The organism is Larkinella bovis (assembly GCF_042655385.1).
GTDB classification, from domain to species: Bacteria; Bacteroidota; Bacteroidia; order Cytophagales; family Spirosomataceae; genus Larkinella; species Larkinella bovis.
This window is the reverse complement of the sequence record NZ_JBHSMA010000009.1, coordinates 57,672-115,342: the sequence shown is the minus strand read 5'-3', so window position 1 is coordinate 115,342 and position 57,671 is coordinate 57,672. Positions and strand designations below refer to the sequence as shown.

At 53.2% G+C, this 57,671-nt stretch carries 40 protein-coding genes and 1 tRNA gene (2 of these 41 cut by a window edge); 11 read left to right on the top strand and 30 right to left on the bottom strand.

Annotated features, from left to right (window positions below; translation table 11 throughout):
- A protein-coding gene (locus tag ACFPMF_RS21825; RefSeq protein WP_379849037.1) for a TonB-dependent receptor crosses the window boundary here: on the bottom strand, window positions 1-1,968 show its 5' portion. 717 nt of this gene lie to the left of the window's left edge; 1,968 of the gene's 2,685 nt are visible here — the first part of the coding sequence; the start codon lies at window positions 1,966-1,968; the stop codon falls past the left edge of the window.
- 170 nt (window positions 1,969-2,138) lie between these two features.
- Window positions 2,139-2,516, bottom strand: coding sequence for a T9SS type A sorting domain-containing protein (locus ACFPMF_RS21820; protein ID WP_379849035.1), 378 nt, complete (start codon window positions 2,514-2,516; stop codon window positions 2,139-2,141).
- A 444-nt stretch (window positions 2,517-2,960) separates the two neighbouring features.
- Here ACFPMF_RS21820 and ACFPMF_RS21815 point away from each other — a divergent pair, with 444 nt between their 5' ends.
- Window positions 2,961-4,031 carry a sensor histidine kinase gene (locus ACFPMF_RS21815; protein WP_379849033.1) on the top strand — a complete coding sequence of 357 codons (1,071 nt, stop codon included), beginning with the start codon at window positions 2,961-2,963 and terminating at the stop codon, window positions 4,029-4,031.
- Entirely contained in the window at window positions 4,028-4,777 is a 750-nt protein-coding gene (locus tag ACFPMF_RS21810; RefSeq protein WP_379849031.1) for a LytR/AlgR family response regulator transcription factor, read from the top strand. The genes ACFPMF_RS21815 and ACFPMF_RS21810 overlap by 4 nt, the downstream gene beginning before the upstream one ends.
- Here ACFPMF_RS21810 and ACFPMF_RS21805 read toward each other — a convergent pair.
- The 4 genes from ACFPMF_RS21805 to ACFPMF_RS21790 form a co-directional block, all read right to left on the bottom strand.
- Window positions 4,749-6,293: a tagaturonate reductase gene (locus ACFPMF_RS21805; RefSeq protein ID WP_379849029.1), complete on the bottom strand. Its 1,545-nt coding sequence runs from the start codon at window positions 6,291-6,293 to the stop codon at window positions 4,749-4,751. The two genes, ACFPMF_RS21810 and ACFPMF_RS21805, sit on opposite strands and share 29 nt — an antisense overlap.
- A gap of 170 nt (window positions 6,294-6,463) precedes the next feature.
- Complete coding sequence (locus ACFPMF_RS21800; RefSeq protein WP_379849027.1) at window positions 6,464-7,138, bottom strand: bifunctional 4-hydroxy-2-oxoglutarate aldolase/2-dehydro-3-deoxy-phosphogluconate aldolase; 675 nt, start codon at window positions 7,136-7,138, stop codon at window positions 6,464-6,466.
- Window positions 7,139-7,232: 94 nt separating this feature from the next.
- Window positions 7,233-8,228, bottom strand: a complete 996-nt coding sequence (locus ACFPMF_RS21795; protein ID WP_379849025.1) for a PfkB family carbohydrate kinase — start codon at window positions 8,226-8,228, stop codon at window positions 7,233-7,235.
- 68 nt (window positions 8,229-8,296) lie between these two features.
- Window positions 8,297-9,634 (bottom strand): MFS transporter, encoded by a 1,338-nt coding sequence (locus ACFPMF_RS21790; protein ID WP_379849166.1) that lies wholly within the window; start codon window positions 9,632-9,634, stop codon window positions 8,297-8,299.
- 173 nt (window positions 9,635-9,807) lie between these two features.
- On the opposite strand from ACFPMF_RS21790, the gene ACFPMF_RS21785 reads away from it, so the two are divergent.
- The 3 genes from ACFPMF_RS21785 to uxaC all read left to right on the top strand — a co-directional run bounded on the left by ACFPMF_RS21785 (window position 9,808) and on the right by uxaC (window position 14,533).
- On the top strand, window positions 9,808-11,529 hold the full coding sequence (locus ACFPMF_RS21785) for an AMP-binding protein (RefSeq protein WP_379849023.1): 1,722 nt from the start codon (window positions 9,808-9,810) through the stop codon (window positions 11,527-11,529).
- A 213-nt stretch (window positions 11,530-11,742) separates the two neighbouring features.
- The gene (gene uxuA / locus ACFPMF_RS21780) at window positions 11,743-12,948 is read left to right on the top strand and encodes a mannonate dehydratase (RefSeq protein ID WP_379849021.1); all 1,206 of its coding nucleotides are present in this window, start codon (window positions 11,743-11,745) and stop codon (window positions 12,946-12,948) included.
- Window positions 12,949-13,120: 172 nt separating this feature from the next.
- On the top strand, window positions 13,121-14,533 hold the full coding sequence (uxaC, locus tag ACFPMF_RS21775; protein WP_379849018.1) for a glucuronate isomerase: 1,413 nt from the start codon (window positions 13,121-13,123) through the stop codon (window positions 14,531-14,533).
- A 54-nt stretch (window positions 14,534-14,587) separates the two neighbouring features.
- Here the strand turns inward: uxaC and ACFPMF_RS21770 are convergent, their stop codons facing one another.
- Both ACFPMF_RS21770 and ACFPMF_RS21765 read right to left on the bottom strand, forming a co-directional pair.
- Window positions 14,588-15,871: a metal-dependent hydrolase family protein gene (locus ACFPMF_RS21770; RefSeq protein ID WP_379849016.1), complete on the bottom strand. Its 1,284-nt coding sequence runs from the start codon at window positions 15,869-15,871 to the stop codon at window positions 14,588-14,590.
- 131 nt (window positions 15,872-16,002) lie between these two features.
- Window positions 16,003-16,458, bottom strand: coding sequence for a DUF4920 domain-containing protein (locus ACFPMF_RS21765; protein WP_379849014.1), 456 nt, complete (start codon window positions 16,456-16,458; stop codon window positions 16,003-16,005).
- Window positions 16,459-16,741: 283 nt separating this feature from the next.
- On the opposite strand from ACFPMF_RS21765, the gene ACFPMF_RS21760 reads away from it, so the two are divergent.
- Complete coding sequence (locus ACFPMF_RS21760; RefSeq protein ID WP_379849012.1) at window positions 16,742-17,032, top strand: hypothetical protein; 291 nt, start codon at window positions 16,742-16,744, stop codon at window positions 17,030-17,032.
- A gap of 39 nt (window positions 17,033-17,071) precedes the next feature.
- Here ACFPMF_RS21760 and ACFPMF_RS21755 read toward each other — a convergent pair whose 3' ends face one another.
- The 6 genes from ACFPMF_RS21755 to ACFPMF_RS21730 form a co-directional block, all read right to left on the bottom strand.
- Entirely contained in the window at window positions 17,072-20,335 is a 3,264-nt protein-coding gene (locus ACFPMF_RS21755; RefSeq protein WP_379849010.1) for a DUF7948 domain-containing protein, read from the bottom strand.
- Window positions 20,336-20,544: 209 nt separating this feature from the next.
- Window positions 20,545-21,159 (bottom strand): ABC transporter ATP-binding protein, encoded by a 615-nt coding sequence (locus ACFPMF_RS21750; protein WP_379849008.1) that lies wholly within the window; start codon window positions 21,157-21,159, stop codon window positions 20,545-20,547.
- Between the two features lie 83 nt (window positions 21,160-21,242).
- Window positions 21,243-22,037 carry an acyl-ACP--UDP-N-acetylglucosamine O-acyltransferase gene (lpxA, locus tag ACFPMF_RS21745; RefSeq protein ID WP_379849005.1) on the bottom strand — a complete coding sequence of 265 codons (795 nt, stop codon included), beginning with the start codon at window positions 22,035-22,037 and terminating at the stop codon, window positions 21,243-21,245.
- Between the two features lie 95 nt (window positions 22,038-22,132).
- Window positions 22,133-23,527 carry a bifunctional UDP-3-O-[3-hydroxymyristoyl] N-acetylglucosamine deacetylase/3-hydroxyacyl-ACP dehydratase gene (locus tag ACFPMF_RS21740; RefSeq protein ID WP_379849003.1) on the bottom strand — a complete coding sequence of 465 codons (1,395 nt, stop codon included), beginning with the start codon at window positions 23,525-23,527 and terminating at the stop codon, window positions 22,133-22,135.
- A 75-nt stretch (window positions 23,528-23,602) separates the two neighbouring features.
- Window positions 23,603-24,634, bottom strand: a complete 1,032-nt coding sequence (gene lpxD / locus ACFPMF_RS21735) for a UDP-3-O-(3-hydroxymyristoyl)glucosamine N-acyltransferase (protein WP_379849001.1) — start codon at window positions 24,632-24,634, stop codon at window positions 23,603-23,605.
- 74 nt (window positions 24,635-24,708) lie between these two features.
- Entirely contained in the window at window positions 24,709-25,983 is a 1,275-nt protein-coding gene (locus ACFPMF_RS21730) for an HD domain-containing protein (RefSeq protein ID WP_379848999.1), read from the bottom strand.
- A 152-nt stretch (window positions 25,984-26,135) separates the two neighbouring features.
- Between ACFPMF_RS21730 and ACFPMF_RS21725 the strand changes: the two genes are divergently transcribed.
- A tRNA-Ile gene (locus tag ACFPMF_RS21725) sits at window positions 26,136-26,209 on the top strand.
- A gap of 170 nt (window positions 26,210-26,379) precedes the next feature.
- Here the strand turns inward: ACFPMF_RS21725 and ACFPMF_RS21720 are convergent.
- A complete protein-coding gene (locus ACFPMF_RS21720; RefSeq protein WP_379848997.1) occupies window positions 26,380-27,471 on the bottom strand; it encodes a type I restriction endonuclease in 1,092 nt (363 codons plus the stop codon).
- A gap of 583 nt (window positions 27,472-28,054) precedes the next feature.
- Between ACFPMF_RS21720 and ACFPMF_RS21715 the strand changes: the two genes are divergently transcribed.
- From ACFPMF_RS21715 to ACFPMF_RS21705, 3 genes are all read left to right on the top strand, one after another.
- Entirely contained in the window at window positions 28,055-28,228 is a 174-nt protein-coding gene (locus ACFPMF_RS21715) for a hypothetical protein (protein WP_379848995.1), read from the top strand.
- A gap of 846 nt (window positions 28,229-29,074) precedes the next feature.
- A complete protein-coding gene (locus ACFPMF_RS21710; protein ID WP_379848993.1) occupies window positions 29,075-30,154 on the top strand; it encodes a hypothetical protein in 1,080 nt (359 codons plus the stop codon).
- Window positions 30,043-31,563 (top strand): putative Ig domain-containing protein, encoded by a 1,521-nt coding sequence (locus ACFPMF_RS21705; RefSeq protein WP_379848991.1) that lies wholly within the window; start codon window positions 30,043-30,045, stop codon window positions 31,561-31,563. Before ACFPMF_RS21710 ends, ACFPMF_RS21705 begins: the two co-directional genes overlap by 112 nt.
- 174 nt (window positions 31,564-31,737) lie before the next feature.
- Here ACFPMF_RS21705 and ACFPMF_RS21700 read toward each other — a convergent pair whose 3' ends face one another.
- The gene (locus ACFPMF_RS21700) at window positions 31,738-33,132 is read right to left on the bottom strand and encodes a DUF389 domain-containing protein (RefSeq protein WP_379848989.1); all 1,395 of its coding nucleotides are present in this window, start codon (window positions 33,130-33,132) and stop codon (window positions 31,738-31,740) included.
- A gap of 529 nt (window positions 33,133-33,661) precedes the next feature.
- Between ACFPMF_RS21700 and ACFPMF_RS21695 the strand changes: the two genes are divergently transcribed.
- Window positions 33,662-35,389: a tetratricopeptide repeat protein gene (locus tag ACFPMF_RS21695; RefSeq protein WP_379848987.1), complete on the top strand. Its 1,728-nt coding sequence runs from the start codon at window positions 33,662-33,664 to the stop codon at window positions 35,387-35,389.
- 76 nt (window positions 35,390-35,465) lie between these two features.
- Here the strand turns inward: ACFPMF_RS21695 and ACFPMF_RS21690 are convergent, their stop codons facing one another.
- From ACFPMF_RS21690 to ACFPMF_RS21625, 14 genes are all read right to left on the bottom strand, one after another.
- Window positions 35,466-36,215: a 3-keto-disaccharide hydrolase gene (locus ACFPMF_RS21690; protein ID WP_379848985.1), complete on the bottom strand. Its 750-nt coding sequence runs from the start codon at window positions 36,213-36,215 to the stop codon at window positions 35,466-35,468.
- Window positions 36,216-36,236: 21 nt separating this feature from the next.
- A complete protein-coding gene (locus ACFPMF_RS21685; protein ID WP_379848983.1) occupies window positions 36,237-37,673 on the bottom strand; it encodes a sulfatase-like hydrolase/transferase in 1,437 nt (478 codons plus the stop codon).
- Between the two features lie 87 nt (window positions 37,674-37,760).
- The gene (locus ACFPMF_RS21680; RefSeq protein ID WP_379848981.1) at window positions 37,761-39,875 is read right to left on the bottom strand and encodes a prolyl oligopeptidase family serine peptidase; all 2,115 of its coding nucleotides are present in this window, start codon (window positions 39,873-39,875) and stop codon (window positions 37,761-37,763) included.
- Between the two features lie 27 nt (window positions 39,876-39,902).
- The gene (locus ACFPMF_RS21675) at window positions 39,903-41,069 is read right to left on the bottom strand and encodes an alpha-L-fucosidase (protein WP_379848979.1); all 1,167 of its coding nucleotides are present in this window, start codon (window positions 41,067-41,069) and stop codon (window positions 39,903-39,905) included.
- Between the two features lie 42 nt (window positions 41,070-41,111).
- A complete protein-coding gene (locus ACFPMF_RS21670; protein WP_379848977.1) occupies window positions 41,112-41,792 on the bottom strand; it encodes an SGNH/GDSL hydrolase family protein in 681 nt (226 codons plus the stop codon).
- Window positions 41,793-41,809: 17 nt separating this feature from the next.
- Window positions 41,810-43,801: a plastocyanin/azurin family copper-binding protein gene (locus ACFPMF_RS21665; RefSeq protein ID WP_379848975.1), complete on the bottom strand. Its 1,992-nt coding sequence runs from the start codon at window positions 43,799-43,801 to the stop codon at window positions 41,810-41,812.
- Between the two features lie 13 nt (window positions 43,802-43,814).
- Entirely contained in the window at window positions 43,815-45,653 is a 1,839-nt protein-coding gene (locus ACFPMF_RS21660; RefSeq protein ID WP_379848973.1) for a 3-keto-alpha-glucoside-1,2-lyase-like domain-containing protein, read from the bottom strand.
- 15 nt (window positions 45,654-45,668) lie between these two features.
- Window positions 45,669-47,549 (bottom strand): sialate O-acetylesterase, encoded by a 1,881-nt coding sequence (locus ACFPMF_RS21655; protein ID WP_379848971.1) that lies wholly within the window; start codon window positions 47,547-47,549, stop codon window positions 45,669-45,671.
- 123 nt (window positions 47,550-47,672) lie between these two features.
- Window positions 47,673-49,061 carry a sulfatase family protein gene (locus ACFPMF_RS21650; RefSeq protein WP_379848969.1) on the bottom strand — a complete coding sequence of 463 codons (1,389 nt, stop codon included), beginning with the start codon at window positions 49,059-49,061 and terminating at the stop codon, window positions 47,673-47,675.
- A 33-nt stretch (window positions 49,062-49,094) separates the two neighbouring features.
- On the bottom strand, window positions 49,095-50,588 hold the full coding sequence (locus ACFPMF_RS21645; RefSeq protein WP_379848967.1) for a RagB/SusD family nutrient uptake outer membrane protein: 1,494 nt from the start codon (window positions 50,586-50,588) through the stop codon (window positions 49,095-49,097).
- Window positions 50,589-50,606: 18 nt separating this feature from the next.
- Window positions 50,607-53,972 (bottom strand): SusC/RagA family TonB-linked outer membrane protein, encoded by a 3,366-nt coding sequence (locus ACFPMF_RS21640; RefSeq protein ID WP_379848965.1) that lies wholly within the window; start codon window positions 53,970-53,972, stop codon window positions 50,607-50,609.
- A 130-nt stretch (window positions 53,973-54,102) separates the two neighbouring features.
- On the bottom strand, window positions 54,103-55,161 hold the full coding sequence (locus ACFPMF_RS21635) for a FecR family protein (RefSeq protein ID WP_379848963.1): 1,059 nt from the start codon (window positions 55,159-55,161) through the stop codon (window positions 54,103-54,105).
- A gap of 209 nt (window positions 55,162-55,370) precedes the next feature.
- Window positions 55,371-56,015 carry an RNA polymerase sigma factor gene (locus ACFPMF_RS21630; RefSeq protein WP_379848961.1) on the bottom strand — a complete coding sequence of 215 codons (645 nt, stop codon included), beginning with the start codon at window positions 56,013-56,015 and terminating at the stop codon, window positions 55,371-55,373.
- 303 nt (window positions 56,016-56,318) lie between these two features.
- Window positions 56,319-57,671: the 3' portion of an alpha-L-fucosidase gene (locus ACFPMF_RS21625; protein WP_379848959.1), read on the bottom strand. Its footprint extends 420 nt past the window's final position; 1,353 of the gene's 1,773 nt are visible here — the last part of the coding sequence; the start codon falls outside the window, past its right edge; it ends in the stop codon at window positions 56,319-56,321.

Sequence of the window (57,671 nt, the reverse complement as noted above, 5' to 3'; positions counted from 1 at the left end):
CATATAGAACTTCTTCACCTGACCACTCAAACCGAGTTCGAAATTGTCGGTATATTCGGGAGACAGATTCGGATTTCCCTGGCTGATGTTAAGCGGGTTAGCCGCGTTCAGGTTGGGGTTCAGCGACTGAATGCCCGGCCGCTGGATCCGGCGGTTATAGGCCAGTTTGATAATTTTTCCGCCCTTGATTCCTTTCGAGATGTTGACGCTCGGCACAAAAACCCCGTAGTTCGGAATGGCGCTCAAATCACTGCCCTGCTCGGCGTTCTGCTGCTGAAACCGGGCGTTGATGAAGGTGTATTCGTACCGGCCACCGGCTTTCAGCGTCCATTTGGTTTTGGTCGCCATCGTATAGGCGGCATACAGCGCAGTGATGTTCTGATCGTAATCCAGGCCGTTGGATGGTTGGATCGGGCTCAGTTGGTAGTCCTCATTGTCGCCGGTAGCGGTGAAGAACTGGTAGTCGCTGTTCATTTTCCGGAAAATCCCCTTTCCGCCAAATTCCAGCAACTGATTCCGGTTGATCGGCGTCTGATAATCGATCTGCAGGGTGGATTCCTGGTTATAGCTCAGGTTATTGTTCCGCTGGCGACCGGTGATGGTGTGCATATCGGTGCCGTTGAGCAGTTCCGTTACGAAGTTGTTGGTGTTGTTGTTGCGGCTGTATAACCCCAAAATGCTCAGTTCCTGATTCGTTTTGTAGGTTTTCGTGTAACTCACGTTGGCATCGACGGTTCCGGACAGGTTTTTCGTTTCAACGTTCCGGCCCGACCGGCTGGCCAGCAGGTTCAGGTACGACAGCGTTTGCAGGTTGTCCTGAAAGTTGATCATGTTCCGCATTCCGTAGCGCACACTGGCCGAAAGCGACGTGTTTTTGTCGATATCGTAGTCCCAGCCCAGTTGGTAGTTGCCAAACAAACCGTGTTGCCGGGTATCGGCCGATTGAATGGTGGTGGTGGTTCCCATCTGCCCCACGGACGTCTGGGTGCTGTTAAAAGCGCCTTTGATGTTGTACATCGCCCGGCCAAAACCGCCCAGGTTGAAGCCCATTTTACCCTGCCGGTAGCTGGCGTTCAGGTTCAGGTTGGAGCTCCGGTTTCCCGTACCGACGTCCATGTTCAGGGTTGCGCCCTGCAGGGTGTTCTTTTTGGTCACAATGTTGATGATCCCGGCGGAACCTTCGGCGTCGTACTTGGCCGACGGGCTGGTGATTACTTCCACCGTCTTGATCATGTCGGCCGGAATCTGCTTCAACGCGTCGGCCACACTGCTGGCAATGATGGTCGATGGTTTGTTGTTGATCAAAACCCGGACGTTGCTGCTTCCCCGCAAACTGACGTTGCCGTCGAGGTCGACGCTCAGCATCGGTACTTTCCGCATGATATCGGCCGCATCGCCCCCTTTCGAGGTAATATCTTTTTCGGCGTTATAAACGAGCCGGTCTACTTTTTCTTCGATCAAAGCGGCCTGGCCCGTTACGGTTACTTCGTTCAGCAGGCGAACATCCTGCGACATTTTAACGATGCCGACGTTAATGTCGGAGCCTTTTTCAATTTTGATCAGGTTGGAAGTTTTGTTCTGATACCCCAGGAACGAATACTGGAGTTTGTAGTCACCCGGTGCCAGCTTGGTCAGGCTGAATTTTCCTTTGCCGTCGGCGGTCGTTCCATCGATGGGTTTACCGGTTTTGGTGTCGATCAGGGCAATGGTTGCGTATTCAACGGGGGCGTTGGAGGTTGAGTCCATCAAAAAACCGCTGATCTTACCGTTACCGCGCGGTTTATCGTCATCGGCTGTGCCGGGAATAAAGGTCTTATCCTGTTGCTGGTTGCCCCGTTGTCCCTGGCCACCGGGTCCGAATCGGCCGGGACCACCGAAGCCGCCACCTCCGCCGGGGAATTGGGCATAGGTCTGGGCCGCTACCAGGCTGAGGGTTAGGGCAAATAGTGAGAGAGAAAATTTGTTCATGAGTTTTGAGTCCATTATGCAAGAAGTTACAAAACAACAACTGATTGGGTACTTCGAAAAACGGAATAGACTAAAGGGCGGGAAACATCGCCGAATCGTGTTTTTTTACCGATGAATTCAACCCTGAAAAAACGGGCACCGACCCACGAAGTCGGTGCCCGCGAATGGCTTTAGCTGACAGAAATCGTCCGATACGGAGCCGGAATCGGCGTAGGAGCAGTGGTCTGGATATGGATTTCCTGCGTTTGGGTCGTTGTTCCGTCGGTGACCACCACCTGATAAATACCGTCGGCCAGATCACTGATGTCGAAACGGGTTCGGAGCGCATTTTCGTGCCGGGTCAATTTTTGGGTAGCCTGAATACTGCCCAGGTGATCGATCAGCCGGATTGTTACGTTTGATCCCACCGGTTTCTGGACTACTACATCCAGTTTCATGGTTGAAGGGAAGGCCACAACGGACGATTGAAACGGTGCCATACCGTGATCAGCAAAGCTGGAAAGGCTGACAAAAAGAGCAAGGAGTGCGGAAGCGAGTGCGGTTTTCATACGATTTATAGTACGTGTTTTAGGTTGGTGCCGCTGGGCGGCCGACTAACGATACAAAACAACAGGCAGAAAAGGAATCCGCAAAACGCAATATACCAGCGAGTTATAAACATCGATCAATTGTTGGATTGGCCCGATAAAGGCGAAAATGGACTGTGTTTCGGTGCGAAACGATCGTGAGCAGGGGATAATAGTCAAAAACGGGCCGTTGGTCGGGATAAGCGGGCCATTTGTCGATTGTAGGGACCGGTTTTAAAGATTGTACCGTAAACTTGTAAAACAATTGACGACGTTACGAGCTTTCGATCGCTGCTATCGAGCCTTAACATAGATTTATTAATAGAGATGGTAGTTGGACAACCTGGTTTCACTGAAATCAGGTTGTTTTGTCTTTTTCGCGGAAATTCTTCAACTTGGGAGTAGAACCCACAATCACAGCATCCCATGAATTTACTCACCTTACGTCGGAGCGTTCCGGTCCTGATCCATGTGCTGGCCTGGGGCCTTCTGGGTTTCGCCCTGCTGGTCTATCAGCCGCTGAACTGGGACATTACCGCACCTCCGCAATTCTGGGTTAAACAGGGCATTTATTTCACCTTGCTGGTGGGCGGTTTTTACCTCAATACGCAGATCCTGGTCCCGCGTTTGCTATTTCGGGATGCCACGAGCCTGTATGTGATGTCTCTGGTGGTCACGGGCATTGGCGTTGTGGTATTGCTTTACAATATTGATAATTGGCTGAACCTGCCGGAACTGATGCACCGCGCCTGGCACCCGGAAGGGGGCCCCCGAAAACCGCGCAATGTCTGGGCCTGGAGTCAGTCGATTTTTGTCACCACTTTTTTAATGCTGGGTATTGGCACCAGCATCGCGTCGGTGCAGAAATGGCAGGAAGATGCCCGGTTGCGGCTCAGTCTGGAGCAGGCCCGGGTTAGTTCCGAGCTTTCGTTTTTGAAAGCGCAAATCAATCCGCATTTCTTTTTTAACACGTTAAATAATATTTACGCCCTGACCCTGCTCGATGTGGAAGCTTCCCGGGAAGCCCTGCACCGGTTGTCGCGTATGATGCGGTACGTGCTCTACGAAACGGGCAATGACACCACGATGCTGAGCAAGGAAATCGACTTTGTGCAGGATTATATCCAGTTGATGCAGTTGCGGTTAACCGATAAAGTTACCGTCACGCTTGAGCAGCCCAAACCGCTGAACGACGTGCCGGTGGCGCCGATGCTGCTGCTGCCCTTCGTTGAAAATGCCTTCAAGCACGGCGTCAGTGCCATGATGCCCAGCCGGATCGTCATCAGCATCCACCAGGAGGGAACGCAGTTGGAAATGGAAGTCAGAAATACGATCTTCCCCGAAAAAAACCAGTCACTTGAAGTAGGCAGCGGTATTGGCTTGGCCAATACGCGTCGGCGGCTCGATCTCCTCTATCCCGAACGGTACCAGCTTTCGGTCAAGGAAGATACGCCGACCAATGAGTACCTGGTCCACCTGAATCTGAATCTGGCATGACGTTAAATTGCATTGCGGTCGATGACGAACCGCTGGCCCTCGGGCTGGTGTGTGCGTTCATCGAAAAAACACCTTTCCTGAAACTGGCCGGTCGCTACAGCAGCGCGGTCGAAGCCTTGCAGGGGCTGCACGAACACCCGGTCGATCTGTTGTTTCTGGATATCCAGATGCCGGATCTGACGGGGATGGAACTCGCCCGGGTCATGGAACGGAACCAGACCGGTCACTCTCCCCGCATCATTTTTACGACGGCCTTCAATCACTTTGCGCTCGAAGGCTACAAAGTCGATGCCCTGGATTATCTGCTCAAACCGTTCAATTACGAGGAGTTCCTGCGGGCGGCCAACAAGGCCCGAGCTTATTTTGAACTGATCAAACGCCCGGCGGTGGTCCAGGCTCCCGAACCGGAAGACGAGTATTTATTCCTGAAGGTCGAATACCAACTGGTCCGGATTGCGTTCAACGACATCCTGTACATCGAAGGGCTGAAGGACTACGTCAAAGTGCATTTGAAGAAGGAGCGTCCGGAGGCTGTTCCCAAGCCCATCCTGTCGCTGACCAGCCTGAAAGCCCTGGAAGACAAGTTGCCTGCCCGGCGGTTTATGCGGGTGCACCGCTCATTCATCGTGGCCTTGGACAAAATCGAAGCCGTGACCCGGAATTCGATCCAGATCGGTTCTGCCACCATTCCCGTCAGTGATCAGCACAAGGATGCGTTCAACCAATTTCTGAGCCGCTGGTCGTAGATTCGGCGGTCGCTACCTGCCGCTCGATGGTCGCTTCAATCCCCAGCGTGAGCAGGTTCGTTAACTGATCGGCCACCGCATCGGCAAAACCGGTAAGCGCACTCAGGTCCATTTCCCACAACGTTGTGTCGGCGCAGAGCGTCTGGACAAAGTTGCGTACGGAAGCCGCATCGTGGACATCCACCTGTTGCCAGAGTTTGTAGAAGTACTCGGCATAATCGTCGCGGATGGGGTAGGTGATAATACCGCCCGTTGGCGTGGCCACTTCTCCCAGGTAAACGCCGTCTTCCAGCCGGACCGCTTTCATAAACCGGAGGTAGGCCGCAAACCCGAGGGCCATGCGCTGCGGAATTTGCTGGTGCTGCTCCACAAACCGCTGAATGGTTGGCAGGTTCCGGGCCTTCATTTTCATCGTTTCCTGCAACGTAATGCTCAGCAGCAGGTGTTCAATGTAGGGATTGCGAAACCGGTCGAGCACATCGGCGGCAAATTCACGGACAGCGTTCGGGTTTTCTTCCGGAATCATCCATACGGGCAGGGTCGGCACGATCTCCTGCGCAATCACGTCTTCCACAAACCGGCTCAGCAGCGGGTGCTGCATCATCTCATTGACGGTTTCCAGCCCGAGCAGGTACGCCAGCGGAACGCTGATCGTGTGCCCGCCGTTCAGCACCCGGAGTTTGCGTTCGCGGTAAAAGTTAATGTCTTCGTCGATGATGACATTGGGGTCGGCTTTGGCAAATGTCAGCACACTTTTCACCCGGTCGTCGCCCTCAATCGCCCACAGCCGATAGGGTTCTGCCATGATCATCAGCTTGTCGGTATACCCCAGTTCCTGCTGCAACGGTTCGCGGGTGGCGGCATCCGGTTTTCCCGGGACGATGCGATCCACCAGGGAGTTGCAGAAGCGAACGTGGTATTTCAGCCACTTCATGAAGAGCTTGCCCAGCTCGTTATGGATGGCAATTTTCTCAACGATATCCCGCAGTTTCAGGCCGTTATCCGTAATCAGTTCGGTCGGGATGACCACCAGCCCCTTGCTACGGCCTCCGCCGAAGTTCTTAAACCGTTCGTAGAGAAAGGCTGTCAGTTTGGCCGGGTACGACTGCGGAGGATGCTGGAAAATGCTTTCTTCCACATACTGAATTCCGACCTCGGTGGTGTTGGAAATAATCACCTGCAAGGACGGTTTTTTGGCGACATCGAGTACCGCTTTCCAGTCTTCCTGCGCCGAAATGACCCGGCTGATGGCTGACACCACCGTGGATTTATCCACCAATTGTCCTTTCTGAACGCCCCGCGTAACCACCGTATACAGTCCATCCTGTTCGGCAAACTCGTCGGTGGCTCCGCCGGTCGATTTCACCACCACAATACTGCCATTGAATTCACCCTGCTGGTTGGCTTTGTGAATCAGGTAATCGGGTAAGCCGCGCAGCAGAACGCCCGTGCCAAATTGCAGGACACGTTCGGGGAGGGCAGGAGCAGGGTGGGTCGTACGGTTCAAGGGTGCCATGATGATGGATAGCGTTTCTCTGTTATCTCGACTGTATTCAAAAAATGCTTGTACTGTGTAAAAGTAAGGCTTTCGCCTATTGGGCGCAACCTGGGGGGAAGAGTTAGGAGTTAGGAGATAAAAGTTATGAGTTAAAGGCTTCGCAGAATATAGAAGGCGTCAGCCAACTCTTAACTCATAACTCCTAATTCACTAAGAATGGCGATGACTTCCTTCGCTTTGGTTTCGATCTGGTCGAATTGCCGGTTGCTCAAAACTTTCTTGGGAAACAATTGCGAGCCGATTCCGACGGCGGTAACGCCGGCTTTGAACCAGCTGCTCAGGCTTTCCTTCGTCGGTTCGACGCCCCCCGTTACCATGACGCTCGTCCAGGGCATCGGTCCTTTGACTGCTTTGACAAAACCGGGTCCGAGCGTATCGCCGGGGAATACCTTGACGACCTCGACGCCTAGTTCCTCGGCGGCCGAGATCTCGGTCAGGGTGGCACAACCGGGCATATAGGCAATTTTCCGGCGGTTGCAGGTGCGGGCAATCGATTCGTGGAACGATGGTCCCACAATGAAATTGGCCCCCGACTGTATATACAAGGCCGCTGTTGCCGCGTCAACGAGCGTTCCGGCCCCCAGAATCAAATCCGGACAATCGTGGGCGGCTACTTTGACAAGTTCCGAAAACAACTCATGGGCAAAATCCCCCCGGTTGGTAAACTCGAACGCCCGAATACCGGCCCGGTAACAGGCCCCCAGCACCTCGCGGCAGATAGCCGCGTCGGCATGGTAAAAAACCGGCACCACCGGCACCCGCCGAATGGTCTGATAAACCTCTAATCGTGAAAAACGAGCCACTTTCTTTTTAGTTAAGAATTAAAAGTTAAAAATGAAAAGTAAGTGTCTTCGCGCCTGCTTTTAATTTTTAACTTTTAACTTTTCATTCCAACACTTATCTTCTCAATCGGCCGGAGGTATCGCCCCCGACTAAGGCTTCAACTTCCTGAACGGACACCAGGTTCGCGTCGCCTTCAACGGTATGTTTCAGGGCGGAGGCAGCCGCGCCAAACTCGATGGCGTATTGCAAATCGTCGGTGGTTAGCAGGCTGTAAATCAGGCCGGCCAGGTAGGCATCGCCCCCGCCGATTCGATCGACAATGTGGGTGATGTCGTAGACGTTGGACGAATACAGGGTATGGCCGTCGAAAATTTTGGCCGTCAGCCGGTTGTGCGACGCGCTGACCGACTGGCGTTCCGTATCGGTAAAATACCGGATTCGCGGAAACTGAATTTGCATCCGCCGGCAGGCATCCACGAACGAATCGGCTTTCACGCCGTAAAGTTCTTCGAAGTTTTCCTGATTGCCCAGCACCAGATCGCAACCGGCCGTGAGCGCGGGCAGAATCTCCTGCGGTTTTTTGCCGTATTTCCAGAGATTGCTCCGGAAATAGATGTCGCCCGAAACCATGACGCCCAGCCGATTCGCCGTCTGAATCGCTTCCAACAGGCAGTCGGCAGCCGGTTGCGACAGGGCGGGCGTAATGCCCGACCAGTGGAACCAGTCGGCCCCTTTCAGGATTGTCTCCCAGTCGAAATCGCCGGGCTGAATCAGCGAAAAAGCCGAATCGTAGCGGTCGTAAATGATCTGGCTGGCCCGGCTAACGGCCCCGGTTTCCAGAAAATACAGCCCGAGCCGCCCGTCGCCGAACGTGATGGCGGACGTATCGACCCCGTGATACCGCAGCGTTGCGGCTGCCGCCCGGCCCAGCGCATGGTCCGGAAACCGGGTGACGTGGGCGGTTTGGCAACCGAAATAAGCGAGCGAAACGGCCACATTGGCTTCGGTGCCCCCATAGACTACATTGAGCGAATGCGCCTGCGTAAACTTGGTAAAACCCGGCGGAGCCAGTCGCATCATGACTTCGCCGAACGTAACGATTTTTTTCAAGGAATACAGAATTACAAGGCAGACAGGAGGAAATACAAAATCTCATCTCCTTTTTCGGCCTTTATGGATTAAACGCCAATACTTTCGAGTTCCTTCTTCGTCACCGGCTCCAGGGTCGGCGACAGAAAATGGATGATCACCAGCGCGATCAGGTAGGTCGAACTGGCAATGATAAACAGCGGTAAATACCCGAAACTGACGCGGATATTGCCCGCAACGGCCGCCAGCAGAATACCGCCCACCGCTCCAAACATTCCGCCAATTCCGGTGACCGAAGCCACGGCACTTTTGGGAAACAGATCGGATGCGAAGGTATAAATGTTGGCCGACCAGCCCTGGTGGGCCGCCGTCGCCAGAGAAATTAAGGCAATCGCTACGTAAATACTACTGGTCTGGGCCGCAAAAAAGATGGGAATGACGCAAACAGCGCAAAGCAGCATCGTCGTTTTCCGGGCCCGGTTGGCCGACCAGCCCATGTGAATGAATTTGGAGGAGAGCCAGCCGAAAAGCACGCTACCGCCGTCGGAAACGATGTAAATGACCAGAAACGGCAGGCCAACGTTTTTCAGGTCCAGCCGCTGGTCGAGCGATTCGCTGCTGTTGAAAAAATCGGGGAGCCAGCTCAGGTAAAACCACCAGATCGGGTCGCACATGAACTTGCCGACGATGAACGCCCAAGTTTGCCGAAAACCGAGGAGCCGCCACCACGAGAGCTTTTCTTCCGGAATGTCTTCTTCTTTATCCTGTTGAATATACGCGAGTTCCTGCCGGCTTACGCCCGGATGCTCCTCAGGACGGCGGTAAATCCGGTGCCAGGCAATCAGGACCAGAAAGCCGAGCAGGCCCGTGGCAATGAACGAAACCCGCCAGCCGAACTGGAGCGTTAGCCAGGGAATCAGGGCCGCCGTGGCAATGATGCCAACGTTGGTTCCGGCGTTGAACAGCCCGGTGGCAAACGACCGCTCTTTTTTGGGGAACCATTCGGCAACGGATTTGATGGCCGATGGAAAGTTGCCGGCTTCGCCGATGCCCAGCAGAAACCGCACCATACTGAGCCCGCGCAGCGAACCGATAAAGGCGTTCAGGATGCCCGCAATGCTCCAGACAATGATGGAAAGGGAAAAACCGCGTTTGGTGCCTATCCGGTCGATGAGCCAGCCCGTCAGGAGAAACCCGAGTGCGTAGGCGACTTTAAAAACCGTATCGATGTAGCTGTAGAGGACTTTAAACTGGTCCAGGTCGCTTTCCGTGAGGGATTCTTCGGCGGTTTTGCCCATCATCTCCCGCCGGAAGGTTTCGTCGATCATCGTGAACGAAAGAACCTGCCGATCAATGTAGTTGATGGTCGTTGCGAAAAACAACAGCAGTACAATTCGCCAGCGATAGTTTCCGGAAAGGGCGGGCATCAGCAAAAAGGTTTGCAAACGACAAAGGTCTGCGAAGTAGATTAAAATTACAAGACGGTTTTTGAGACGATAGGGGAATGGCCCGATCAGAAGACCGATCATCGCCTATTTTCCGGCTCATAAGTAGTTGCGGTCTGTAATTGACTTATTTACACCGTGTTAAGCAGTTCACTATGGACCAGAGGAAAAAAACGACCATCACCTCGTATGTTCAAAGCGTCAGAAACCTGATTTCTAATGCCGCCTTTGACCATCTTCCGGAACTCAACTTCCAGAAACCGGATGCTTTCAACTGGGTCACGGAGGTTTTTGAAGACCTCAACTGCGCTCAGTCGCCGGACAAACCGGCCTTGATCTGGACCAACGGAGACCGGACCGAAACGTATAGCTTTCGGGCGCTGTCCGATCAGTGCAACCAACTGCTGAACCTGCTGCGGGCCAATGCGTTGCAGCCGGGGCAGATCGTCGTGGCCCAACTCGCCAGTCTGCCGCCCATCTGGACCTCGATCCTGGCCGTCATCAAAGGCGGTTTCAGGCTCATTCCGATGGCGACGATCCTGGGCGTGAACGACCTTGTTTACCGGTTTGGGAAGCTGCCACCGAACGCCATTTTGGCCGATCCGGACAATGCCGAAAAGATCGATCAGGCGGAAAAACTGGCGAATACGTCCATTAAAATAAAAATACTGACCGAGGGAAGTCGAGACGGTTGGATTGCCTACGACGATATTCTGACGTACGGAAAAACCGCCGAAGCCGCCCCGACCCGGGCGGACGATCCGCTTTTTCTGTTCTTTACCTCCGGCACCACCGGCCTGCCGAAGGTGGTCACCCACACGCATTTTACCTATCCGATCGGCCACCTGACGACGGCTTCCTGGATTGGCTTGAAACCGGATGACCTCCACTACAACATTGCCCAGCCCGGCTGGGCCAAATTTGCCTGGAGCAGTGTTTTCGCGCCCTGGAACATGGGAGCCACCATCTTTTCCTACAACCAGCCGGGCCGGTTCGATGCCAACCGCCAACTACAGCAGCTCGAAAAATACAACGTCACCACGTTCTGTGGGCCGCCAACGGTTCTGCGGATGCTGATTCGGGAAGACCTGCACCAATTCAGGCTGAGTCTGCGGGAGTGCGTGGCTGCGGGCGAGCCTTTAAACCCGGAGATCATCGATGTCTGGCGGAGAGGGACCGGCATTACGATCCGCGACGGTTTCGGCCAGACCGAAAGCTCCTGCCTCATCGGAAACCTGCCCAATGCGGTAATCAAACCCGGCAGTATGGGAAAACCGCTGTTCCTCTACGAGGTAATCATTGCCGATGACGACGGAAACGAACAGCCGCTTTACGAAGAAGGAACGATTTGCGTGAAAATGGATACCGGAAAGCCCAACGGGATTTTTACCGGGTATTTCAACGAACCGGAAAAAATGAAAACCGTCTTTCGCGCAGGCTTATATTTCACGGGGGACAAAGCCTACAAGGACGAGGAGGGGTACATCTGGTTTGTCGGCCGGGATGACGACGTGATTAAGTCGTCCGATTACCGCATTGGTCCGTTCGAAGTGGAAAGCGTTTTGCTGGAGCACGAAGCCGTGGTGGAGTCGGCCGTGGTGGGGAGTCCGCACCCGGTTAAGGGGTTTGAAATCAAGGCTTTTGTGGTGGTAACGGCTGACTTTGTGCCATCGGAACAGCTGGCGGAAGTCCTGTTTGGGTATAGCCGCGAACAGCTCTCGCCGTTTAAAATGCCCCGGATCATCGAATTTGTCTCCGAATTGCCGAAGACAATCAGCGGCAAGATCCGGCGGGTGGAACTGCGCGCGCAGGAAGCCCGCAACAAGCTGGACGGACTGGTGATCGACCATGAATATCTATATACGAAGAAATCGTAAATAACCTCCGAATAACGGTGATCGCTGTCGGTCGATGGGTGAAGGTTGAAAACCGGAACCACCGTTTGAATGGGGCACCGAGCGATGGCGTTGTCCGGCAGGGCCATTGGCAGGGCGCGATGGCATGTTTCGCCCAAACGCCCGTAAAGACAGAATACAAAATGAGTAGAGGGAATAGACCGGTTTCTTTTGACCAAAATTACCCACAAAAAAATGGCATTAGAACAAACCTGGAGGTGGTTTGGCCCCAACGATCCCGTGAGTCTGGCCGATATCAAACAGGCAGGCGCAACAGGCATTGTGACGGCTTTGCACCACCTCCCGAACGGACAGGTATGGTCCGTCGAAGAGATTAACGCGCGCAAATCCTTGATTGAAACCGCAGCGCCGACCGGACACCCGCTGACCTGGTCGGTGGTGGAAAGTATTCCGGTGCACGACGCGATCAAAACCCGGGGCGACGGTTTTCAGCAATACATCGAAAATTACAAGGAGTCGATCGTCAACCTCGGCCGGTGTGGCATCGATACGGTTTGTTACAATTTCATGCCGGTGCTCGACTGGACCCGCACGGACCTGGATTATCCGATGCCGGATGGGTCAACGGGCCTGCGGTTCGACGCGACGGAGTTTGCGGCTTTTGAACTGTTCATGCTGAAACGCCCCGGGGCCGAAGCGCACTATTCGCCCGAACAGATTCAAAAAGCCCGGCGATGCTTTGAAGCCCTGGACGAAACCGCAGCTTCGCGCTTGCAGCGGAATATCATCGCCGGTTTGCCGGGTTCGGAAGAAAGTTATACGCTGGAACAGTTCCAGGCGACGCTGGACGCGTATAAGTATATTGGTGACAAGGAGTTGCGGGAGAATCTGTACGCGTTTCTGCGGGAGATTGTGCCTGTGGCGCAGGAGGCCGGGGTTCGGCTGGCGATTCACCCCGATGATCCGCCGTATCCGATTCTGGGCCTGCCGCGTGTGGTCAGCACGGAAGCCGACGCCCGAATGGTGCTGGATGCCGTCGATGTGGTGGCCAATGGCCTGTGTTTCTGCACCGGTTCGTACGGCGTTCGGCCCGACAATGACCTGGTGGGTATGGTGGACCGGCTGGGTTCCCGGATTCATTTCATTCATTTGCGGGCCACGAAACGCGATGAGGATGGTAACTTTTACGAGGCCGATCACCTCGACGGTGACGTGGATATGTTTGGCGTCATGAGTGCCCTGCTGGGCGAACAACGCCGTCGGGAGGAAGAAGGAATCGAGAATTTCCGGATGCCGTTCCGGCCCGACCACGGCCATAAAATGCTGGACGATCTGAACTCCGGCAAACGCACCAACCCGGGCTATACGGCCATCGGGCGGCTCCGGGGTCTGGCCGAACTCCGTGGTTTGATGCTCGGCATCGAGCGATCGAGCCTTTAAAGGGTTTTGGTTTACGGTATCCGGTTTATGATGGCTGCACGCTTCCGATCTGAGAGGTCGTAAGAAACGCAATAGCCTGGGTGCGTCAGCCCCATAAACCGAATACCGAATACCGTAAACCAAAAACCGAATACCGTAAACTATAAACCGAATACCGTAAACCGTTACGATCATGCTGGTTGATCATCCCATTAAATCTTTTTTAGACGAAGACTTTCTGCTTCAGACCGATACCGCCCGGCGGCTTTACCACGACTACGCCAAGGCGATGCCCATCATTGATTACCATTGCCACCTGCCACCCGATCAGATTGCCGCCGACAAACGGTTTGACAACCTGACCCAGATCTGGCTCTACGGCGATCATTACAAATGGCGGGCGATGCGGACCAACGGTGTGCCGGAACAGTATTGTACCGGCGATGCGTCGGACTACGAGAAATTTCAGAAGTGGGCCGAAACCGTGCCGTATACCATGCGGAACCCGCTCTACCACTGGACGCACATGGAGTTGAAAAATCCGTTCGGGGTCGAAACCATCCTGAATGGCAATACGGCGCGTGGCGTATACGATACCTGTACCGAACAGCTTTCCGGCCTTTCGACCCGCACTTTGCTGCGGCATTTCAAGGTCCGTACGGTTTGTACGACCGACGACCCGACGGATTCGCTGGAACACCACCAAAAAATCGCCGAAGACGGTTTTGAAATCAAGGTGCTGCCGACGTTCCGGCCCGACAAGGCGATGGCGATCGACGACGTTCCGGTTTTTCAGGCGTATGTACAGCGCGTGGGCGAGGTTTGTAACCAGGAAATCCGTACCCTGGACGCTTACATGACGTGTCTGAAACAGCGTCATGATTACTTCGGATCGATGGGCTGCCAGCTGTCGGATCACGGGCTGGAAACCGTCTATGCCGAACCATATACCGAAGCGGAGGTCAAGGCGGTTTTTGAGAAACTACTTGCCAATGCAGCGCTGAGCGAGACGGAGAAATTACAGTTCAAGTCGTATATGCTCGACCGGTTTGCTGAGTGGGACTGGGAGAAGGGCTGGACGCAGCAATTTCACCTTGGCGCGCTCCGAAACAACAACCGCCGGGCGTTGCGAACGCTCGGTCCCGACACGGGTTGGGATAGCATCGGGGACTTCCAACAGGCTCGTCCGCTGGCCCGGTTTTTGGGTGGTCTCGACGACAGGAACCAACTGGCCAAAACCATTCTGTACAACCTGAACCCGAGCGACAATGAAATCATGGCCACCATGATCGGGAATTTTAACGATGGTTCGGTAGCGGGTAAAATTCAGTTCGGATCGGGCTGGTGGTTTCTGGATCAGAAAGACGGCATGGAGCGGCAGATCAACGCCCTGTCGAACATGGGCCTGTTGAGCCAGTTTGTCGGCATGCTGACCGATTCGCGCAGCTTCCTGTCGTATCCCCGGCACGAATACTTCCGCCGGATTCTCTGCAATATTTTCGGAAACGACGTCGAAAATGGCGAGTTGCCCAACGATATCGAGTGGATCGGCAAACTGGTGCAGGACATCTGCTACCGGAATGCGGAGAAATATTTTGGGTTTTAAAATGGAATAAGAAAGGAAGATGGTAAGAAGCACGCCATCTTCCTTTCCTTTTGTTTATTGCTTATAGACCTTGCCTTCTTTCATCACAAACCGGACCGACTGCAGGGTTTTGATGTTCTGGAGCGGGTTTTCATCGACCGCGATGAGGTCCGCCAGTTTGCCGGTTTCGACGGAGCCAAGCTGGTTTTTCAGGCCCAGTAATTCTGCATTGACCATCGTGGCCGCTTTGATGGCTTCCAGCGGTGGCATGCCGGCTTCGACCATGTATTCAAATTCCTTCGCGTTATAACCGTGCACAAAAACGCCCGCGTCGGTGCCAAACGCGATTTTAACCCCGGCTTTGTAGGCTTTCGCGAACGTCCCCTGAATCAACGGGCCAATCGCCAGTGCTTTGGGGGTAACCAAAGGCGGGTAATACCCAAAAATGCGGGCGGAATCCGAGGTGACTTTCCCGGCAATGATGGTCGGGACGTAATACGTGCCGTGTTTTTTGAATAGCTCGATGGTTTCGTCGTCCATCATCGTGCCGTGTTCGATGGTCGTGACCCCGGCGCGAATGGCCCGTTTCATGCCCTCCGCGCCGTGGGCGTGGGCGGCCACGGCAAACCCGTAATCTTTGGCCGCTTCGACCACCGCCCGCGCTTCTTCTTCCGTAAACTGGGGGCCCGAACCGTCTTTGGCGTTGCTCAGTACTCCGCCCGTGGCCGTAATTTTGATCAGATCCGAGCCATCTTTATACCGCTGGCGAACCGCTTTACGGGCGTCTTCGGGGCCGTTGATAACGCCCTCGTTCGGGCCGGGATCACCCATCAGATCTTTGCGATACCCGTTGGTCGGGTCGGCATGGCCGCCGGTGGTAGCGATGGATTTTCCGGCGGTAAAAATGCGCGGACCATCCACCAGCCCCCGGTTGATGGCGTTTCGCAGCGCCACATTGACCCCGCTGCCGCCCAGGTCACGAACCGTCGTAAAACCGGCCAGTAATGTAGTTTTGGCATATTTGGCGGCCTGAAAAGCCACGTCGGGTACGTTCTGGGTAAACCGGTCGTACGAACCGCCCCGGCGGGTTTCATTCTCGAGGTGAACGTGCATGTCGATCAGGCCGGGTAAGACGGTTTTGGTTTTCAGGTCAATGACGCGATCGGTGCCTGCCGGTTTGGCAAAGCCTTTCTGAATCGCCGTGATTTTGGAACCTTCCACCACCACCGTCATTTCGCGCTGAAGGTCGTTGTGAACCCCATCGAGCAAGCTGCCGCAGTGAAGCAGCGTACGTTGCGCCAGGAGGGAGGAAGCCGAAAGAAGGAAAACGGTTACGGTGATGAAGTAGCTTTTTTGCATAAAAGGAGAGAGGTTAAAACGAAAAAGCCGCATCGATGCGGCTTTGAAGATACTTTTTTTTGGGGAAGAAAGGAAGGAGGGAGAAATAGCGAAAAGAAATTCGAGTCCTTCTTCCGCTTTTTCGTTCCGCCTTATTTTTTGACAATCACCCCATCGGCCATGAAGGTAATAGCGTTTTCAGGCTGGGTGATTTTGGCGATTTCTTCTTTGCTTTTGCCCGCATCTTCGGCGTAGTGGCGCAATTCGGCGACGGAGGTAGTTTTGGTTTCGGCGGTTCCTTCAAAAACCACCTGCTTACCGGCAATATCTTTTGGAACGAAAAAACCGTAGTCGCGGAACCGCACCAGCATGGTCTGGTGATCGGCGGTTTTAACCCGCATCCAGCAGCCTTTCACCTGGCAAACCGACTCAACGGTGCCTTCCACCTTCGTGTTCAGCTCTTTTTTGTCGCCCATTTTCGTGGCTAACTCCGCCGAAGGAGTGGCATTTTCGGCCGTTATCTTCTTGCCGTGGTAGCTGACGTTGTCCTGGGCCAGTGCGCCGAAGGAGAGGCCGAGCGCGAGCGCCCAGCTGGCTAAGTGCTTCATAGTCTGATGCGGTTTTCGTAGTGATGACAGACAAAAATAAGAAAAAAGGAGATTGAATGGTTGTGGTACCTTTCAAAAGAAAACCGGAGAACCCGATGACTTTTTGGCCCCTGATCCGTCAAAGGGAAATACGACCTAACGATAGGTTGACCGTTTGTTTCCTGGTCAATATGGTATCAGCCCGATTCGTCGTTCTCCTTATTTTTTGCGTCGGGGAGGCTGCCCGAATCGCCGGAAGAAGGATCCGTTCGTGTAACTATAGGGTATAACAAAAAGCTTCCCGATGAAATACGCTGAATTCATCAGAAAATGGTGGACTTCCTACGTCGAAAAAGGGGCAACGCCAGACCAGCTCAAATTCTGGTTTCTATTTTGGGGGAGCGTGGTGACCGCCTGCGCGCTTTACTACGTTTATGATCGTCGGCTTAGCGAGTTTTTGAGTCTGGAAGTAACTTCCCGCTTGAATCTTCTGGTTGCCTACGGTTGTTTCTTGTTACCGGCTTTTGTGTTGCGGAGGCTGCATGTTGTCATTCTCATCGTCATTATCTTAAAATTGCTGGACCTATTGCATTAACAGGCATTCGATTTCCCCCGGATCGTTTAAAAATAACCGCTATTCCAGCACTTCCACCCAGCCCTTGCACTTCGTTCCCCGTTGGGTCGTGATCAAATAATAGTACAACCCGTTCGGAACGTCCATGCCCCAGTTGTTGGGGTAATTGTCGCTGCGGTACACCAGCTTGCCCCAGCGGTTCATGATCTCCAGTCTGGCACCCGCGAAGCCAATGTTGAACACGTCGTTTTTACCATCCCCATTGGCGGTCACTACGTTCGGAACCGTGCTCATATTCTCGATGTCGACGGGCATGCTCATCGTCAGACTGCAGCCGTTTTTGTAGGTCGTCAGCGAAATCTGGTACTGCCCCGACTTCGTATACTGGTAGGTGCCAGGCGTGTTGGTCCGCAGGGTATCGCCGTTGCCCATTGCCCATTGATAGCCGTCGGCTCCCGCACTGGTATTGAGCAGTTCTACTTTCATCGATTGGCCGCATTCCGAACTTAATCGCACCTCGGCCACGGGTTTGTAGGAGTCGTCGGTTTTGACCGTTACGCTTTTCTGCGCCGTGCAGCCGGTTTCGTTCGTCATCTTTACCGTATACGTCGTCGTTTGCGTTGGGCTGACCACCGGATTATTCACGGTGGCGCTGGCCATGCCCTGGGTGGGCGACCATTCGTAGGTTTTGGCCCCGCTGGCCACGAGTTGAACCGGTTTTCCGGCGCAGATCGTCGTGTCGTTGCTGATCTTGAAGTTGGCCGGATACACTTTGATAATTTTCTGGGCCACATCCTGCCGCTTGCAGGTCAGCTTGTTGTACGCGGTCAGCGTCACTGTGTACTCACCCGGTTTGTCGAAGGTGTGGCTCACCTGACCGGGATTGGTGGACGTGCCGTTGTCACCGAAATCCCAGGCATAGGTTACTCCGCCTTCACTCGTATTGACGAAGTTGAGCGTCAACGGGGTACAGCCTTCTACCACATCTTTCTTCGTGCCTTCGTAGGCGTCGAAAGTCGCTTTCAGCCGGTCGATATCGAACTTGAAGGCGGCATTGTTGCAGTTGGGGCTTTTGTTCGTCGTTGACCAGACCTGGGCCGTGGCCGGAAACCGGGTTCCTCCGCAGGCGCAGGCCGCGTGGTAAATCGTGCCGTTTTTGTCGAAGCGGCTGGTGCCGCCGTCGACGTGATCACCGCGCCCCTGGGCGTTTTCACTGCCGAAAAAAGTGGCATACAACAGCGACTTTCCGCCCTGTTCCAGCAAAGCCAGCCAATAGTTGTTGCCATCGGTGGTTTTGCGGTAGGCATCCGGCGTAATGGGTAAACCCTGTGTACTGCTCGTTAAGTTACCACTTCGGATGTTGACAAAACCGCCCCAGCCCGACAGGTAGATATTGCCGCATTCGTTGACCAGCAAGGCCGTCGGGGAAATATCCGGTGAGGTTCGACCGGAGCCGATGACCGTTGAAAAGACGGTTTTAGAAAGGGACGGGTCGAGGGCGTGAATGAACTGACCGCTTTTCGGAATCTGATAAACCCCCGTCGAAACCGGGTATAAGCCGCGGGTCAGGCCCAAAACGTGCGGATTTTCCTGCGGATCCAGGTCGATCAGGTAGGCCGCGTCGTCGGACGTTGTTCCCAGGTACGTACTCCGTTCCAGCCGGAAGTTGTTGAATTTGACCAGAAAACCGTCTTCCCGGCCGCCAAGCTGGTTTTTTAGCGCACCGGCGGTACCCGGCAAGTCGGCGCTGCGGGTGGTGCCGACGGCGTAAACCGCCCCCGAATCCCCAATCCGCAGTCCAAAAGCAATGTCGTAATCGGTTCCGCCGAAAAAGGTACTCCAGTGCAACTGAGTTAATTCCGGGTTCAATTGTAGGAAAACGGCATCGGCAGGGCCCTGAAGTTTGGCCTGGGGGGCATTGGCCGTTGTGGGAAAATCCGCAGAATACGACACCGTGGCTACGTATACATTATCGTTTTTGTCCACCATGATCTCGCCCCGCAGGTCATCCCCGTAGTTATAAATCGCCAGAAACCTATCGGCGTAATTGATGCCGTCGTTCGCCGAACCGCCCACGTAGGTACTGCCTTTCAGCGTCCGGCCGTCGGGGCTGATGTTGGCTATAAACAGATCAGTGCCGTTCCGGAAATAGATGGAACCCGAGGGACTGGTGGGGTCCGGCAGGCCGTTTCCGATAGGAATATATGCCGACCCGCCCGCAAACTTTCTGCTGTACGCGTTGGTGGTCGTGGGAAAGTTAACGGATGACGTAACGCCGTAGACCAGAAGTTCATTCTTGCTATTAACAATCAGACTATGAGGAGTTTCGCCGGTTGATCCGCCCAGGTAGGCCGCATAGAGCAACTGCTTTCCATCCGGGCTGAATTTCAGGATAGCCACGTCGATTTCGGCCCCGTAACGAGTCTGGAAAGCCCCGGTGGAAGGCACGAAACTGCTGCCAAAAACCGTCCCGGCCGTGTAGAGATTGCCCTCGTTATCGTACGTCGCGGTATGTCCCCAATTGTCGCTGACGGAACCGGAATACGTCGAGAAAATCAGCGTCGGATCAATGGTGAGCGCCTGTTGCCGGTCAAAACCGCCGGGGAAGCGAAAGGAAGCGGTTTCGCCTTCGAGCAGCCATTCCGAGGGGACTTCGGTCGTTTTGCCGTTTTTTTCGGTAAACGAATACGGTTTTTCTTCCCGGAACGGCAGCAACGAGGTTTCAATGATGAGTTGACCGTTCTCGGCACGAATCGCCGAAGCACCTTCGTACCGCAGTTTAATCACCGAGGGATCGGCGCCGGGCCGGACCGTGAACTCGTATTTAAGTGTCTGGTAATAGGCAAACAATCGGAGATCGATTCCCGGATAAATATTGTGGTAAACCACTTCGGCAAAGGCCGGGACGGCACTGGCCCAACGGGACGGGTCATTGCCCAGGAAGTAGTTTAAATGTTCCGAAACCCGGTTTTTGCTTTCGACGGCGGCCGTCGGTAGGCTGTTTTGCAACTGCATTTCCACCCCATGCGCCCGGACCATCGGCTCGGTGCGTTCGGATGGGGGGGCGGTTCGGGCGGCTGCCTGATTATTCCGGCCCGCGTGGAGCTGGTCCAGGGCTTCGGAATCGTAAAAAACGTAGTGCAGGGATTGCTGCTTCAGGAATAAAAAACCGCCCGGAAGTTCGGCCCGAAACAGCACTTCCGGCGACCATTGCCCTTTGTTCTGGACAAACCGCACGGCGCTGCCGGCGGGCGCATCAGCGAAGACGAAACCGGGCAGATTGACAAGCAGAAAGAAGAAGAATACCGTAAACGTTCGACGCATAGACCGGCAGCACAAATGATTGTCAAGATAACTATTTGCGACAAAAGAGTACAGTCAGACGGAAAAGAAGTTCAGTATGGACCATCGACCAATGCTGGACCCGGTTGTCTCAGTTACCAGGACTCCGGAATTTTGCAAAGAGTTGCAAGCATCCGCCGGATGCACTCACGTTTAGACTCATTCGGGGGCGGCAGGTAACCGGGGTTGCGCTATTTCCACTGACTAATGTCGATCACGTTCGGGCAGAAGTCGTATTCTTCGGGTTGGTTGGAGCCGATCAGCAGCAATTGGTCGGACAGTTGGAGGACTCGTTCGCGGTACCAGGCAACGCCCTGTTTATCGAGGTTGGAGGTCGGTTCGTCCAGAATGACCACGGCGGCTTCGGAGTAGAACGCCAGCGCCAGCTTGACGCGTTGTTTCATACCCGACGAAAACGCTTTGATTTCCTTGTGCCGGGCGTGGCTGAGGTACATCAATTCGCAGAGCTGTTCGGGGGTCCGGTTTTCCTTGAACGGTTTGAACGACTGGTGAAACGTGAGTAGTTCCAGTAGGGTCAGTTCTTCGATCAGCTCGAGATAAGGGCTGGCCATGACCACGTGCCGAAACCATTCGTCGGATTCGACCGGTTTTCCGTGCAGGGTGTATTGAATCGTCCCTTCCGATAGGGGAAGCACCCCAATCAGTGTTTGCAGCAGGGTTGATTTACCGCTTCCGTTGGGACCCACGAACGTATAGCTGGTTCCGGACTGGAGTGTAAGTTCCACGTTCCGGAAAATCCATTCGCGCCGAAAGCGCTTACCAAGACGTTCGCTGCTAATCTTCATTGGCATTATGACGGGGCCGCCCGCGCCGTAATAAACGATGGACGATGAATTAAACCGCATCCTTTACTTCATCGTCCTAAAAATCATTCACCTACTTCCCGGCCGGATGGGCCTTTCATGATGCCCCGTTCGGAATTGCGGATGAAGTTGACGATTTCGTCGCGTTCGTCGGACGGCGGCAGTTCGAGATCGATGCGGGTCAGAGCCTCGGCGTTATTCAAACCGCGCAGGTAGATGTAGCGGTAAATTTCCTGAATCTGATTGATTTGTTCGTTGGTATAGCCCCGACGGCGTAATCCAACCGAGTTGATACCGGCGTAGGTAAGCGGTTCGCGGGCGGCTTTGGAGAACGGCGGAACGTCTTTCCGAACCAGTGAACCACCCGAAATGAAGGCATGGATACCAATTTTGGCAAACTGGTGCACCGCGCTGAAGGCGCTGATGATGGCCCAGTCGCCCAGGTGAACGTGGCCGGCCATCTGGACGGTATTGCCAATGATGCAATGATCGCCAATCCGGCAGTCGTGGGCGACGTGCGCATAGGCCATGATCAGGCAATCACTCCCAATTTCGGTGCGACGGTGTTCTTCCGTTCCCCGGCTGACGGTCGCATATTCGCGGATGGTGGTATTGTCACCGACAAACGTAAGCGTATATTCGCCTTTAAACTTTAGATCCTGCGGAATCGCTGAGATAACGCCCCCCGGATAAATGCGGCAATTTTTACCAATCCGCGCCCCTTCGTTAATGACGGCATGGGAGCCAATCCAGGTTCCTTCACCGATTTCAACATCTTTATGGATGATGGCAAATGGCTCAATAACGGCGTTATGAGCAATTTTAGCATCAGGGTGAATGTAGGCAAGTGGTTGAATCATCAAACTGGTTGGTTTACTGTTTGATGTTTAACGTTAAAAGTATAACGATTAAGGCAGGTGTTCGCAGCTTAGGCGTTAGACGGAAGACGTTAAACCTATTTTTTCTTAACAAGACTGGCGATCATTTCGGCTTCGCAGACAAGCTGTCCGGCGACGTAGCCCCGGCCGGACATTTTGACGATTCCCCGCTTCATGGGCGAGATAAATTCACAGCGAAAAATAACCGTATCGCCCGGAACCACATTTCGGCGGAAGCGGCAGTTTTCAATCCCGATCAGGTAAGGCCAGTAGTTTTCGGGGTCCGGAACCGTGCTAAGGACCAGAATGCCCCCGGTTTGGGCCATTGATTCCAGTTGCAAAACGCCCGGCATAACCGGGTTGCCGGGAAAATGCCCCATGAAGTATTGTTCATTCATGGTGACATTTTTTATGCCGACTACGCTGTTTTCGTCCAGGGCGATGATTTTGTCAATCATCTGAAAGGGGTAGCGGTGGGGCAGCAGGCTCGCGATGCGCTGAAAATCGTAAACCGGCGCCTGCGTGGGATCGTAGGTCGGAATGTTATTGGCTGCGTTCTTCTGCATGAGTTTTTTTATTTTTTTCGCAAATGCAACGTTGGCAGCATGACCGGGCCGGGCGGCCAGAATCTGCGCTTTGAGGGGCCGTCCGACCAGGGCCAGGTCACCGACGAGGTCGAGCAGTTTGTGCCGGGCCATTTCATTCGGATAATGCAGGTCGAGGTTGTTCAGAATGCCCTCTTTTTTATTGACACTGACTTTCGGTTTATTGAGTAATTCGGCTAAATAATCCAGTTCACCTTCGCGGACATCCCGGTCGACGATCACGATGGCGTTGGTCAGGTCGCCACCTTTGATCAGGTCCTGTTTATAGAGCATTTCGAGTTCGTGCAGAAACACGAAGGTGCGGCACATGGCAATCTGCGAGGCAAACTGACTGATGTCGTTGAGGAAAGCGTGCTGGCTCGTAATCACCCGCGAATTATAGTCCACCATCACGGTGAGCCGGTAATCGTTGAGGGGTAAAGCCGCAATTTCAATATCCTTTTCGGCGTTCTTGTAGTGGACGTACTCGCTGATTTCGAAGTAGTTCCGGTAAGCATTCTGTTCTTCGATTCCGGCATCCTGGAGGGCTTCGATGAATTTGATCGAACTTCCGTCCATGATGGGTGGTTCGGGGCCGTCGAGCTGAATCAGAATGTTGTCGAGTTGCAGCCCCACCAGCGACGCCAGGGTGTGCTCGACCGTGTGAATCCGGGCTCCGTTCTGTTCGAGTGTGGTGCCCCGTGAAAGATCGACAACGTTGTCGACATCGGCATCGACAATCGGTTGACCCGGTAAATCGATGCGTTGAAATTTATAACCGTGGTTGGGCGGTGCGGGCAGGAACGTCATCGTTGCTACTACGCCGGTGTGCAAGCCCACGCCCGAGACCGAGACTGCTTTTTGAATCGTTTGCTGTTTGGTATTCATTCCGTAAGCTTCTGACCAGAAGGCTATTATTGTTACGTTGGAACGGAGGTCTGGCCGAAAACCGTTCGCCGGTAACTATTGATTTTTTAGTTTATTTTCTAACTCTTCGATGCGTTTTTCTACGTCGGGCAGGCGCTGGTACACGACCTGGGAGCGGAGACTTTCCTGAAGATCGAAAGCCGGGCTGCCACTGAGCGATATCCCTTCTTTTTTGACCTTCTTCATGACTCCCGACTGGGCACCAACCTTGGTGCCCCTGGCCAGGTAGATATGGCCCGTAATACCCGCCTGGCCGCCGACGACGCAGTTTTCGCCAAGTTTAGCGGAACCGGCAATCCCCGACTGGGCCGCCATAACCGTGTTCTTGCCAATTTCAACGTTATGAGCAACCTGGATCAGGTTATCCAGTTTGACACCCTGCCGGATGATGGTGGACCCTACGGTCGCGCAATCGATCGTGGTATTGGCGCCGATGCTGACATGGTCTTCGATAATGACATTGCCCAGTTGCGGAATGGCGCGGTAGGTTCCATCACGTTCGGGGGCAAATCCAAACCCTTCGCTGCCGATGACGGCATTCGGCTTGATGACGCAATGATTGCCAATAACCGTGTTGTCCAGAATCCGGGCGCCGGTATGGATGACGGTATGATCACCAATCGTGACCTTATTCCCAATATAGGCCTGGGGATAAATTTTAACATTGTGGCCAATCCGGCACTCTTCCCCGATGTACGAAAACGCCCCCCGATAAATACCGTCGCCTACCTGAGTAGATTCCGCTATGTAGGAGGGATGTTCTACCCCAACTTTTTCGACCGGCCGCAAGCCATTGACCTGTTCCAGCAGCTGGGTGAACGCAGAATAGGAGTTATCCACGAAAATTAAGGTCGCCTTTACCGGTTGCCGGGGTTGAAAAGACTTATTGACAATGACGGCCGACGCGGCTGTCGTATACAAAAAATGTTCGTATTTCTGGTTGGCTAAAAAAGAGATGCTGCCTTCCTGACCTTCTTCAATTTTGGACAGTTGGTTGATTTTCAGCGAATCATTCCCATCAACCGTACCGCCGAGCAGGGCAGCAATCTGCTTCACTGTAAATTCCATAGGGTGGACGTAATCGTCGTTGGAGCTATGTATGAGTCGGTTATTCGTGCCGCTAAGGTAGACAACAAATTGAACTATACCAACCGGACCGGCAGTTGGGCCAGGTTTTTTGCCCAGCAGAGATAGTATCGTTTGACCATGTTGGTTAGGGCTTTAATACCGGGCAGATCGGACGCATCGGCAATATCGACGATTCGGCCGTCTTTCATTTTAATGTTTATATTATCAATAGACGGTAAATAAGCCGAGTTGGTTGCAACCCCTTCGACCAGAAAATAGGACAATTCGTCGGGCTGTACGCCGGCACTCAGCAATTGTTGTTCAAACTCGTGGCGCAGTTCACCGGCAAACGGCTGATCAGACATGACGATTTTGAATAACCGTCGGTCGAGCAGCATCTGGCAAAGGGTGGCCAGCACCCGGTCGGGATGTTGGCTCCAGAATTTAATGCAGGTCCAGATGTCATAATCGTCAAGGTGCGAAAAAGCTTTCAGGTAGTGCGGCTGGTGTTCAATGTCCTCAATAGTTATTTTTCGCGACAGAAAGACGTGCAGGGCTGGGGTGGTAAAAACCGCCTGCGTATCCGTAGGATCAAATTCTTTTTGGCTCAGTAAAAACCGGGCCCGGCGAATAATCTGCACCAGCATAGCTTCGGCGCAGAGCGAGGTTTTGTGCAGGTATACCTGCCAGTACATCAACCGCCGGGAGCTGAGAAAATTCTCGATACTCAGAATTCCCTTCGCTTCCACCACCAGGTGGTCATTGACCAGATCGAGCATTTTAATGATCCGATCGGCGCCGATGGTTCCTTCCGCTACACCGGTATAAAAACAGTCGCGGTTGAGGTAATCCATGCGGTCCATGTCCAATTGACTGGAAACCAATTGGTGAAAAAACGGTCGATGATAGGTTCCTTCAAACATCCGGATCGCCAGCGTTAATCCCCCGTTGAATTGTCGGTTCAGTTCGTGCATCAGCAGCAACGACAGGCGCTCGTGCGGGATGCCTTCCAGAATGCTGTATTCCAGCACGTGTGAAAACGGGCCGTGGCCAATGTCATGCAGCAGAATGGCGATCTGTGCCGCATCACATTCGGCTTCCGTAATGCGGTGTCCCTTGCCGCGCAGGGTTTGAATGGCCTGCCCCATCAGGTGCATGGCCCCGAGAGCATGGTGAAACCGGGTATGCAGGGCGCCGGGGTAAACCAGTTCCGAAAGCCCGAGTTGTTTGATCCGCCGGAGCCGCTGGAAATACGGGTGTTCAACCAAATCGAAGATTAACTCGTTTGGCAGGGTAATAAACCCGTAGACCGGGTCATTCAGGATTTTTTTCTTATTCTGAGAAGCCAACGGAGAAGGGGCCAGGTTCACAGGCAAATATACGCCAAAATGGGCAAGAGTGTTGCAGGACTTTTGCGGTTGCGGCTTGAAGGACTTCCCGTTTTTTGTATATTTGCAAATGCTTCGGCTATCGACGCCCAAGCGACCGGTTTTGCCGGTTCGGGCCTATAGCTCATTCGGTTAGAGCAACTGACTCATAATCAGTAGGTGCTTGGTTCGATTCCAAGTGGGCCCACGTTGAAAAACAGTCACTTACAGATTTCGTAAGTGACTGTTTTCGTTATAAAGGGATAGTAGTGTACCACTGGTATAGCCACGCCCTTCAAAATTCCTTCGTTTCTTCTTCAAAACGGCAAGTCGTCGCCGACCTTCTGGGGCTTTGGTTTTAGCCGGTGTTACCTTATTTCATTCCGCCTTCTTCTCGTACATCGCCAGCGACCTCTTGAGGCTGTCCGTATGATTGTAGATATCATTCAGGGAAAAGATTTCATGCTTGATCTCTTTCCGGTTTTCATCGAGAAAAGCAATGTATTTCCGCTGACTGTTGAAGTACATCCGGCAAATCGGTTTCCGGTTGTTGTCATCAAGCAGAATAGCAAAGTAGGTTTGGGCATCGCGGTGAACGATCCGGCTGCCGTCAATCTCCGACCGCAGGATGGCCCGGACGATATAGTAGGACTCCAGTTCCTCGGCGGTCGTAACGATCGATGGGTCTTTGCGCGGCTCGGCGGGCGATTCAGGAGCGGACGCGGCACCGTTTGCCCCTTGCGTGACCTCCTGCATTTCTTCCTTGGTTAATGCCGACTTCAACCGCTCCGTAATCTGATCGGAAATGATCTGCTGAAAGCCTTTGCGGACTAGCCCGGAAAAGTAATCAATCATTTTAGCGTTCAGTTGTCCCTGATAAACCTGTTTGGCGAAAAGGCGCACGACCGGTTCAGACGGATTCGCCATTTCCTGGGCAATCAGCGGTTTCAGTTCCCCCATATACTTGAGTTCGCTGGCCGTGGACAAAATGGAATCCACGTCGAAATACGACTTATGAAACTTCTTGAGTTCTTCAATCTGGAAATCTTTCAGGTCCGTTAGGTCTACTTCCAGAAACGGCTTCTGGTCCATCTTGTTGGGTTCCGCCAGGTCCGTGTAGAACCGGTAAATTACACCGTTGGTCAGAATTCCAAACCGAGCCCTGGTGACGTGGAAATACCGGAGCAGTTGATTGTCATGCAGGGTCAGACTCTGGTTATGGTGCTTGCATTCCATCAACATAATCGGGTGCCCGTCGCGCATAATGGCGTAGTCTACTTTTTCGCCTTTCTTGGTGCCAATGTCGCTGATGAACTCCGGGGACACCTCGTGCGGATCGAATACGTCGTAGCCTAGTGCGTTGATGAAGGGCAAAATGAGGGCCGTTTTGGTGGCTTCCTCGGTTTGAATAGAATTTTTGAGTCGGGCAATCCGCTCACCAATCTGTTTGATGGTATCCTTGAAGTCCATAGGGTTTGAGAATTTGGGGCCTAAACTTAACGGACGTGTCTGGAAAATCAAGAGTGTGAACAAAATACGGGCTTTTCCCCGTGTCTGCCCGGTGGTAAAAAACGGTAGGTATATCCCCTTGTACTTCTCTGCATCTCCCCTGTCTAAGCAGAATGAAAACACTGCTCCTCTACTCCGCCCTGGCCGTTGCCCGGCCTGACGCCCGCCGACACCACCCGGTATTATGAGTCAACGCCGGTTATGAGAGAAGTTGCCCACAACGCGCTTCGGTCGCCGGTTCAACCGGGTAATCCTGGGGCTGGTTGGCGTGATTGGGGTAACGGTGAAGGCGCTGTAAGAAAAAACTCGAAATAAAGGGGTATCCGTACGTCATTTCCTTGTGTATTGGATAAGGGCTATATACCCTTTCGGTGACGTAATGATCGATACCGTGGGATTTATTACCATGTGACTATTCAATAACGTGTTCACCTTGTTCTCCAGGGCTTGAACAGTGGGTTCTTCAAAGATTTCAACGCGTTGCGTCATGGTGCTATAAAGCTGAAGGTTCACCCCAAGTACTGAAGAATCAGCAATATAGTCAATGGGAAATTTCCCGGCATTAATAGCAAAAAGCCCAACCGGAGCTGGTTTGTCTTTTCCGTTTAATCAAATAAAGATTAAAACTCCAGAAGAAGAACAAACTATTGATACATTTGGTGCTGATTATCAGATAGTTATAATGAATAATATTTACAATGTTCTATTTATCATTTAAATTTTAATACGATGGAGAAGGTTAAAGTTCCGAAAATTTTATCGGCGATCAGCTTCCTCTTGCTGGCCGCTTTCCCCTGGTCCTGCGGTCAGTTGAACCTGCTTGAAGATCACCTCTGCCCTTCCAACGTGGTCAACGAAGGTTTCACTTCGCAACCTGTCATTCCAGGTGTTACGGGGTTATACTACTGGACCGGCCATTGTAGATGTGATTATTGCAATGGAGTCGTTAGAGAAACAATCACGAATTTTATTTGCCATACTCAGCCCGAATGCTTCATACAGGGAGATGTGACTCCAACGGGAACTTGCAACGTGCAGGTAAGATGCCCCAATACGCCAGTCATTCCGGGAGGAGGGTAAGGATACAAAACATCCGGTCCTGCTGCTAATCGGGCTTTCGACTATGGAGTAATTGTTCGATTTGTTCTCTGTGCAGGTTTTTAATCGGATCGGTAAAAGGCTGATTTAACGTGCGTTATGGATGGGTTACAATACGGTAGCAAGGGTGGCTTAAGTGACAGCGAAATGGTAACCGATTGTTTCCAATATTATTACCAGAATTGCGTCGGAATGCAGCGGCTAGTCAGCTACGAGCGATGTGTAGCCCGAAAGCCCGGGTTATTGCCGGTTTTTTCTATTGCTCAAGTGGCTTTGTGGGCAAAGTGAGCGTACGGGCTTCGGCATTGTAGAGAGTAAACTGCTGGTTGTTTTTGATAATCACCGTATTGCCACTACTAGGGTTTTTACAGGCATGACCACTCGTGGCAAGTCGTGTGGGCTGGTTCTATTTTTCTGCTTTCACATTGCTACTTTTTACCTTCTTCTACTAATCACTAGTACGGTTATGGACACCTATATACCATTCAGGATGCGCTATTTTTTTTACAGTAAATGTGGGGTTAATTCCTTGGTGACAACGCTGGTCTTCTGGCTGGGTAGCCTTGCGGTTTCTCCGGCTCAACTTATGGATTGGCAGAAGACCTTTGGAGGGACGGAGTTTGATAATGGCTATTCTATAAAGCCAACCACAGATGGGGGGTACGTAGTAGCCGGAGACACGAAATCCAACGATGGTAATGTCAGTGGCAATCACGGCGATAATGACGTTTGGGTCGTGAAGCTTAATGCGTTCGGGAATATTGTCTGGCAAAAAGCCCTGGGAGGAACCGGATATGATTTTGCAAGTGCAATACTTCAGACGTCTGATAGGGGTTTTGTGGTGGCTGCCACTTCGTATTCCAACGATGGCGATGTCAGAGGGAGCCACGGACAAAGTGATTTTTGGATAGTTAAGCTCAATAGTTCAGGGGACATAGTCTGGCAAAAGACGTTTGGTGGCTCGGGTAGTGAATTCGCTAACGCCATCACAGCTACTGCGGATGGGGGCTTTGTCGTGGCGGGATTGACCACCTCCACGGATGGCGATGTGCATGGCAATCACGGCAGGAGCGATATGTGGGTGTTGAGACTGAACAGTTCAGGAGGCATTGTCTGGCAAAAGACGTTAGGCGGTTCGAGTGATGATGGGGCAACCTCCATTACGGCAAGTGCGGATGGGGGCTTTGTCGTGGCGGGACAAACGGGCTCCAACGACGGCGATGTCAGTGGTAATCACGGCGGGCAATCAGATGCCTGGGTGGTGAAGGTATCCAGTTCCGGTGTTGTGGTCTGGCAGCGGGCATTGGGAGGTTCGGATGCGCATGGCGACAGAGCCACGGGCATCATTGCTACAACTGATAATTTGTATATGGTAGCCGGAACAACGTCCTCTAATGACGGCGATGTGTATTTTAATCATGGAGGGCAAGATGCGTGGGTAATACAACTCAACGACCGGGGGAACTGTATTGGCAGAAAACACTGGGAGGCACAGGTGAAGAGATCGCCAATGCCATTACGACAACGGCCGATGGCGGTTTTTTAGTAGCGGGTTCTACGAATTCAAATGATGGCGACGTGCGGGGCTTTCAAGGCGGAATTCTGGATTTTTGGGTGGTAAAACTCACCCAGTCGGGTCACATAAGCTGGCAAAAACCATTGGGAGGGAAGGACGAAGAAACCATCTTTGGCATTGCGTTAGCTCCGGATGGCGGCTACGTGATGGCCGGGTACACCTGGTCCAACGATGGCAATGTGACCGGGAATCATGGTGGACATGATTTCTGGGTGGTAAAGTTACGGGAGCCGCTCCAGGTTTTGCCTCCTTTTTACAATTGTAACACAGGTGAAATTACTTTTCGGACGAAAGGAGGCAATAACACGCCAATCCTCTTTGCTGCCCCGGGCATTACCAGAGCCACCACAAGTAAAGTTGGCCTAGTTGACCCTGGCTTACGGAGCGATCCGAAAGTGATTCCAATTACGGCGATTCAGAGTGGTCAGCAGGTCACCTACAATTTCGATTTGAGAACTGCCTGTATTCATCCACTGTGTTTCCAGTACCATCTTCCCGAGCAATGTCCCCCCTTTATTCCCAAACTGGTTCAACCCATTCCATCACAGGTAATGACCCTGGGACAGACACTGGCGGGAAGAGGGGTGGTTCTGAGCACGTATATGGTTGATCCTACGCCCTATATGCCCTACTATTCGTTCTACGCATCCGAATGGACCTTTCAGGTGGAAGGTCTGCCACCCGGTTTATGGTTGGCATCCACTACCATGGAATATAGCCCATTCGCGGCCATTCAGGGAACCCCCACCCAGACCGGCCAGTTCACGGTTAAACTCACGGCGAGTACGGGCCAGTTTGGCAACCGACCCATTGTGACCACCTTTACCATAACGGTTTTCCCCGCAGGCCCGCTGACATTGCAACCACCCCGATACGATTGTGAGAGCGGAGCCTTTCATTTCAATACCAGTGGGGGCGATGGCTCCACAATCGAATACATGGCCGCGGGTATTACTCCCTGGACAACTAACCCGGATCAATTTGTCGAGTATGCACTTCGTACCGCCAAGGACGTCCAACCCTTTACGCTTAGAGCCCGGCAACGCGGGGTGATCGTAACGGCCCAGTGGGATTTGAAAGCCAGTTGTGGTAGAGCCCGAATGGGATCTGTCGAAACGGATTTGTCCGGATTCCAGGTACGCCTACTGGGCAATCCACCGGCGGACCAAGCTGCGGAAGTGGAAATTCGAGGGGCAAAAGGGAAGTGGGTGCAGGTACAGGTAAACGACCTGCAGGGGAAGGTGCTTCACCACAAACATATCCAGCTGGCAGATGATGTGGAGCGCCAGTCCATTCCGATCGGTTCGGGATCTGGGCAGTACCTGTTGGAAGTAGCCTCAGGTGGAGAACGGAAAGTACTTAAAGTGCTGAAACCCTAGCAACCAAAAGGCTGGAGTCGCATTTTTCGGGCTCAGCGGTTCGGTTAACGAAATGGAACGTTGTCAGACACATCCTCCCGCCGGTATTTTCTCAGAAAATCTAGGGCATCAAGGGCCCGGAAGGCCAGTTCCGGGCTAAAACCGGTCCGGTGGCGGTTTTTGAGGAAAGAGGAACTAGTCCACCAGTAGCTTAACTTTTTTGCTTTTGGTCCTGCTTTGGAGCCAGCGTTCGATCCGTTGTCGTTCAGCCTGGGTATGTTGCCGGGAAAAACGGGCGTACACCAGCAGTATCGTGTCGGGCTTGGTCGCATTGGCATTCATCACCAGCGACCGGGAGGCTGTGAAGGTTTGCACATCCGGCATGAGCGTTTTCAGTTCATTCCGCAGATCCGCTACCGGTAAACTACCAATTTGATTGAAGGCTACTGCCTGCCGCAAGGAGTCAATGATCCGATCCTTCCGGGCAATAGTGGCTTGGCTGTATTGGATAACCTGTTCAGTAACCGTACTGGTAATGGCATTGAGATCGACCTCGGCATCTTTAAAACTGCCCTGCTTGACAAGGAGTTTCGCATCACCCAGGCCATAGTCTGGCATTTTGGTATGCAAAACCTGGATCGAGTCCTTCGGCAGCGGTTCTCCGACCAGCGAAATCTCTAGCGTACTTTGCCGGCGGTTGAAACGGGCGGAGTAATTCACAACCTGGCGATACTGAAAATTACACTCAGTGGCAATAAAGCGTTTGGCGGATTCTTCAAAGATGGTTTTGCGCACAATCTGATAGCCGAGATAACTGCTCGGGATGACCACAATCAATACGGCAATCCAGATCGTTTGACGCACCCGCCGTTCGATTTCCGGTGTTGCATATTCTTTTTGATGATACCCCAGGAATCTGACAATCAGAAATGTAGCCAGGCTGATGCAGATGCCGTTGATCAGAAACAGATAAAAGGCGCCGGCAAAGTAGTAGAGATTACCGGTAGCAATGCCATAACCCGCCGTGCACAAAGGGGGCATTAAGGCCGTAGCGATTGCCACCCCAGGAATGACATTGGTCACCTTCTCTTTGCGCGAACCGGCAACAATACCGGCTAGGCCGCCCAGAAAGGCCACCAGGGCATCCCAGGCGGTGGGCGAGGTGCGGGCAACCAGTTCGGACTGGGCTAGGTGCAAAGGGCTGATGAAGAAGTAGAGCGTTGAGGTCAACAGGCTGATACAAACGGCGATGCTCAGGTTCTTCAGCGCCCGCATGATCATGGCCAGGTCATTGATACCAACACCCATGCCAATCCCCATGATGGGGCCCATTAAGGGCGAGATCAAAAACGCGCCGGTAATAACGGCGGGGGAGTTGATATTCAGGCCGATGGAAGCAATGAAGATGGCAAAAATGAGCGTCCACAAGTTAACGCCCCGAAACTCAATGCCGCGGCTGATGGCTTGTATTACATCCGCTTCATCCTCTTTATCTTCCTCCAGGCTGAATCGGTCAATAAGAAATTCTTTGATGCTTTTCAGGAGGCTTCGCGGTTTGGTTGAAGGCGTCTCGGGATTCTCGGAAGTCATACAGGTAAGATTCCTTAAAGTATTCTAAATTAGACTATGGCTGGTGGTCGGGCCTTTGCTTTCTGGTAAATATAATCAAAGTGTTGCAATGTGTCTCATCGTATCGTAGATTTAGGATACCTAAGTTTACTGAAATGGGGGCAAAACAAGGTACCACAAAACAGCACATCTCTTTCCGGTTAGAGCCCGAGACGATACAGCATATTAAAGAGCTAAAGGAACTTTTCGGCGCAAAAAGCGAAGGGGCTTTAATCGAAAAGGTTGTCAGCCGGTTTTATGACAACCGGAAGGCGTACCTGGAGGCCGAAATGAAACAGAAACTGGAGAGGCTGTAAGGCGGTTTACCAGTTTCAACCGTTGACGAACCGGGTCAATTCAGGGTCGTATCGCCCGGCAAAACCTTGTCGCTGGCTGGAGGTAGCACCTGGCCGCTTCTACTATCCGCCAAAATGTGCGCCGAATACTCAATAAACATTCTCATTGTCAATGGAGTAAGTGTATCTTGGGGCTGTAACCTATCCCATCCCCTATGAAAACCGCCCTGACGGCTTTCCTGCTCACCGGGTTCCTGCTAGTCGCGTGTGACCGGAAGACAGAGCAAACCCATTCGACTTCCTCCGTGGCAGTGAAGGACAAAGTGCCCCTCTGCGGGACGCCCACTCATGACAAAGCCTGGTACCTCTCCTCCGAAAAGGCCCCCTTGCTGAACGGACTCGACGGTATCCACTTTCCCATCACTACGCAAAGCAAGCAAGCCCAGCAGTATTTTGACCAGGGACTCATGCTGGCCTACGGCTTCAATCACGCTGAAGCGGCCCGGTCCTTTTACGAAGCGACCCGGCTCGACTCCACCTGCGCGGCCTGCTTCTGGGGCTTTAGCTACGTATTAGGTCCGAATTATAATGGGGGTATGGAAGACGACAATTACAGCCGGGCTTACCAGGCTGTACAGAAAGCCCGGCAATTGGCCCCGAACGCTTCCCCGAAGGAACAGGCGCTCATTAACGCCCTGACCAAACGCTATCCGGCACATCCCGTTGCTAACCGGAGCCCCTATGACCAGGCTTACGCCGACGCTATGGAGCAGGTCTACCAGCAGTTCCCGGATGATGCCGACATTGGGGCGCTCTACGCCGAATCGATTATGGACCTCCATCCGTGGGATCTGTGGCAGAAAAACGGCCAGCCGCAGCCGTGGACCCCGGCCATTGTGACCTCGCTGGAGCGTTTGCTCCGGAAATACCCGCAACACGTGGGCATGCATCACTTCTATATCCACGCCGTGGAAGCTTCCCGTCAGCCCGAGCGCGGTCTGGCTAGTGCTCGTTTTCTGGAAAAGCGGGTGGCCGGCGCGGGCCATCTGGAACACATGCCCTCCCATATCTATATCCGCACCGGTCATTACCACGAAAGCACCGTCGCGAACCTCCGGGCGGTGGAAGCCGATCGGCACTACCTGAAGCAACTTCATGCGCAGGGGGCCTATCCACTGGCGTATTACCCCCACAATATTCACTTTATTGCCGCTACAGCGACGCTCGAAGGAAACCGGAAAATGGCGATGAAAGCCGCCCGCGAGATGGCCGACCAAACCGACCGCAAGATCATGAGGGAGCCGGGCTGGGGCACATTGCAGCACTATTACACCCAGCCTTATTACGTGGCCATCAAGTTTGGCCGCTGGGACGACATTCTTCAGATGAAAAACGACGCGCCGGACTTGGCCTATCCGACCGCCATCTGGCACTACGCCCGGGGGATGGCTTATCTGGCGAAGCAGGACAGCCAGCGCAGCAAAGCCGAACTGAGCCACCTGACCAAACTGGCGAACGATACGACGCTGAAGGCGCTGACCATCTGGAACATCAATACGTCCTACGACCTGTTGCAGATTGCCCGCCGGGTTCTGGCGGGTGAGATTGCCGCCCAGGCGAAAAACTACGCGCAAAGTATTGCCCTGCTTGGCGAAGCCGTCGCGTTGGAAGACCGGCTCAATTACAACGAACCGCCCGACTGGCTGTTCTCGGTGCGGCATCACCTCGGCGCGGTTTTGCTGGAAGCGAAACGCTGGCAGCAAGCCGAGCAGGTCTATACCGAAGATCTGAAAACCTACCCCCGCAACGGCTGGTCGCTGTACGGCCTCTACCAGGCGCAGCAGGGACAAGGAAACAGCAACGGGGCCAAAGCGACCAAAGCCCAGTTTGATGAAGCCTGGAAATGGGCCGATACGCAACTGGTCTCATCGCGGTTTTTGTAAACGACCTGTGCCGAACATGCGAAGGGGAAGCACCCGGAACGAGAAAAGGAATCCGTTCCGGTAGCCGGGAGTACAATCAATCTAGTCGTTTGATCAGAATACTTCGGAAATAAACATGGTTGCCGTGGTCCTGGAGAAGAATCCGGCCACTGTCAGCTTTCGCGTAATCCGGATAATCGTTGAACTTCGATTGGGCAACTTTAGCCTGAAAGTCCGGGCTCATCCGTTCGTACCGGACGAGGAGTTTTCCATTGAGCCAGTGTTCGATGCGCTTTCCGTTGACCACAATCCGAACCTGATTCCACTGTCCGGCGGGCAACAATGTTTTATTCTGGGGGGGATAGAGCAGATAAACCGCTCCGGTCGACATGGTACTGTTGGGATCCGGTTTCACTTCGGGATAATTGAAATCGTCGATGAGCTGATACTCGATTCCCATCAGCGAAGTGGTGTTCGTTTTGGCGTTTTTTATACGATTAACCAGGTACTTGATTCCGCTATTGGCCGATTCGGTCAGCTTAAAATCGAGCTTTAACTCAAAATTTCGGAAACTTTCGCGCGTGATAATGTCCCCACCGATGCGCCCGCTGGTGACCGACAGTGTCCCGTTTTCGATTTGCCAGCCTTTGTAGGGAATGGAATCGCTGGTTGCGTTCTGCCATTTGTTCAGATTTTGGCCGTCGAACAGTACCTCCCAGCCTTTTTGCCGGCTTTGACGCCGGTTGTCGGGCTGATCGAACTGCGGGCTACCCGATAACCCCAGCAAAACCGGGAGGGCAAAAAGAAGCGGTGCCAGGGCGATTGTTCGGAACGGAAGGATTTTCATTTTTCAGGGGAGCAAAACGGGTTAAATGGGTTTCAGAATCGCGCTTAAATCGAGCGGGTCGTTCAGTTGCTGCTGCTGGCGGAGCAGGCGGTTTTTCAGATCCTGCAACACGGTTTTATACGCTTTCTGCTCCGCCAGATCGTGCATTTCGGCGGGGTCCTTCCGGATGTCGAACAGCAGCAGTTTGGGGACTTTCGGATAGACAATCAGCTTGTACTGATCGGTCCGAACCATGCGTTGCAGGTCCATGTAGCTGCCGTAAATTTCTGGATACGCGCCGGTCGCTTTTTTGTTTTTGATGAGCGGAAGCAGGCTGTTGAAATACACGTGTGACGGTTTGGTGGCTCCCGCCAGCTCATACGTTGTCGCCATAATGTCCTGAAGGTAAACCTGCTGGTTTCTTTTCTCGCCTTTGGGGATCGTCGGCCCAATTGCTACCAGCGGGGCCCGAACGCTGTGGTCAAACTGACTCTGTTTGCCCAGTAAACCGTGGTGTCCGACGGCTAGACCGTGATCGGCCGTAAAAAAAATGTACGTATTGTCGAGCTTGCCGCTTTGGGCCAAGGCTCGCAAAATCCGGCCAATCTGCGCATCCAGGTGCGAAATACTGGCGTAATATTCCTGAATATTTTTTTTGATCGCATACGGTGTTCGGGGAAAGGGAGCTAACCACTCATCCCGCAACTCCTTCCCGCAGCCCATCGCATCCTTATACGGATACTCATCCAGATAGCTGACGGGTACCGGAATTTTGTCCAACGGATACATATCCACGTATTTTTTGGGCGATTGCCGGGGGTCGTGCGGAGCATTGAAGGCCAGGTACATAAAAAAAGGTGTATCTTTCTGACTGGCTTCTTTCAGATAGCCTACTGCATCGTCGGCCAGTACCTCGCTCCAGTGTTTGCCTCCTTTCCAGAAACCGCCGTATTCTTCGTCCCACGGCTGCCAGGTCGTATCCTGCGGGGAGGAAGGACGATGATAACCAGCCGGATTCTGGTTCGGCATGCCGGGGCGCTCGTGCGTGACGTGGTCGAAAAGCCGGTTGACATCCGTATTGACGTGCCATTTTCCGGTCATGTAGGTTTCGTAACCCGCTTTTTTCAGTTGCTGGCTCCAGAAACCGTTGGCGTTGACCAGTGCACGATAGTTCTTCTCGGCCTGTTGCGCTTTCCAGACCGGTAAACCAGTCACCAGCATGGCACGACTGGCCACACAAACCGCTCCGTGCCACGCCCCCATATTGTACGCATGGGTAAAGGTGGTGCCCGCCCGAACCAGCGAGTCCAGAGTGGGTGTAATAACTACCGGATCACCCAGCGCCCGAATGGTATTATACCGCTGATCGTCCGTAAAGATGAACAGAATGTTGGGTTTCCGGGCGAGCGCCTTTTCCGGTTCAACCGGAATGTCGCTGCTGGCCAAAAAGGCGATGATTAAAACCAGCAGGATTCTCATCAGTCCTACAACGGTCTGGAACGCGGTTTTGAAAGAGCTTTTATGATCAGTCATTGTTAAGCTATTTTTCGGATGGGCTAAATCTACTTACTTCCAGACCAGCCCCATCGAGTGGAAGAGGAAAGCGTACAGATACGTCGACGTCTCCAGTGATTTTTTTGTGCTGCTGGCCCCGTGGCCCGAATTCGTATCGACCCGAATCAACAGCGGATTCGGCGACGACGGCCCGGCTTTGGCCTGTAAAGTAGCGGCATATTTAAACGAATGCGCCGGAACAACGCGGTCGTCGTGATCGGCAGTGGTGACCAAAACCGCCGGATACCGAACCCCGGTTTTGATGTTATGCAGGGGCGAATAGGCGTAGAGGTACCGGAAGTCGTCGGCATTATCGCTGCAACCGAACTCCGGAATCCAGCTCCAGCCCACCGTAAACTTATGGAACCGCAGCATGTCCATGACACCGATGGACGGAAACGCTACTTTGAAAAGCTCCGGCCGCTGGTTCATGACGGCCCCCAGCAACAGCCCGCCGTTCGATCCGCCCTGAATGGCCAGCCGCTCCGGTGACGTGTAGTTGTTGGCAATCAGGTATTCGGCAGCCGCAATGAAGTCGTCGAAAACGTTCTGCTTGTTCCCTTTCATGCCCTGTTCGTGCCATTTCTGGCCGTATTCACCTCCTCCGCGCAAATTGGGCTGCACATAAACACCCCCCTGATCAAGAAACGCAATCCGCGTGGGGCTGAACGTCGGCGTAAAACTGACGCCAAAACCGCCGTAGGCATACAGGAGCGTCGGATTGGTTCCGTCGCGTTTCAGGCCTTTTTTGTAAATAATGGAGGCCGGAATCTTCGTGCCGTCGCGGCTGGGGTAGAACACCTGTTCCACCACGTAATCGTCGGGATTGAAGGCGACTTCCGGTTTTCGAAAAATCGCACTTTTCCGCGACTTGATCTGATAGTAAAACAGCGTTGGCGGGTAATTTAGGGAGGTATAGGTGTAAAAAACGCGGGTGTCGGTCTTCTCGCCACTGAATCCGACGGCGGTTCCCAAAACCGGCAAAGCCAATTCATTCTCCAACTGGCCCTGCAGATTATACACGTAGACCTGCGTGGCTATGTCTTTCGAATACGAAGCAAAAATCTTCCCGCCGGCGGCTCCAACGGCCTGCAACGGCTCCGGTTTTTCGGCCAGAAACGGTTGCCAGCGTTGGGTGGCCCGATCATACCAGACCACTTTTCCAGTTGGCGCGTTCTCGTTCGTTTCGATCAGAAACCGGTCGCCTTCGTTCGTAATCAGGTTATACTTAAAATCCGAGAGGTCTTCCCCGACGGGCGTGAAGGACGTTTCGCCTTTTTTCCGGATACGCCACCCGTTACCGTCTTTTCCTTTGCCACGGTCTTTGATGTACAGAATGGCGTATTGCTCATCTTCGGTCGTCACCACATTGTGGAATCGCTGCGGATTCGCCGGGTCTGCAAACACCAGCTGATCGCTCGATTGCGGGGTGCCGACGCGGTGATAAAAAACCTGATGGTTTTCGTTTTTGGCGGCCCGAATCGACCCCTGTGGCTCGGGATAACGGCTGTAGTAAAAACCGTCACCCTGCCAGGCGGCATTCGACAGCTTGACCCACTCGATTTTATCCGGTAACAACTGCCGGGTTTTCATGTCCATAACCCGGTATTCCTGCCAGTCGGAACCGCCTTTCGAAAAGCCCAAAACCGCATACGCCCCATTTTTCGACAGACTGAAAACCGTCAGTTTTACCGTGCCATCTTCCGATAACGAGTTCGGGTCCAGAACGACTTCGGGGATGCCGGTCTGGCCTTTCTGTCGGTATAAAACCGCCTGGTTTTGCAGTCCATCGTTCTTGTAAAAGTACAAATAGTCGCCTTTCTGGCGCGGAGCTGAATACCGGGGGTAATTGTTGGCCTTCTCTAAATCCAAATAGATTTTGTCTTTGAACGGAATCTGGTCTAATAGCTGATGCGTCAGTTCATTCTGGGCTTTCACCCAGGCCGCCGTTTCGGGTGAACGGTCGTCTTCCAGCCAGCGGTACGGGTCAGCTACGCTGATACCGTGGTAATTATCGGTTTGTTCCACCGATTTTGTCAGCGGGTAAACCGGTTTTATTTGGGCGTGGCCCTCAACCAACACCAGCAGCGTAATCCCAACCGCCTGGGTCCCCCAAAAACGTTTCATTGTAATCTGGTTTTTAGTTAATGACAATCAGTTGATTAGCTTGCCTACTTTCCGCAACGTTTCGACATCGCCCGGGTGAATCTCACCTTCGGGCAACGGACCGGTATTGAGCAAGAGGTTCATGTTCCGGCTTTTGGCATCGGCCAGCAACTCCATCACCTCCTGAACCGTAAGGTGCCGCCGTCGGTCGTTGTCTTCGGGTTCGTACGACCAAGCGCCCCGTTGCAGCGTGCTGCACGTCTCGTTATGCTTGTGGTTATGGGCTTCCCAAACCCGTTTGGCCAGGGCGGCCGATTCGGCGCCGAAATCGCTCTGAATCTGGTCGGCCAGCGAGGCCGCTTTTCGTTCCGGGGCCGCAAAGTCTTCCGTTCCAGTGGCCCCCTGCTTGAACGAAATCAGTGCGTGCGGACTCAGAGCGCGGATTTCCCGGTAGAGTTCTTCCATCGGGAACAGGTCCGGCCGGGCGTATAAACCACGCACCGGATCAAACCAGATACCCGCCGGATTATACTGCGTGACCAGCTCCCGCAACTGCGCCCTGACGTAGGCAATATAGTGTTTCGTATCCGACTCGGTTTTGTAGCGGTATTCGGGCTGCGGTTGGGCGTAGTCGGGCCGGAAATACTGCCAGCCGGCTTTTGGCGCCGGGAAATAGGGGTGATGCCAGTCGGCGGCTACGGAATAGTACAAAAATAGGCCCAGCCCTTTTTTTCGGCAGGCGTCGCTCAGTTCACCCACCAGATCGCGTTTGGCGGCTGCGTGGACGCTGGTGTAATCCGTTTGCGCCGATTTGAACAGACAGAAACCGTCGTGGTGCTTGGTGGTGATATTGACGTAGGTCATCCCGGATTCCAGGGCCAGATCGGTAATGAAGTCGGCGTCAAACTTCCGGGCCGTAAACGCGTTCATAAGTTTGCGGTACTCCGAAACGGGTGTTTTTTCGAACAACTGTACCCAGGCACCCCGTCCCCAGATGCTGTACAAACCGTAATGCATGAACAAACCGTAGTTGGCCTCCCTGAACCAGGCCAGTGAGGCCGCTTTGGGGTCTTTAGCATACAAGTCTTTGTATTTTGAGAGGTACGTCGGGACGGTTCTACCGGGATTGGTAGCCGCCGTCAGGAGGTGCGAGGGCAGCAGCAACGCGCTCCCGGCCAGCGATACGGTTTTTATAAAATTTCGGCGATCGTTCATGAGTATGAAAGGAATGGGCTGGAATGGTTGGCTCGATCCGGTTCAGGAAGAAATTGTCGAAAGAATCAGTTCGGTGACTTTTCCGGCTAGAAACCGGCTTCCTTCCGGTTTAAAATGTACGTTGTTGGGTAACTGGAGCGTGGATAATTCGGGCAGGACAGCGCTGTATAAATCGTTGATCCGGATCTTGTTTCTCTTCATGATTTTCCGGGCCACTTTATTGTATTCCAGCACGTCGGCGGCTTTGCGGTAGGGACCCTCCGGTAAATCGGGATAGGGGGTGGAGGTGGCAAAAATGAGGTTGGCCCCGGTCGTTTTTAAGCGCTCCACAATGGTTTTTAAATTGGCTTCGTACTGTTTTAAATCGGACTGGTGCGGATCGTCGGGTTTGTTGCTGTTGATGCCCGTTACCGGATCGACGTGTTTTAAATCGTGCAATCCGAAGTTGAAGTGAATCACGGCCCACGGTTCTGTTCCCAGCCATTGGTCGATTCGCTGGACGCCCAGTTTCGTGCCCTGGCAGTTCTCCACCGGCCGGGAAACATCGGCCTTACCTTCCAGCATTTGCTTGACGACCGGTGTGTAACCCATTGAAATGGAGTCGCCCAGAATCAGGACGCGCGGCAGCTTCGGGGCAGATTGGCCCCGAAATCCGGACGAGCTTAGCGCCAGCCCCGTCAGTGTGCCGAGCTGTTTAAGAAAGGAGCGCCGTGGTAGCATCATGGTTCATTTGGTCTGGGTTATTGAACGATTAATTTCCCCCGCATTACCGCGTAATGCCCTGGGAAGGTGCATACGTATGGATAAATGCCCGGTTTGTCCGGCGCGGTGAAATAGATTTTTTCGGAAGTTTCGGGTTGCAGAATGGCGGTATGGAACAGCACTAGGTCCGTTTGCGGTACATAGTGGAAATCAGGGCCTTTTAAACCCAGATTCAGCGCTAATTGCCCCACTTTTTCAACGGCATCGCCGGGTTGGGTAATCACCAGGTTGTGCAGCATATCGTCGTTGTTGTTAAAAATTAATTCGACCTTATTGCCTGGTTTTACTTTCAATTCCGGTATATCAAACTGAAGCCCCGGTTTGGTACCGACGGTCAAGGAAATATCAGGACCATATAGCCACGAAGCCGGCTGTTTGGTAATTCGTTTCGGGTCGCTATCAATGTCATAGTCTGCTCCGGCTTGCGGGGCGGAAGCGACCACCGCTGCGGTTTTTCCGGCCGGGATGTTATTCAGGGTATAATATCCCAGGTTGTGAAGCAACGCCCGGCCGTCGGCCGATTGCACACCGGCGGCTTTTACTTCGTGGATGTAGCCTTTTCGCAGCCCGTGCACCACCAGTTTAACCGACATCCGGTCTTTGGCTACCTCGGCCTGGTGGACCATGCAACTTTGTTGATTGATGATTTTACTGCCGTACTTGCTCCAGTAGTGGTACGTAAAACCGGTAATCTCGTACGACGCCGGTTGCGAAGCGGTTACCGGATTGACCGGCTGGGTAAACTCCAGTACAAAACCGTCGGACTGCGCTTTGATCGCCTTGATTTCGAAGGGCATTTTTCCGGTCCAGCGCAGCCGCTGCAAACCGTAGGGGTCGGGGCCTTTCGAGCTCCAGCCCCGGCTGGTCATGCCGACAAACATGGCATGGTCGGTACCCCATTTCATGCGGAAAACACCCGACGAAAACCCTTCCCGAAACGGAAACGTGGCGCCCTGGTATTCGCCGTTTATCTTTTCCAGAAAAACCCGCATGACTTTACTATGTCCCTGATCACCAATGAAATACTGACCCTTGAACGGGCCAAAGCCGCCCCGGGTGGTATCGATCAGAATGTCGGAGGTCGAAACGCCCATCAAACCGTGCGGAAACCAGATGGCGGGGAGCCTGAGCGCCGGGATGTTAGTCGCGACTTCGTGCATGGGCAGGTCGGGCGAATTGGGCACATCATCCACTTGGAGCGAAAGCGGAGAACGCGGGTCGTCGGTCCATTTCAAACCGGCGGGGTTGCCCGCAAAATCACCCGGTTTCAGGTTCGTCATCCGTCCGGAACCCACCCAGTCGCCCTGGTTTTCGGTGTAAAAAATGTCTCCGGCGGCATTGATTCCTAAACCGGCTGGTGAGCGAAGGCCGGTGGCCAGGGGCGTCATTTCTCCCGTGGGCGAGATTTTGAGCAGCCAGCCGCGCCATTTTGCCAGACTCGCCCCGCGGTTAATCCACGAAAGGTTCAGCGTCACCAGCATGTGGCCGTCCTTAGTCACCACCGGGCCGTATGAATACTCGTGGTAATTGCCGGAAAGTGGCCAGGAATAAATCGCTTTGAAGGCATCGGCTTTTCCGTCGCCGTTCCGGTCTTCCAGCCGGGTTAGTTCTCCGCGCTGCGCCAGGTAGAAATGATTCCCGATAAATGCCAGCCCCAGGGCTTCGTGCAGCCCGGAAGCAAACTTTCGGAAAATGGGTTTTTCGTTTTTTTTCAGATACGGATTTTCCAGAATCCAGACTTCACCGTGGCGCGTGCTGATGCCGAGTTGATTCCGTCGGTTGAACGCCAGACCGCCCACTTCCAGCGCAATGTCCGGTGGAATGGGAATCGTTTCGATCTGGTAATACCGGGATTCTTCGGTGGTGTCGGGCGGGAAAAACCGCTCGGCCCGAACGGTTATGGCTACCCAGCCCAGCAGGACGGTGAACAGATAACGGATGCCGGGTTTGTTTAACGAACGGATACGCATTTGATTCTTGGTTTTACCAGGTCAGGGTATAATTCACTTCATACCGACCCGGTTTGGTGGCCGAAAACAGGAGTTCCTGCGTGTTGCCGGTTTGGCGGATTATGGGTTTCTGGTTTGGTGAGTTCAGCACCAGGTAGTAGGCTTTGTCGTCAATAGCGTAGGAGCCGTCTGGTAATAATTCGATGGATTGACCGGCCGCCAGCCGGTATTGAAAACCTACTTTTCCGTTCAAGACTACTTTCCGGTGCAGGCTGCGTTCGTTGGCGGAAGGACTTAGCTGGTCCGAAACCGTTACTTGCTGGCAGGTATAATGGAACGTGGGCAAACCCCTCGCATCCAGGGTGTATTCCGAAAACCGGAACGCCCCTTTCTGTTCGGGATCATTGGAAACGGGCTTGCCAGCCACGGTGCGGAGATCGGTGCCGGTCGCAAATTGCAGGACCATCCCGAGGGGGATGCCCACCTGCTGGTTGCCCCGGCGATTCCACATGGGGGTTGCATCAAGAAAGTCGCCACTCCAGACCTGCAACAGTCGTCCTTCCTGTAAATCGACCGTATAGTGAATGCCTTCCGGCGTCGCCACAGACACACAGTGCGTGCGTTTGGTTTCGCCATCGTCCATAAAACTCCGCTGAAGCACGACCTGCTTCGGGTCCGGCTTAATGCGAATGGGCTCGACCGGCGGTTCATGAAAAACCGAACCGCTGGTGTGCAACGGCTGAAGCGTTAGGCCCGGTCCTTCCACGTAGAGCGCCAGGCCCTGTCGCCAGCCGATAAACTTGTTGTAAACGAGCGTGAAAGGCACGGGTCCGGCTTTCGCCGTGTACGAACGAATCGCTACCTGATCAAAACTGTGGACACCGTCGTGGAGAATCACGGTATCTTTGTCGATGATCAGCAGTCCTCCTCCACCGGTTTGGAGTTTGAAGAGATACGTACCGGTTTGGGGGAAATTCAACTTTCCCTGATACGCCAGCAAAAAAATGTCTTTCTGGCGGGCCGAATGATAGGAAATGGTATCGGTTTTCTGTTCGCCGACTTCCGTCAGTGGCTGATTTCGAAAATTTTCGCCCGGTGACTTGTATTCTTTGAAGCTTAATTCGGTCACTCGCAACGGTTTTCCTTCGTCCCGTTTATAGGCAATCCCTTTCAGGGCAACGCGCCCGTGATTGCCCTGGATCATCAGCGGGCCGAGCGGTTTTTCGTCTTTAAACGCCCCCGACCGGGTGGGGCCGCTCACTTCGAAATCCTGCTGGACCAGCACCCCGTTGACGTAGACTTCGACAAAGCGCGCGTTGGCGATCTTCCGGCCCTGGGAATCGAATTTCGGAGCTTTGAACCAGACCCGAATGTGCTGCCACAAACCGGGGGCTTTGCTGGCGTTGATGCGGGGCGCTGACCCCTCGAAGCCCCGGTTGGTGATCGTATCCGTTCGTTGGTAAATACCGCCCAAATCGCCATATTTCGGCTTTTCGCGTTTCCCCCAGCTATCCTGCAACTGCAATTCGTAACGACCCTGGAAATAAATCCCGGAATTGGACCCTTTGGCCATCATGATGTCAACCTCCAGTTCGATGTCACCGTGTTCGAGCCGGGTAAACAGATGCCCCCGGTTTTGCGGATCGGAAAGGTTGGCCAGCACGCCCGTTCCCGGAAATGCCTCCAGGGCCTGATCGATCTGACGGTTGGCGAATACGTTGCCGACAATTTTCCAGTTGGCCGTGGTGGGTCTAAAGGCCGAAAGATCGGTTAGCGGCAGGGGCGTCAACGGTAAGGTTTTCGTCGTGTTCTGCGAAAAACCAGCCGAAAAACCGCATATCCATATAAAAAATAGGAGACGTAATCGTTTCATACTGCGGGTTGTCAACTACTTGAAACGTTTCTCTTCCGTGATGCCTTTCCAGGTGTCGGTTCGGAACGGGGCGGCTGGTAAGCCTTCCATGTTGTACAGATTGGCTTCGAGATTGTCGTCAGCCCAACCGTAGCGGACGGCCACCGGCTGGCTCACCTGTTCGCTCCAGACCACGACTTTATTGCCCTGAACCTCGGCTTTGGCCCAGTGAAATTTCTGATCGGAACCGGCGACTTCGAAGCCTTTGAGGTAGGCGTATTTATCCGGTGTACTCAGTCCGCTGCCGGTTTCTCCGAAGGTTAACGTTACTTTGTTTCCGCTAACCTGGTGCGATTGGTAAACCGGTCCGGCAGGTACAATAGGCTGCTGGTAAACAAGTTTTAACGCGTTGTAAGCTAGTCGTTTGCCAACGTCCTGTTTGTTTTTTGGGTGGATATCGTTGGATTCGCCGAGGTCGGTGGTCACGGCCATGCCCGTGTTGGGGACAGTGGTTAGGGCCAGGGCCTGCGCTTCCCGCAGTTCGGCCCAGGGGCTGCCTTTTTCACTGTTCCCTCCGAACGCGTTGTAGCTCGCCAGTTGAACGAACAGGAAGGGGAAATTGGCCCCCCACTGTTTCCGCCAGTCGTTGATCATGAGCGGGAACGCCTTTCGGTACTGGTAGGCCCGTTGGGCGTTGGATTCGCCCTGGTACCAGATGACGCCCTGCATGGCAAACGGAATTAAGGGGGCTACCATCGCATTGTACAGAACGGTGCCGGCCACGTTGGCGCCCGTAAACTGCTTGTTATCGACCGAGGCTTCGACCCGGTATTTCCAGTCACCAGCCAGGGGTTGCTCGTAGGTATCCCGGCTGATTTTCAACTGTTCGGCTTTTCCGCTGAAACCGCCGAGGACGCCGTGGTCTTCGATGCGGATGGCGATCACGTTTTTACCGGCTTTGAGGACGTTTGGCGGAATGAGGTAGGTGCGCCCTTCGGGTACTTTCTGGGTGCTTTCCCCCACTTTAACCCCGTTGACGTAGGTGCGGTCGATGTCGTCGATGCTGCATAAATTCAGGACCATGCTTTGGTTTTCCCACTGGGCAGGGAGGGTGAATTCTCTCCGAAACCACACGACGCCATCCAGCCCGGCCAGGCTTTTAAGATCAAAATAATCCGGCACGGCCATGGTTTGCCAGTTCGAATCGTTCAGCGAAGGTTCCGACCAGCTTTTCACGGTTTCGGCATCCGGAAAACCGCCCTGTTGTTGAATTATCACCTCGTCTAATTTCTTTTTTCGGCTTTTGTTCAACTCCTCGAGAGAAACCGGCATGTTGGCAACATGGTCTTTAAATTCATCGAAACTATTCATGGCCTCGCGGCTAATCCACGACTCGATCTGGGTGCCGCCCCAGGAGGTGGTGACTAATCCAATCGGTACCTGTAAGCGGTTATACAACTCGCGACCGAAGTAAAATCCAACGGCGGAAAACGTGCCGACGGTTTCGGGCGTGGTGATTTGCCATTCTCCGCCGGATATATCGTCTTTGGGAGTTAGACTTTTTTCGAGAGGCACTTTGAAATGCCGGATTTGCGGGAAATGGGCGTTTTTTTTCTCGGCCTCGGCGTTGACCGACCGGTTCACCGCAAAGGCCATGTTCGACTGTCCGGAGCAGATCCAGACTTCGCCAACCAGGATGTCGTCCAGCGTCAGGGTGTTTTTCGCTCCTGAAACCACCACTTGATACGGGCCACCGGCTTCGGTCGGGTCGAGCCGGATCAACCATTTACCATCCTTGTCGGCTTTTGCGGTTTTTGTCTGTCGCAGTGGCCCGGCACCGAGGAATTGCACGGTTACTTTTTCGCCCGGCGATGCCCAGCCCCAGACCGGAACGGGTTTTCGGCGTTGCAGCACCATGTGTGAACCGAAGATTTTTGGCAAACGAACCTGGGCCCAACCGTCCAAAGCCATCAAGGCCAACACGAAAACTGCGGTATATCGTAGAAAAGCTATCATTCTGTTTGGAATCTGTATCAATGGTCAATAATCCGCCCCGTTAGCGCTTTTCTCCAGCGAGGAGAGCCAGTCGTCCAGTGCAGTTTTTAGCGAAGCCAGCAATGCCGGATGCGATTCCGCAATATCCTTTGTTTCGGAAGGGTCGTTCAGCAGGTCGTAGAGTTCATAGTGGGCACCATCGTCGGCGGAGTAAATTTTGAACTGATTGTCGGTATACGCCCGTTGCTTGTACGATTTAAAACCGATCGGTTTGGGCCGTCGGTCGGTATCCGAAACTAGCAGAGGAAAGACATCGATACCATCCATCGGCCGCGGATTGCCCGGAATTGAGTAGCCGAGAAGCGACAGAATGGTCGGGTAATAATCGCTGGTGGTGACGGGAAGGCTGGTTTTGCGATGGTTTTTGATTTTTCCGGGCCATTCCAGCAGTGCCGGAACCCGGATGCCGCCTTCGTAGAGACTCCCTTTTCGCCCCCGAAACAACCCGGCCGATCCCTGCTGGCGTTTGCCGGGATGCTGGTCGATGCCGCCCCCTTCACCAGCCGGGCCGTTGTCGGAAGCGAACAAAATCAGGGTATTATCCGCTACGCCTAGTTTTCGGAGCTCCCGGCGGAGTCGGCCAATCTGTTCGTCCATTGCCGTAATACAGCCGTAATAATGCTGGTGATTTTCATCCAGGCCGGGATACATCGCCCGGTAGTTCGAACCAGCTACTACCGGCGAGTGGGGGGTATGAAACCAGATGACCGCCAGAAACGGCTTCTTTTTCTGAATGGCTTGTTCGATAAAAGGTAGGGCGCGATCCATGATAATCCGCGAATCATCCCCTTCCAGATTCTCCGTTTCAAACCGGTCGGGTCCGGTCCAGTAGTGGGTTTTCACCATCTGATCTTTCATCGGGTCCCAGGTTGGAACCGCCTGCTCGGTCGAGAAACACGTCTCAAAACCGTTGTTCCAGGGTGGTGAAAAAACATCATTGACCTTGCCGCCCCGGTGCCCGTCGCGGACGGTTTGGGTGAGGGTCCCAAGGTGCCATTTCCCGAAGTGGCCAGTCGCATATCCATTGGCTTTCAGCACTTCGGCCAGCGTGGTTTCCTGCGGTTTGAGATGGCCTACGTTGGCAAAATGAATCCCATAGCGTTCCGGATTCCGGCCGGTCAGACAACTGCCCCGCGTGGGCGAGCAAACCGGTGCGCCCGCATAAAACCGGGTGAACTGCAGGCCGTTGGCGGCCATTTTGTCCAGCTCCGGCGTTTTGATCTGCGGATTTCCGTTGAAACCGACATCCCCCCACCCCAGGTCATCGGCCATCACCAGAATAACATTCGGCCGGACCTTCGCTGGCTTTTGGGCCAGTATATCATCAGGCTTCAGGCAACTCAGCAGGAGAAACAGGGGAATGATCAGTTTCATACAGGATAAAAAGAACGGGTTTAGGAAGGCTTATCAATAACCGGGATTCTGCGTCAGGTTGGTGTTGATATCGATTTCGCTCTGCGGGAAGGGAAACAGATAGTGTTTTTTGGGATCAAACATGCGCAAAACGCCCCCCGGATCGACGATGCCGGGGATCACTTTTTCCGCGATTTTCCACCGCTTGATATCCAGATACCGGTAGCCTTCCGAAGCCAGTTCAACCCGCCGTTCATGCCGGATTCGCTCGCGCAGGGATGCCTGGTTCAATCCAGTCGGAAGCGGTGGCATTTTGACCCGGGCCCGTACCTCATTGACGGCCGCATACACGGATTGATCGGGGCCACTGGCCTCGTTTTTAGCTTCGGCGTAGATGAGCAACACCTCCGCGTAGCGCGTTAAAATAAAATCCTGGTCACTGCGGGTAGCATACGAAAACGGAAGGTTCTCGGGATCGACGTATTTCCGAACGAGGTAATTGGTATAAATCCCGGCTGTAGCGTTGGTATAGCGGACTCCGGTGGAACTCACCAGCGGCTCTTTGATATCCCGGATCGTGTAATTAAGCCGCGGATCGCGGTTCTTTCGGTAATCGGTTTTGTCGTACAACGGCGACTGGCTGATGGGTAACCCGTCGGTGCATTCAAATTCATCGATCAGGTTCTGGGTGCCGTTCAGCGCGGCTGCGGCACCGTATTTCATGTCCGGACTTTCGGGCGAAAACCGGTCGGGGTTTAAATACCGGGCCGAAAAAAGAATCTCGGGATTATTGGTCTGGCCTTTGGTCAAGAACATCGTCTGGTAATCGGTCGCCAGTTTAAACACCTTCGACTGAATCACCAGGTTGGCGGCATCGGCTGCTTCCTGCCATTTATCGTTGTGCAGCAGTACTTTGGCTTTCAGGGCGAGCGCCGAACCTTTCACGGCATGGCTCGTATAAAGCGTAGCCGGCAGGAGGGCAATGGCTTCGTCGAGATCTTTGAGAACCTGCTCTATCACGACGGCCTTGGGACTTTGGGTAACGGTGGCTTCGGCGACGGTAATGGGTTTCGTGTAGAGCGGCACTCCGCCGTAGAACTCCGTCAGCGTAAAGTAAAACAGCGCACGCAGGTACAGCACCTCGCCTTTATACCGGTTTTTCTTGGCTTCGTCCATTGCCACCCGGTCGATGTTGGCCAGGAAAACGTTGCAGGCCGTTATGCCTTTATACGATTCCAGGTAGATCGTGCTGACCAAACCGCCCGTTGCCGGTTCAATAATACCTTTGGCAATGTTATCGGCGCGTTGGTAGGTGCCGAACAGGAAGAAGTCATCGGTCAGGGCATCCCAATCCATCCGGCGGTGGTCATAGGTATAGCTCAGCAACTGGCTGTAGACACCGGCAATGGCCATGTCGGCATCCTTTTCGGAGGACCAGAAGGTCTGGTTCGCGAGCTGGTCGAGCGGATTTTTATCCAGAAAATCCTGGCAGGAAGTGAGCAGCAGGCTCATCGTGCTCACCAGGGTTATGATCAAAAACTTTTTCATGGGAAGTTCGTTTGAGACTTAAAATTTGACCTTGAGACCCGCCGTGAACATGCGCACCTGCGGGTAGGTGGCAAACCGTTGCCGTCCCGTGCCGGTGCGTTCCGGATCAGCGCCCGGATACTTGGTGAATGTCGCCAGGTTGTCCGCCGACAGGTACAGGCGCAGGTCTTTCATCCGGATTTTCGTCGTGATATTTTTCGGGAACGTGTAACCAATCACCAGGTTTTTGATGCGCAGGTAGGACGCATCCATCAGGAAATACGTGGAACGCAATCCGTTGACGGGGCCGTATCCATTCTGGTACATGGCCGGGTGCGTATTTGATTTATTCTCCGGGGTCCAGGCGTTTTTGGCAAATTCAAGGGTCGGCGCACTGCCCTGGGTAAAGGGGTCGATTCCCCAGCGATCCACGAAGGTATTATTGCCGTAAACCCCCTGGAAGAAAATCGAGAAGTCGAAATTTTTCCAGAAGGCATTGGCCCCTCCTCCGTAGAAGAACTTGGGATACGCGCCGGGAACGACAATTCGGTCTGCGCCGTCGATCTTATTATCCCCGTTCTGGTCCTTGAATTTCAAATCGCCCGGTTTCGGATTGTACGGATGGGCCGGACCGTTGTTGATTTCTTCCTGGGATTGAAAAATACCGATCCATTCGATGAGATAATTCGACATCCACGGCAGCCCTTCCTGAATCGTATTGTTGTTGTCGTAGAAGGGGGCTTTGACTTTCAGGACTTTATTGGCGTTTTTGGAGAAGTTGGCATTCAGTTCGTACCGGAACTCTCCAATTTTATGGGAATGGCCGAGCAGCAGTTCAATTCCCTTATTCCGCATTTTGGCATAATTCACCGTCGGCCCGGTCAGACCAACACTGCCGGGGACTTCAATCGCGTAAATGATGCCATCCGTGACCTTGTTATACCAATCGATGGAGCCCGAAAAGATGCGTCTTTTCAGGCTGAAATCAAGACCGAAATCCGTGATGGTCGTCGTTTCCCACCGCAGGTTTTTGTCGGTGAGCCGGGTTTGTATGACCCCCTGTTGCAGCGTCTCGAACGGGTAGGTCGTGACCGACAGAATATCCTGATAGGGGTAATTACCAATGTTTTGATTCCCCAGCTGGCCCCACGATGCCCGGAATTTTAAATTGTCGATCCAGCTTTGTGACTTCAGAAACTCCTCGTTTGAAATCCGCCAGCCCGCTGAGACCGACGGGAAGAAACCCCAGCGGTTGTCTCGCTGGATGCGCGACGTGCCATCATAGCGGAAATTGGTTTCCAGCAGATACCGTTCTTTGTAATCGTAGGTAATCCGTCCAAACAGCGACTGAATGGCCCATTCGTAGGCGGTTCCGGCCGTCGATTGGCCGTCGGCCGAAGCGGCATTCAGTTCTTTCAGGTCATACGACGGAAATTTCTGCCGGGCACCCGTTAAATAGCGGTTGTGAAACGATTCCTGATTGTAGCCAACCAGACCGGTTACGTAGTGGTCGTTGCCAAAGGTCTTTTTGTAATTAAGGGTAGAGTAAAGGGTAGTCAGCATCGACTGGTCAAACCGGTCGGTAATGCCCAGCCGTGAGGGGTTTCCGTTATTCTGATAGACCCCATCGGAGAAAAAATAGGCGTCGACCGGAAACTCATTCACTTTCGAAAAATCGCTACTGTAATTGATGGCCCCTTTTACGCCCCAGGTCAGATCCGGTGTGATCGAGAAATCAGCATACGTCTGGGCCGTCAGGTTGTATTTTTCGTAGCGAGCCGATCCGCTGTTGATCACCGCCAGTGGATTGCGGTTGGAAGGAACGCCCTGCCGATACGCCCCGGAGTAACGACCGGAACCGTCCCTCAAATACGGCCCGTTGGTGGGATTCATGGAATACACCAGCAGCATGAAATCCGAATCGGTGTAAGGCGGCTCGACAATGTCCTTTTTCACCAACCCGATGTTGGCCCCCACCCGAAGCAGCTTGTTTACCCTGGAATCGACGTTGACGTTGAAGTTATACCGTTTGAAACGGTGGCCACCGGCAATCCCGTCCTGATCCAGATAACCGGTTGAAAAATTGTACGTTGTCTTGTCGGAGCCGCCGTTCACCGACAGATAATGTTGTTGTGCGGCAGCGTTCCCAACGATGAAATCAATCCAGTCGAAATTGGGGTATTTCGTGCGATCCGTAGCATTGCGGTAGGTGTCGATTTCGGCCGGCGTATACAAGGGAGCTTGTCCCGAGCGTTCCCGGGCGATATTGAAATACGTCATAAAATCCGCCGAATTCGTCACCAGCCTGGGCATGCGCGTTGGTTGATGCAGTTGCAAATCAACCCGGTAATCGACATTGAACGAACCGGCTTTGCCTTTTTTCGTCGTGACCAGAATGACACCATTGGCCCCCCGCGCCCCGTAAATGGAAGCCGATGCGGCATCTTTCAAAACGGAAATGGATTCAATGTTATCGGAATTGAGGTTGGTCAGGTTGCCGACCACCCCGTCGACCAGCACCAGGGGCGCTGCCCCGGCATCGCTGAATGTTCCCAGGCCCCGGATCGTCATGATGGCTCCGTCGTCGCCGGGCTGGCCGGAGTTTTGAACGACCTGCAAACCGGTGACTTTTCCCTGGAGCAGGTTCTCCACATTCGCCGTCGATCGCTTCACCAGCTCGTCGGCGGCAACCGTCGCCACGGAGCCGGTCAGGTTTACTTTTTTCTGTTCGCCGTACCCGACGACGACCACTTCTTCCAGCGATTTGATATCGGTGTTCAGCACAATGGTCAGGACGGTTTTAGTCCCGCTGACGGTCACTTCTTCCGAAACATAACCAATCGAACTCACCACCAGCGTCCCTTTTCCGCCTTCCAGTTGTAGCTGAAACTTGCCTTCACTGTCGGTGACGGTCCCCTGTGTTTTGCCTTTGATCAGAATATTGGCTCCGGGCAAAACCGCCCCCGCCTGATCCGTTACCGTTCCCTGAATCATGACGGGATCGTCGGAAAGCGACTTCTCAATAATAGCGGCTTCGAGCAGTTTCTTTTTCCGAACATAAATCTGGGAATTGACCCGCAGAAATTGAAGGTTAGCCTCTTTCGAAAGAACTCGCAGCAGCGATGCCAGCGATAGACTCTTGTCGGGAATGTTGACGAGCTGGTTTTTGTCGAGGGTTTCGCCGTTGTAGGCAAATGAAAACTGCGTCCGCTCACTAATTAAGTTCAGCGCATCTTCCAGCCGTACATTTTTCAGGGCGATATTCAGATAGATTTCCTCCAGGCTTTTGCTCTGGTACGGGCTGTTGGCCGCCATGATCCGGTAGCCGGGAAGGAGCAGGAGCAACATCCCGACGGCTCCCAGTCGGACTACCGGCAGGACTTGGTTAAGTAAGGTTCTTTTCATACTTTTAAAGGTTAATTAAACAGGGTTTTGATTGACAGACTCCCTGATCGATAGCTTCGCCAAAAGGTCATGAACAGGGGAAGAGCCAGTTGTTAAACGCAACTGGTTTCTTTTTTTAAGCTGCCTGGTTTCACTTTTTTCGGGTTACATAAACGGTGTTATTAACAAGCTCGTACTGAAAATTGGAGGTGTAGTTCAACGCGTCGAGAATACTTTTTAAAGAGTTATTACTGAACCGGGCGCTAAAATCTTCTTTCACTTTTAAGCCTTTGGGTACGACAAAACTGACGCCATACCAGCGTTCCAGCTTCTTCTTTATTTCTTCGTAGCTGGCATTTTTTAAGACAATAATGTTGTCTTTCCAGGCCAGTACCTCCGTCAGGTTAATCTTTTCTTTCCGGCTTGTTTCGTTGGCTTTTTGGTAGGAATACAGGTCCGATGGGACTAGAAAATCCGGGTTGTTTGTTATCTCCGTTGCGGCCGTTGCCACTTTCACTTTTCCCGTTAAAACCGCTACGGTTATGTCCGGATTTTCCGGATATGCATTGATGTTAAAGGAGGTGCCAACGACGGTTGTCTTGAGCTTTCCGGTCTGAATCGTAAACGGTTTAGAAGGGTCATGGGCGACCTCGAAAAAAGCCTCACCTTCCAGCGTAATCGCCCGGTTGGTTTGGCCAAAATCCGCCGAATAGGTCAGGGCGCTTTCGGCATTTAATTTGACCAAACTCCCGTCCGGCAGACGGAGCCGGGTCCGTTGTCCCCGGATCGTCCGTGTTTGAATGGTGTTGGTAAGGTGTTGATTAATAGCGGTCTTTGTGGGCTTGTGCTGGAGGGCGTATTTCCAGATCGTCACGGCTGCGGAAAGGGTAATCAGAAAAATGGCGGCAAAACGGAGCAACCCGGAAACCGAAACCGGAAACCGGATTAGCCTTGCCGGCTTTGTGCTGGGTTCTGTATTTTGAATACGCTCCCAGACCGCTCGTACATCCGCTTCGGAAGGCTGATACGAATACTTATACCGAACCGAAAGAATAAGCTGTTTGGCCTGTGCAACGGTTTGAACTTTGTCAGGATGTTCCACCAGCCAGCGGTCCCAAAAATGATTCTGTTCCGCAGTCGGATTTTTCACCCACCGAATGAAATCATCATCTTTGAGAAAGTCTTCCAGTTGATAGTTTTGGTACGCCATGCCTGCTCTGTAAGGGTTGATTCTCGGTCATTCTTACCCGCCTGGATCAGGATTGAAAGGACCGTCTAATTCATAAGAGGCTGAATGGCATCAGGTATATACAGTAGCGTTAACTTTTTTTTAATTATTTTTTTTGAACGGATATGGATAGCCGGAAAGCACCTGTAATTTCCCAGGAAAGCGTTCGGAGCGATACCGATAAAAACAGATTATTTTCCAATCAGCAAGGCCAGAACCAGCATATTGAGAACAAACCGGGATTCGCCTAATTCTTTTCGAAGTTTCAGAATCGTTCTGCTCATTAAAATACGGGCGTAATCAATTTTAGCAAAGCCCATCAAGGCGGTTATTTCCGCGTACGAAAACCCTTCGTAGAAGTAATAAATAATGATTTCTTTCTGCCGTTTGGTAAGCTGCGCAAAGGCACGTTCCATTTTTTGCCGCAATTCGTCATCGAACATTTCGCCAATGCCGCCGGATTCTTCGGAGAACGCAATTTCAAAACCGCGACCGTCATCATAATCCAGTTTTTCCGGACTCAGGCGGTTTTGGGTCAACTGTCGGACGATGCGGTTTTTATACGCCTTATACAGATAAAATTTGATGGATGAAACCTCCGCTAAACCGGCTTTCTTTTCCTGGAGGTAAATAAAAAGGTCCTGAATGGTGTCTTTTACCAGATCGCTATCGCTGGTAAACTGACGACCGTAATTGTAGAGAATCGGGAAATACGTCGAATAAATAAATCCGAATGCCTGCGCATTACCACTTCTGAATTGCGCCCAGACGTCGTACTCCGGCAGGTCTTTATATGGAACTGCTCCCTGCTGTATCCGATTGACTTTTAGCTCCATAAGAGATGGTCTTAGGCTGGAATTTGCGCTCTGGTTAGCGGGTTTCGGATCAATTTAAAAAATAATATGTAATAGATCGGATAATTACTTGGGTTTTATTTATACAATCGAACACGGCCACGCATCGTTTCGCCATCCGTTCCATAAAAGCGCTTCCCGGATTCGCTGACCCTGTTCATCAAGTACGCAAATATACTAACATACTTAACCTATTTGCTTTGTATAGAAAAATAACCGACTTTTTTCTGAGCGTAGGAATGATTTTTTTGTGACGATCTGGTATATACGTTTAGGCAGATAGGTTTAGTTTGCTGTCTGGTTTTTGGGTGGGAATAATTGAAATTCACTGACGCCAATGCCGCCCTTGGATTCCAGAATGACCAGCCGAAACCGCTGCGCCGTCACGGGTGCAATCTCCTTTCGCCATTCATCCCCAATCTGCTGACCCGTGGCGATGGGCAGCCACTTGCTGCCTTTCTGGTATTGAACGGAAAACCGGTCGATTTGGGCGTGGAGCCCGGGTCTGTTTTTGCGCTGAAATTCATGGATCACGATTTGGCCGACCAGTTGGGGTTTTCCCAGATCAATTTCCAGCCAGCCGGTATCTTCGAACATCGCGAGAACTTCTTTGGATCGGAAATAGAGCGATTTGCCGTAACTCGCATCAAAATTTGCATCGGGGCGCCGACCCAGCTTCCAGTAGGTTGCCTTGTTGTCGTCGAAGGCCGCACCGGCACCGTGCAGAAACTCCCCGACGGCGCTGGAAGCGGCCGGTTTTTGGCCATATGCCAGCGACCCGGTTTGGGAAAAGGGCAGGATCGGTGCCAGTTGGGAAGCTGGCCGGTCGAGTGTCAATTCCACAATGGTGGCAATCGAATCGTGCGCTGAAGCCGGCACCACCAGCCGAAGCTGATCGTTGGCTTGCGAAAAGGGAACGGGGGGACCGTTGAGCAGTTTCGCTTTTTTGATCGTTGCGGGCAGCGCCGGTAACCTCAGTTCACGGGTCGGGCCCGCTAGCCAGTGCAGGAAAACCCGATTTCCCCGCTGCGTACAGACATAGTCCGGGGTCGGGGTATACGGTCCGCCCTGGGTTCCGTAAATCGCTTCGGCCCGCGGCCGGATCCACTCGCCGACTTCCTGTAACCGGCTCGTAAACAACGGAGGAATCTGCCCCAGGCTGTCCGGTCCGACGTTGAGCAACAAGTTGCCGTTGCCGCCCACACACCGCAGCAGCGTATGCACGACTTCTTTCAGAGGGCGGGGGGTATCGTTAAACCGCCACGCCCACTGGTGCCCCATATTCGTACAGGTTTCCCAGGGCACATTGCCATAACCGGCCACAAAGCCTTCGGGCGTAACATAATCGCCGTAACGGCCCGGCTGGCTGTGCGATTCATCGGGATTGAAGGCTTCGAGCCGGTTATTGAGAATGATGCCGGGTTGCAGCCGATGCGCCAGCTCATAGACATTTTTTGGATGCGTGGGGCAGGGATAAGCGTCGTAGTCAATCCATAACAGGCTGATTTTTCCGTAGTTGGTCAGTAGCTCCGTGAGTTGTTGCAGCATCCGGTTTTCGAACGCCCGGTTCTTTTCGGCATCGGGATTCCGGCAGTCGGGATCTTTCCAGTCGCCGGGCGAAAAATACCAACCCAGCTG

What these genes read in the sequence shown, in the direction of transcription:
- ACFPMF_RS21820 (WP_379849035.1), bottom strand. Translation starts at nt 2,516, where the DNA reads ATGAAAACCGCACTCGCTTCCGCACTCCTTGCTCTTTTTGTCAGCCTT.
- ACFPMF_RS21815 (WP_379849033.1), top strand. Translation starts at nt 2,961, where the DNA reads ATGAATTTACTCACCTTACGTCGGAGCGTTCCGGTCCTGATCCATGTG.
- ACFPMF_RS21810 (WP_379849031.1), top strand. Translation starts at nt 4,028, where the DNA reads ATGACGTTAAATTGCATTGCGGTCGATGACGAACCGCTGGCCCTCGGG.
- ACFPMF_RS21805 (WP_379849029.1), bottom strand. Translation starts at nt 6,293, where the DNA reads ATGGCACCCTTGAACCGTACGACCCACCCTGCTCCTGCCCTCCCCGAA.
- ACFPMF_RS21790 (WP_379849166.1), bottom strand. Translation starts at nt 9,634, where the DNA reads ATGCCCGCCCTTTCCGGAAACTATCGCTGGCGAATTGTACTGCTGTTG.
- ACFPMF_RS21785 (WP_379849023.1), top strand. Translation starts at nt 9,808, where the DNA reads ATGGACCAGAGGAAAAAAACGACCATCACCTCGTATGTTCAAAGCGTC.
- uxuA (WP_379849021.1), top strand. Translation starts at nt 11,743, where the DNA reads ATGGCATTAGAACAAACCTGGAGGTGGTTTGGCCCCAACGATCCCGTG.
- uxaC (WP_379849018.1), top strand. Translation starts at nt 13,121, where the DNA reads ATGCTGGTTGATCATCCCATTAAATCTTTTTTAGACGAAGACTTTCTG.
- ACFPMF_RS21770 (WP_379849016.1), bottom strand. Translation starts at nt 15,871, where the DNA reads ATGCAAAAAAGCTACTTCATCACCGTAACCGTTTTCCTTCTTTCGGCT.
- ACFPMF_RS21765 (WP_379849014.1), bottom strand. Translation starts at nt 16,458, where the DNA reads ATGAAGCACTTAGCCAGCTGGGCGCTCGCGCTCGGCCTCTCCTTCGGC.
- ACFPMF_RS21760 (WP_379849012.1), top strand. Translation starts at nt 16,742, where the DNA reads ATGAAATACGCTGAATTCATCAGAAAATGGTGGACTTCCTACGTCGAA.
- ACFPMF_RS21755 (WP_379849010.1), bottom strand. Translation starts at nt 20,335, where the DNA reads ATGCGTCGAACGTTTACGGTATTCTTCTTCTTTCTGCTTGTCAATCTG.
- ACFPMF_RS21750 (WP_379849008.1), bottom strand. Translation starts at nt 21,159, where the DNA reads ATGAAGATTAGCAGCGAACGTCTTGGTAAGCGCTTTCGGCGCGAATGG.
- lpxA (WP_379849005.1), bottom strand. Translation starts at nt 22,037, where the DNA reads ATGATTCAACCACTTGCCTACATTCACCCTGATGCTAAAATTGCTCAT.
- ACFPMF_RS21740 (WP_379849003.1), bottom strand. Translation starts at nt 23,527, where the DNA reads ATGAATACCAAACAGCAAACGATTCAAAAAGCAGTCTCGGTCTCGGGC.
- lpxD (WP_379849001.1), bottom strand. Translation starts at nt 24,634, where the DNA reads ATGGAATTTACAGTGAAGCAGATTGCTGCCCTGCTCGGCGGTACGGTT.
- ACFPMF_RS21720 (WP_379848997.1), bottom strand. Translation starts at nt 27,471, where the DNA reads ATGGACTTCAAGGATACCATCAAACAGATTGGTGAGCGGATTGCCCGA.
- ACFPMF_RS21715 (WP_379848995.1), top strand. Translation starts at nt 28,055, where the DNA reads ATGGGAAATTTCCCGGCATTAATAGCAAAAAGCCCAACCGGAGCTGGT.
- ACFPMF_RS21710 (WP_379848993.1), top strand. Translation starts at nt 29,075, where the DNA reads ATGGACACCTATATACCATTCAGGATGCGCTATTTTTTTTACAGTAAA.
- ACFPMF_RS21700 (WP_379848989.1), bottom strand. Translation starts at nt 33,132, where the DNA reads ATGACTTCCGAGAATCCCGAGACGCCTTCAACCAAACCGCGAAGCCTC.
- ACFPMF_RS21695 (WP_379848987.1), top strand. Translation starts at nt 33,662, where the DNA reads ATGAAAACCGCCCTGACGGCTTTCCTGCTCACCGGGTTCCTGCTAGTC.
- ACFPMF_RS21690 (WP_379848985.1), bottom strand. Translation starts at nt 36,215, where the DNA reads ATGAAAATCCTTCCGTTCCGAACAATCGCCCTGGCACCGCTTCTTTTT.
- ACFPMF_RS21685 (WP_379848983.1), bottom strand. Translation starts at nt 37,673, where the DNA reads ATGAGAATCCTGCTGGTTTTAATCATCGCCTTTTTGGCCAGCAGCGAC.
- ACFPMF_RS21680 (WP_379848981.1), bottom strand. Translation starts at nt 39,875, where the DNA reads ATGAAACGTTTTTGGGGGACCCAGGCGGTTGGGATTACGCTGCTGGTG.
- ACFPMF_RS21675 (WP_379848979.1), bottom strand. Translation starts at nt 41,069, where the DNA reads ATGAACGATCGCCGAAATTTTATAAAAACCGTATCGCTGGCCGGGAGC.
- ACFPMF_RS21670 (WP_379848977.1), bottom strand. Translation starts at nt 41,792, where the DNA reads ATGATGCTACCACGGCGCTCCTTTCTTAAACAGCTCGGCACACTGACG.
- ACFPMF_RS21665 (WP_379848975.1), bottom strand. Translation starts at nt 43,801, where the DNA reads ATGCGTATCCGTTCGTTAAACAAACCCGGCATCCGTTATCTGTTCACC.
- ACFPMF_RS21660 (WP_379848973.1), bottom strand. Translation starts at nt 45,653, where the DNA reads ATGAAACGATTACGTCTCCTATTTTTTATATGGATATGCGGTTTTTCG.
- ACFPMF_RS21655 (WP_379848971.1), bottom strand. Translation starts at nt 47,549, where the DNA reads ATGGTGCTGCAACGCCGAAAACCCGTTCCGGTCTGGGGCTGGGCATCG.
- ACFPMF_RS21650 (WP_379848969.1), bottom strand. Translation starts at nt 49,061, where the DNA reads ATGAAACTGATCATTCCCCTGTTTCTCCTGCTGAGTTGCCTGAAGCCT.
- ACFPMF_RS21645 (WP_379848967.1), bottom strand. Translation starts at nt 50,588, where the DNA reads ATGAAAAAGTTTTTGATCATAACCCTGGTGAGCACGATGAGCCTGCTG.
- ACFPMF_RS21640 (WP_379848965.1), bottom strand. Translation starts at nt 53,972, where the DNA reads ATGAAAAGAACCTTACTTAACCAAGTCCTGCCGGTAGTCCGACTGGGA.
- ACFPMF_RS21635 (WP_379848963.1), bottom strand. Translation starts at nt 55,161, where the DNA reads ATGGCGTACCAAAACTATCAACTGGAAGACTTTCTCAAAGATGATGAT.
- ACFPMF_RS21630 (WP_379848961.1), bottom strand. Translation starts at nt 56,015, where the DNA reads ATGGAGCTAAAAGTCAATCGGATACAGCAGGGAGCAGTTCCATATAAA.